The organism is Ralstonia sp. Ralssp135, assembly GCF_047304345.1.
GTDB classification, from domain to species: Bacteria; Pseudomonadota; Gammaproteobacteria; order Burkholderiales; family Burkholderiaceae; genus Ralstonia; species Ralstonia chuxiongensis.
Genome location: NZ_JBGLYZ010000019.1, coordinates 1 through 56,375, shown reverse-complemented (window position 1 = coordinate 56,375; position 56,375 = coordinate 1). Strand labels below are relative to the sequence as shown.

The window sequence follows — 56,375 nt, the reverse complement described above, 5'->3', positions numbered from 1 at the left end:
CTCCGGACATAGCGGATTGCAAAACGTTTGCGCTCAAGCTTTTCCAGGTTGATCCGTTGTTAACCCGACTGACGACCCCCAGGAAAAAAAAGCATGAGAGCGTCTGCGCCCCTTTCTGAAGCTTCACAACCTCCAACCAGCCTCGGTACCCGCCTGGCCGTGATTGGCCTGATCGCCCTGGTGGCGGTGTTCGGCATGTTTGCGCTGGCGAACTCGCAATCGAGCCTGCGCATGCTGGAAGCCAATACGCAATCGGCCATGCACAACCAGGAGGCCGCCATGCGCGACATGATCGGCCTGTTCGACGGCACCATGCGCACCGAGGCCGACCGCTTTCTGACCGCCTTTGCCGACGCCGCGCCGGGTCCCTACAGCGTGGACCCGGCGCAGACCGTGCAAGTGGCGGGCAAGCCGACGCCTACCTTCAAAAGCGGTGACACGGTCCTGAACCTCAACTTCACCGTGCCGGACAAGTTCTTCGCACGCACCGGCGGCACCATCGCCACCGTGTTCGCCCGCACCGGCGACGACTTCGTGCGCGTGACGACGTCGCTCAAGAAGGAAAACGGCGAACGTGCGATTGGTACGCTTCTCGATCGCGCCCACCCCAGCTACAAGGCGCTGATGGCCGGCGAGCCGTTCCGCGGCCTGGCGTGGCTGTTTGGCGTGCCTTACATGAGCAAGTACGAACCCGTGCGCGATGCGTCGGGCAAGGTGATCGGCGCGCTGTATGTGGGTGTGGACGTGCGCTCGGAACTGGCGCTGCTCAAGGACAAGATTCGCTCGCACGGCATTGGCAAGACGGGTGGCTATTTCGTCATCGACGGGAAGCCCGGCGCCGATCAGGGCAAGGTGCTGATCGACCACACGCAAGACCGCGAAGGCAAGAACCTGCTCGACGCCAAAGACGCCGCCGGCCAAGCCTGGGTGCGCGAGATGATCGCGTGCAAGGACGGCACGCTCCGCCATACGCTGGCCGACACGGAAGGCGGCACCGCGCGTGAGCGCCTGACCGTCTTCACGCAATACCCGGATTGGCAACTGGTGATTGCCGGCACGGCCTATGTGGATGAACTCAATGCCGATCTGGTGGCCGCCCGCAACCGCTTCCTGCTGCTGGGTCTGGCACTCGGTGCGCTGCTGGCCGGCGGGCTGTACTGGATGCTGCGCCGTACTGTGAGCACGCCGCTGGCCGAGGTGGTAGACGCGGCCCAGCGTGTGGCTGCGGGCGATCTCACGCACCGCCTGCCCACCACCCGCCGCGATGAAATCGGCCAGGTGATGCGCGCCGTCAACGGCGTGGGCGATGGCCTCTCGGGCATCGTCGACAAGGTGCGCGCCAGCGCCTCCACCATCGCATCAAGCACCGGCCAGATCGCGGCCGGCAATGCGGATCTTTCCGCCCGCACCGAAGCGCAGGCCGGCAATCTGGAACGCACTGCGTCGAGCATCGAACAACTGGCCGCCACCGTGCGCCAGAACGCCGAGAGCGCCCACCACGCGCACGACATGGTGCAATCCGCCAGCGAGGCGGCCAACGCCGGCGGGCAGACGGTCGAGCGGCTGGTCGGCACCATGTCGGGCATCCACGCCACGGCGCAGAAGATTGCCGACATCACCGGCATCATCGACGGCATCGCTTTCCAGACGAACATCCTGGCGCTGAACGCCGCCGTGGAAGCTGCCCGCGCAGGCGAACAGGGCCGGGGCTTTGCCGTCGTGGCCGGCGAGGTGCGCAGCCTCGCCCAGCGCAGCGCAGCCGCCGCCAAGGAGATCAAGGAATTGATCAATCGCTCGGTTGAAGAAGTGCAGGCCGGCAACCAGGCCGCACGCGGCGCCGGTGATGCCATGCAAGACATCGTGACGCGCGTGGAACGCATCGCCGGTCTGATGGGCGAGATCAGCCACGCCTCGCGCGAGCAGTCGCAAGGCATCGAAGAGGTCAACCATGCGGTCACGTCGATGGACGAGGTGACACAGCAGAACGCTGCGCTGGTTGAAGAAGCGGCTGCTGCCGCCGAGAGCCTGCGCCAACAGGCCCAGGAACTGCGCGGCGCTGTGGATGTGTTCCGATTGGCCTGAAGCGGCGCGTGGTCGGCTGGATAAGAAAAACCCGGGCTTCAACCCGGGTTTTTTGTTGGCGCCTCGTTCGTGCGCGGCGGTCTAATGCAGGATCACCCGCCGCACCACGGCCACCAACGGCGGCCGAATCGAGCGCTCGAACCCCGGGCGCAGGCGCAACGGCTTGAGCAGCATCTTGGCCGCCATATCGAGCGGCAGATAAGAGCGCACCAGCGCGCTGACGCGCGAGTTCAGCGCGCGAACATCGGCCTCGGGCACATCTTCCTGGCTGCGCTCGATACGCAGCACATTGCGCAGGGCGATCATCGAATCTTCGTTCTTGATTTCACGCAGGCGTGAGGCGAGCGCCTTGAGCACGCGCGCGCGGCCTACGCCCTCGCTCGCGTTGCACTCGTTGAAGAAACGCAGGAAGTGTTTGTAATGTCGGACTTCATCGGCCGAGATGCGGCTGGCGAGGTCGCGCAGCACCGGTTCATCGGCCTCAGCCGCGGCTTGGGCGATGGCCCGATAGAAAGTGGCGGTGCCCATTTCGACGACGCAGCGCGCGACCATTTCCAACGCCTGCGTGGGCTCGAACTGGTCGACCGAACAGGTGACCGAGTATTCCTCGAAGAAGCGGGCGTAGCCGCGCTCCCAGTCGAACTCGGGCCATACGGTTTCAACGTAGCGGCGCAGGGCAAGGCCGTGCTGAAGCTCTTCGCGTTCCCAATGGTGGATCAGCCAGTGCGCGGTTTCGGGGCGGTCGGCGTAGTACTGGGCGAGGTTGCCGGCATAGAGGTCGGAGCCGCTCTCCACAAACGACGCACTGGCAACAAGGTAGAACAGCGTGCCGTTTTCGCGTACGCGTGCCACGTCGATGCTGTCGTAAGCGATCTCCTGGACCGACCACGGCATGCGCTCGCTCTCAGATGTTTCCACATGAACCTGTGACAAGGCGCTTCCTCCGTCGGCAATCTCGCAAAAAGCGGACCGCCCTTGCTATGAGAATGAAACATCACGTCCCATGTTTCAAGACAGATGTGCGCTTCCAAAGGTTCCTAAAAGCAATCTCCTGCGCTCAAAGTGGTGAATGCGTCATGACGATTGCGTCACCCCTGTACGCGACGCAGCGGTAGGTACGTGGCGTTTTTGCGCGTGCCGCAAGCCATAGGCGAAGGCTACGAGCGCGACGATGGCGGCTCCAACCATCGCCCATTCGACTGCTGCATAGCCGCCGCTGGCTCGCCAGAGCAGGGCGCCCAGCCATGGGGCGCTGGCCTGCGCCAACAGCACGGGCGTCATCATCAGGCCGTTGAGCGTGGCGTACTGGTTGGGCGAAACCAGCTCCGGCATCGCAATCGCGCGGACCATCGTGTTGATGCCGTTGGCTGCACCATAGACCAGCGCGAACACGATCAGCAGCGGCCCGCTGGACAGCGCGAGCAACGAGAGCGCTGCGGCCATGGCGCCGTACGTCCACGGTGCAATGCGCACCGGGTGCGCCGGGCGCGACCGCATCATGGCCAGCCGCCCGAGCACCTGGGCGGGGCCGATGAGCGCGGCGATCAGCAACTGGCGACTGGTCGGCACGCCTTTCTCCGTCAGCAGCGGAATCAGGTGCGCGCCGAGCACGGTGGCGATCAGGCTGGTGGCCACGAAGGCCAGCACCACCGCCCAGAACACCGGCAAGCGCAACACCATGCGCCATGCCGAGGCATGCACCGCTGCTGCCGGGTCAAGCGCTGCTGCAGGGGCGAGCATGGGCGGCCGCACGTGCAGGCGGGCATGGATCGGCAGGCAGATCAGCACATGGGCCAGCGCAAAAAGCTGCAGCGTGTGCCGCCAGCCGAGGTGTTCCACGCCCCATTGCGCGAGCGGAATGCACAGCGTGCTGGAGAACCCTGCAATCAGCGTGAGACCAATGATCGGGCGCTGATACGCATCGCCAAACGCCTGGCGAAGCACGACGAAGGCCGGGTCGTAGAGCGTAGTGGACATCGCCAGGCCCATCGGCAGCCAAAGCAGCAGGAAGGTGGTCTCATTCGAGACGAAGGACCACGCCAGCAGGCCGCCCGCCGCGAGCACGGTGCCTGCACCCATCACGCGGCGCGCAGGCCAGCGGTCCAGCGCGCGCCCAACCCAGAACGAGCACAGCGCCCACACCAGCAGGCCGAGTGAAAACCCGCCCGCCAGAAACGGCCGGGCCCACCCGAGCGTGTCGTGCATCGGCGCCAGAAACACGGTGAAGCTGAAGTACAGCGTGCCCCACGAGACCATCTGCGCGAGGCCGAGCAGCAACACAAGGCGCCGGCCCTCGGGCGAGGCCGGCAAGAACATGGGATTCATGGAGATGGGTGCGGTGGCGGCAAGCAGACTCGCGGCAAAAAATTCATTCTATGGGTGCAAGTTGCGGCGCGCGTGCCCCATGCGCAGGGCAAGCTCAGGAAGCGTGACCGTCGATCAGCCGCCGCAAAGCTGCCGTGTCGACGACCTCGACTGTGCGGTAATGGCAGCGGATCCAGCCTGCGCGCTGCCAAGCCTGCAGGTACTTGGAAATCGTCTGCCGCGAGCGTGCCAGCATCCGGCCCAGCTCTTCATTGCTGGCGGCGACGGTGCGGCCATCGCCGGCGCGGGCGAGCTGCAGCAGCCGTTGGGCGAGCCGCGCATCGGCGGGCATTTCGCTGGCGTGCTCGAACTCGTCGAAGATCAAGCGGATGCGCTGGCAGAGCTGCTGCATCAACGCCCACATGCCGGCCGGGTAGGCAGACACCACGCGCGCAAACGCCGCGCTGCCAAGCAGGACGAGCGTGGTGGGCCCCTGCGCATGGGCGCTGTGCGTGCGGCCACCGCCGTCAATGAGTGCGATCTCGCCAAACCATTCGCCGGCGCGCAGCACGCCGTAGACGAGTTCGCTGCCGCCGTCGGTCGTTCGGCTGATGCGCACGCGGCCGCGCACGATCAGGAACATGCCCTGCGCCGGGCCGCCGTGCGGGTGGATGCATTCGCCGTCAGGGTAGGTGACCAGGCGCGCGGTGGGCGCGATCTCGGCCAGCAGATCGGCGGGGGCGTCGCGCAGCCAGCCCTGCGCGAGCTGCGAGGGCGTGGGAGCCGGGGCGGTATGGGAGGCGTCTGCGGGCATGGCGGCAGGATGCGGCGAAGGCAGTCCGATCATTGTCAAACGCTTGACAGTCTGCATGCAAGCGCCGGGCAGAGAATGCCCCATCAGCCGCGCAGCCATTCAATACGACAATACGACGCGGCACCGACGCGACCATTCCGGCGACGAAGGAGACACCCCCAATGACCGATCCGAAGCACACCGCCCCGCGCGCAACGTTTTCCCACATGGAGCACGGCACCCGCGAGGACTGGGCCGCCATCTCGGCCGAGTTCATGCCCTATGCCCGCGCATTGCCCGACCGCGTGCTCGCGCACCTGAAGCTGCTCGACGGCGATTGCGGCGGCTTCCCGATCGATCGTCTCGCGCACTCGCTGCAAACCGCAACGCTGGCCCACCGCGACGGCCGCGACGAGGAATACGTGGTCTGCGCGCTGCTGCACGACATTGGCGACACGCTGGGCAGCTTCAACCACCCGGACATCGCCGCGGCCATCCTCAAGCCGTTCGTGAGCCCGGAAAACCTGTGGATGGTCGAGAAGCACGGCATCTTCCAGGGCTACTACTTCTTCCACCATCTGGGGCTCGACCGCAACCTGCGCGAGCAGTACCGCAGCCAGCCCGAGCTGTTCGAGCGCACGGCCGAGTTCTGCGCCAAATACGACGCCGCCGCCTTCATGGCCGATTACGACAACCTGCCGCTCTCGTTCTTCGAGCCGATGGTGCGACGCGTGCTGGCCAAGCCACGCAACTCCATTTACGTGAAGGAAGGCGAAAGCGAGCTGTCCCAGCCGAAAGCCAAGGCAGCTTGATTTGCGGGTCTAGGCCTTCACCACATTGACGGGTGCGCCGGCCGCCCAGGCCGCCACGTTGGCGAGCGTGGTGTCGGCAATGCCCGCCAGCGCCTCGCGCGTGAAGAACGCCTGATGCGCGGTCACGATGACGTTGGGAAAGCTCAGCAGCCGTGCCAGCACGTCGTCCTGCAGCACGTCGGCGGAGCGGTCTTCGAAGAACAGATCCGCCTCTTCTTCGTACACGTCCAGCCCGAGGTGGCCGAGCTGGCCGGTCTTGAGGGCGTCGATCAGGGCGGGGCTGTCGACCAGGCCGCCGCGGCTCGTGTTGATGAGCATCGCGCCCGGCTTCATGCTGGCGAGCGCGCTGGCGTCGATCAGGTGATGTGTGCCAGCGTTGAGCGGACAGTGCAGGCTGACGATATCGGCCTGCGCCAGCAATTCCGGCAGCGGCACGTAGCGCACGCCCAGCGCCGTCAGAGAGGCCTGCGGAAACGGATCGAATGCCAGCAACTGGCAGCCGAAGCCCGCCATGATCCGTGCGAACACCTGCCCGATCTGCCCGGTGCCGACCACGCCGACGGTCTTGCCCGCCAGGTCGAAGCCCAGCAATCCATCCAATGAGAAATCGCCTTCGCGCGTCCGATTGCAGGCACGGTGCAGCCGCCGGTTGAGCGTGAGGATCATGCCAACCGCATGTTCGGCCACCGCGTGCGGCGAATAGGCCGGCACGCGCACCACCGTCAGCCCCAGGCGCTGCGCGGCCGGCAGATCGACGTGGTTGAAGCCTGCCGAGCGCAGCGCGATCAGGCGCGTGCCGCCCGCTGCCAACGCTTCGAGCACTTCCGCGCTGAGCGCGTCGTTCACGAACGGGCACACCACTTCAAAGCCCGCTGCGAGGGACGCGGTTTGCGCGTCAAGGTGCGCGCGCTGGAAAACGAGGTCGAAGCTGTGACCGCCGCGCGCGACTGAGGCACGGAAGCTGTCTTCGTCGTAACGGTGGCTGCTGAAAAAGAGGATACGCATGGCGGTGGGGCAAGCGGATGTGATGCCCGCAGCTTACCCGCACCGCCGGGTGGCGGCACTCAGAGCGTCAGGACGATGCGGCCATCCACCTTGCCGGCCTTCAGATCGGCCAACACCTGGTTGATGTTGTCGAGCTTGTCGCGGTGAATATGGGCGCGCACCAGCCCCTCGGCGGCAAACTCCAGGGACTCTTGCAGATCACGCCGCGTGCCGACGATCGAGCCGCGCACCGTGATGCCATTGAGCACCGTGGAGAAGATCGGCAGCGGAAAATCGCCGGGCGGCAGCCCATTGAGCGAGATCGTCCCGCCGCGCCGCACCATGCCCAGCGCTTGTGCAAAGGCACTGCGCGACACCGCCGTCACGAGCACGCCGTGCACACCGCCGATCTCTTTCTGAATCACGGCTGCGGGGTCCTGCTGCGAGGCATCGACGACGAGCTTGGCCCCCAACTCGCGTGCCAGCGCGAGCTTGTCCGGCGCCACGTCCACGGCCACCACATGCAGGCCCATGGCGATCGCATACTGCACCGCCACGTGTCCCAGCCCGCCAATGCCGGAAATGGCGATCCACTGGCCGGGCCGCGTATCCGTCATGCGGATGCCCTTGTAGACCGTCACCCCCGCGCAGAGGATCGGTGCGATCTCTTCAAAGCTGACCTGCGCGGGCAGGTGGCCGACGTAGTTCGGATCGGCCAGTACGTATTCGGCATAGCCGCCGTTGACGGAGTAGCCGGTGTTCTGCTGCTCGTGGCAGAGGGTTTCCCAGCCGCTCAGGCAGTGCTCGCAGTGGCCACAGGCGGTGTAGAGCCAGGGCACACCCACGCGGTCGCCTTCCTTGACGGCGGTCACGCCTTCGCCCACCGCCGCCACATAGCCGACCCCTTCGTGCCCGGGGATGAACGGCAAGCTGGGTTTGACGGGCCAGTCGCCATCGGCAGCGTGCAGGTCTGTGTGGCAGACGCCCGAGGCCGCGATCTTGACAAGAATCTGCCCGCGCCCAGGTGTGGGAACCGGCACTTCTTCAATGCGCAAGGGCTCGCCAAACGCATGGACAACCGCAGCTTTCATCGACTGGGCCATGAGACATCTCCTGGTTGGGGGGAGATACCAGTCTGGTCGACGCCTGCCCGGAGCGGGTTGATGTGAGTCAACCGCCAGGGCGAGCGAGCGGGGCCGTCAACACTGTTAGCATGCCGGCATCTTCAGTCTTTCCAACGAGCTGCTGCCTTGCCCGTCACTCCCACCTTTCTCTGGCACGACTACGAAACCTTCGGCGCCGTGCCGCGCCGTGATCGTCCGGCCCAGTTTGCGGGCATCCGCACCGATGCCGAGCTGAACGAGATCGGCGAGCCTGTCGAATTGTTCTGCCAGCCGTCCAACGATTGGCTGCCCGATCCGGTGTCGTGCCTCATCACCGGCATCACGCCGCAGCAGTGCGCCAGGCAGGGCGTTCCGGAGTACCGCTTCGCCCAGGCCATCGAGCGCGAACTGGGCACGCCCGGCACCATCGGCGTCGGCTACAACACCATCCGCTTTGATGACGAGGTCACGCGCCACTTGTTCTGGCGCAACCTGATCGACCCGTACGCACGCGAGTGGCAGAACGAATGCGGGCGCTGGGATCTGCTCGACGTGGTGCGCACCACCTGGGCGCTCCGCCCAGAAGGCATCCAATGGCCAAAGCACGAAGACGGCCGGCCGAGCTTCAAGCTGGAGCATCTCTCTAAGGCCAACGGTCTGGTGCACGAGGCAGCGCACGATGCGGTGTCCGATGTGCGCGCGACGATTGCGCTGGCGCGCCTCATTCGCAACGCGCAGCCGCGCCTGTTCGATTTTTGTCTGGCGCTGCGCAAGAAAGACCGCGTGGTGGCCGAGATCGGCGATGCGCCGCGGCCGTTGCTGCATATTTCCGGCATGTACGGCGTGGAGCGCGGCTGCATGGCCGTGGTGTGGCCGCTGGGCGGTCACCCAACCAACAAGAACGAGTTGATTGTGTGGGACCTGGCGTTCGACCCGTCGGAGCTGTTCCACATGGATGTCGCGACGATCCGCGAGCGCATGTTCACGCGCACGGCTGACCTGGCCGAAGGCACCACGCGGCTGCCGATCAAGTCGATCCACATCAACAAGTCGCCCATCGTCATCAGCAACATGAAGACGCTGCAACCCGCGCAGGCAGAACGCTGGGGCATCGACTTCGCCACCATTGAACGCCACGCCGCCATCGCGCAGGGTGCGCCGGACATGCGTGATACGTGGCGTCAGGTGTACGCCCGCGAGCTGGAGCCGATCGAAGACGTTGACCAGAACCTCTACGGCGGATTTGTCGGCAACGACGACCGCCGCCTGCTCAACGAATTGCGCACGCTCAGCGGCGAACAACTCGCGCGCCTGCATGCGGACTTTGCCGATGCACGCCTGCCTGAGTTGCTGTTCCGCTACCGCGCACGCAACTTTCCCGATACGTTGAACGAAGAGGAATACGAGCAGTGGGAGCAACTGCGCGCCGAGCGCCTGTTCGAAGGGCGCGATGGCTATCTGACCTTCGAGGTCTTCGGCGAACGGCTTCAACAATTGGGCGCGGAAGCCACGGAAAAAGGCGACGCGCGCGCGCAGAACATCCTGCAGGATCTGTACGACTACGCACAGCAGATCGCACCGGGCTGACGAAGCGGACGCGCACAAAGAAAAACGGAGGCCGAAGCCTCCGTTTTTTCATGGCGATGCTGAATGCGGATCAGGCCGCCTGCTGTGCCGCCGCCGGATCGCGCCACTGTGTCAGCAACTTGTTCCAGCGGATGCGCGCCGCCGCCAGGTTGGCTTCTTTCACATGGCCAAAGCCGCGGATGTCTTCCGGCAGGCGAGCCAGTTCCACGGCCTGCCCCAGCTTCTGCGCCGTCAGCCCCCGCGCGAGTTCATCCACCAGCGCGCGGTATTCGGCGATCAGCGCGCGCTCGGTGCGGCGCTCTTCGGTCTTGCCGAAGATGTCGAATGCCGTGCCGCGCAGGCCCTTGAACTTGGCGAGCAGCTTGAAGATGCGCATCGTGTTCGGCCCAAAGCGCTGCTTGACCAGGTGGCCCTTCTCGTCACGCTTGGCAATCATGGGCGGCGCAAGCCAGAAGTTGAGCTCGTAGTCGCGGCCGGGCTCGCCCTCGAATTGCGCGCGCAGCTTGTCGAGGAACGCTGGGTCGGTGTACAGGCGAGCGACTTCGTATTCGTCCTTGTACGCCATCAGCTTCGAGAGGTTGCGCGCTACCGCTTCCGTGAACGCCAGCGGCTGGCCTGCGCCCACCACGGCAGCTTCCGCTGCACGCACGCGTTCCACCACCGCGCGGAACTCAGCGGCATACGCTGCGTTCTGGTACGCGGTCAGCAGATCGACACGGCGGGCGATCAGCGTGTCCAGCGAGGGCAGGGCGATGACGTCGGCTTTGGCACGCGGCGCATCGTCGGCGAGCTTGAGCACCGCATCGCGATCTTGCGCGAGGTGGCGGCCCCATTCGAATGCGGTCTTGTTCTTCTCGACGGCCACGCCGTTGAGTTCGATCGCGCGGATGAGCGCGTCGTGCGTCAGCGGAAGCCAGCCTTTCTGCCACGCAAAGCCCAGCACGAGCGGATTGGTGTAGATGGCGTCGCCCAGCAGGCGCACGGCCAGCGTGTTGGCGTCTTCAAACGCGCAGGCATCGCCGATGGCCGCACGAATATCCGCCTCCGCCGAGCTGCCCGGGAAGCGCCAGTTCGGGTTCTTGATGAAATCGGCCGTGGGCGATGCCGTGCTGTTGACGATGGCGCGCGTCTGGCCGTGCTGCACTTTCGACAGCACTTCGTCCGACGCCGAGACAATCGCGTCGCAGCCGATCACCAGGTCCGCCTCGCCCATGGCGATGCGCGTGGCGTGAATCGAATCCGGACGCTCGCCGATCTGCACGTGCGAGAGCACGGCGCCGCCTTTCTGCGCCAGGCCCGCCATGTCGAGCACGGTCACGCCCTTGCCTTCGATGTGCGCGGCCATGCCGAGCAGGCCGCCGATGGTGACCACGCCCGTGCCGCCCACGCCCGTCACCAGCACGCCGTACGCGCGCTGGATGGCCGGCAGCTCAGGATGCGGCAGCAGTGGCAGGCCTTCCATCGACACGCCGTGCGACTCGGGCTTGCGCACCTGCGCGCCTTCGGCCGTCACGAAGCTCGGGCAGAAGCCGTTTACGCACGAAAAATCCTTGTTGCAGGACGACTGGTTGATCTTGCGTTTGGTGCCCAGCTCCGTGTCCAGCGGTTCGACCGACAGGCAGTTCGACTTGACCGAGCAATCGCCGCAGCCTTCGCACACCGCGTCGTTGATGAACGCGCGGCGTGCCGGATCGACCATCGTGCCGCGCTTGCGGCGGCGGCGCTTTTCGGTTGCGCAGGTCTGGTCGTAGATCAGCACGCTGGTGCCTTGCACCTCGCGCAGTTCGCGTTGAATCGCGTCGAGGCGATCGCGGTGGTGCACCGTCACGCCTTCGGGTAGCTTGATGGCGGCGTTGTACTTCTCGGGCTCGTCCGTGACGATGACGATGCGCGATGTGCCTTCCGCATGCACCTGCGCGGCAATCTGCGGCACCGACAGCGGGCCGTCGACCGGCTGGCCGCCCGTCATGGCCACGGCGTCGTTGTAGAGGATCTTGTAGGTGATGTTCACCTTGGCCGCGATCGAGGCGCGAATCGCCAGCAGGCCCGAGTGGTAATACGTGCCGTCGCCCAGGTTGGCGAACACGTGCTTGTCGCCCGAGAACGGCATCTGGCCGATCCACGCCACGCCTTCGCCGCCCATCTGGCTGAAGGTGTCGGTGCGGCGGTCCATCCACACGGTCATGTAGTGGCAGCCGATGCCGGCCAGCGCGCGCGAGCCTTCCGGCACGTTGGTCGACGTGTTGTGCGGGCAGCCCGAGCAGAACCACGGCTTGCGCTCTGCAGTGACGCGCGGCTTGGCGAGCGCCTTCTCTTTGGCGTCGATGATGGCGATGCGCGAGGCAATGCGGGCACGCACGTCCGACGGCAGCTCGAATTTTTCCAAGCGTGTGGCGATGGCGCGGGCGATCAGCGCAGGCGACAGCTCGTAGTGCGCCGGCAGCAGCCAGTTGGCCATCGGCACGGACCATTCGCCGCCGGCGTTGTCGCGTTCGTCAAACTTGCCGTACACACGTGGGCGCACGTCGTCGCGGTAGTTGTACAGCTCTTCCTTGAGCTGGTATTCCAGGATCTGGCGCTTCTCTTCCACCACCAGGATCTCTTGCAGCCCTTCGGCAAAGGCCCGCGCGCCGTGGGCTTCCAGCGGCCACACGCAGCCGACCTTGTACAGACGGATGCCGATACGGCGGCAGGTTTCCTCGTCGAGGCCGAGGTCGACCAGAGCTTGACGCACGTCGAGGTACGCCTTGCCGGCGGTCATGATGCCGAAGCGTGCCTGCGGCGAATCGAGCACCACGCGGTCGAGCTTGTTGGCACGCACGTAAGACAGGCCGGCGTACCACTTGTAGTCGAGCAGGCGCGCTTCCTGCACCAGCGGCGGATCGGGCCAGCGGATGTTCAGCCCGCCCTGCGGCATGACGAAGTCTTCCGGCAGGATGATCTGTGCGCGATGCGGATCGACATCCACCGAAGCAGACGATTCCACCACATCCGTCACGCACTTCATCGACACCCACAGGCCGGAGTAGCGGCTCATCGCCCAGCCATGCAGGCCGTAGTCGAGATATTCCTGCACGTTGGACGGATACAGCACCGGAATGCCGGCCGCCTTGAAGACGTGCTCGGACTGGTGCGCCAGCGTGGACGACTTGGCGGCGTGGTCATCACCCGCCAGCACCAGCACGCCGCCATGCGCAGACGAGCCTGCCGAATTGGCGTGCTTGAACACGTCGATCGTGCGGTCCACGCCCGGCCCCTTGCCGTACCACATGCCGAACACGCCGCTGAACTTGGCGTTCGGATACAGATTGACCTGCTGCGAGCCCCAGACCGCCGTGGCGGCCAGGTCTTCGTTGAGCCCCGCCTGGAAGACGATGTTGTGCCCCGCCAGATGTTTCTTGGCTTTCCACAGGGCTAGGTCCAGCGCGCCCAGCGGCGAGCCGCGGTAGCCGGAGATAAAGCCCGCCGTGTTCAGCCCAGCGGCGCGGTCGCGCTCCTGCTGCAGCATCGGCAGACGCACCAGTGCCTGCGTGCCGCTGATGTAGATGCGGCCACGCTCAAGCGTGTACTTGTCGTCCAGGGAAATGGTTTCGAGCGCGCGGCGTAGCGCGTCGTTCAGAGGGGCATTCATGCGTGCTCCGGGTGGGTGTGTCGGGATCACCGACAGCAGGTCTCTTTTGGTGCTGCCTGCGCCGCTTCTTGTGGAAACTGGCATGCAGCCGTGGGTCGAGGCATCGTAGCATCGCGTGACATTCCGAACACCGTGCAACGCAGCAAGAATGGGGGTGGGTTTTCCCTTGGTTGTGGTGTCCGGTGCACGCATGCACTGCGTTGGAGGACGGGGTTGCGCCGGTTGTGCGGTGCATGCAACGTTTGCGGCGAAATCGGCAAACTTCGGTGAAGAAGCCGCGACCAAGTCACGCAACCCCTGGACTTTCAGAAGCTGCGCCGCCATCCTGCGCAGTTCCGCCCGAATTCCTCAACCCACGATCGTGATCGCTACCGCCTTCGCCACTGCCCAACCTCGGCATACGCTGCCGGCGGCCGGTGCGCGCCTGCGCGGCGGCACCTCGCACGATCGATTCAGCACGCACGCGGCCATCCGGCACTTCTTGCTCGCCCGGCTTGGTGCTGACACGCGCCGGCGCCGGTACGCCTGCCTTCGCCTGATACAACCCGGCGCGGCGGGCGCAGGAACCGCCATGGAACTTACGCAGAACTTCGTCAAGGCCAAACGGCCTTGCGCGGATGGCTACCGCTGGTACATCCGCAACCGCCACAGCGGCACCGATTACCAACACCTGCTCGACAGCCTCGTGCGCGAAGGCCGGATTACCGATGCGATCTGGCTGCTCGACAACTTCGGCCCGACCGACGCCGTGCTCGAAGCCGATGACATCGAGGCCGATGCGCTCGTCTTTGCCGGCACGATCGTCGTGCGCGGCGGCATTCACGTCGATGGCGTGTTGCGCGCCGGCCAGGCCATCCGCGCGGGCGGCGGCGTACGTGCAGGCGAGTCGATCACCGCGGGCGGTGATGTGGAAGCCAAGGCCGGCCTTTACTGCGACGGCGCCGTGCATGTTGGCGGCGACGTGCGCGTGGGCTGGAGCCTGACCGCCGCCGGCGCGCTACGTTGCGGCGGCCTCGTGCGCGTGCATCGCGACCTGCATTGCGATGCCGACATCGATACGGCTGCGGATTTGCTCATCGGCGAGGCACTGGCGGCGCGCGGCAACGTGCGTTGCGGCAAGGGCCTGCGCGCTGGCGGCGAGGTGATCAGCGAGGCCGGCATCGTGAGCGCGAACGGCATCTTCGCCGGCGGCAACCTCTGCGCCGACACGCATCTCGAAGCGGGTTGGGGCATCCGGGCTGGCGGCTACATTGAGGCTGGCGGCGCCATCCGCGCGGGTGAGGGCGTGGAGGCCGGCGGCAAGATCACGGCCGGGTTCGGCTACGGCGTCTATGCCGGGCTGGCGGTGCGCATGGCCGACTGGCCCGTCAGCGCACGCGTGCAGGCGCTCGCGCGTCCTGAAGGTTTGGTCAGCGGATATTGGGAGGCGCCATGAGCTGCGCGCTTGCCATCCCGCCGCCCGTCGAGCAACCGATGCTGGGTTCCGTTTTGAAGCAGTTGCAGCGCTGGGTTCTGCCGCTCGGCCTGCGCATCGACGTCGAGCACGGCAGCGATGACATCGAGCGCGAACTCGATGCGCTGTACGAGCGCATGCACACGCCCGGCACGCCGCTGCACGGCATGACATTCGACGACGGCACCTTGCCAGGCTTCCGCCTGCACACGCGCGAGGCGGATGGCGAAATTTACGTCTACGTTGAGGATGTGGCCGCGGGGCGGCTGGCGGGCTACACCGTGTTCAACCGCTTGATCGAGTTGGACAAGCGCGCCGACCGCGTCCTGCGCGCGCCGCACTCCAAGTACGCGGCGGCGTATCAGCGGCGCGGGCTGGCATCGGCGGTGTACCGGCGCGCGCTTGACGACGGTATGTGCCTGATGAGCGGGGCGCGGCAATCGGCCGGCGCGCATGCGCTGTGGCAATCGCTCGCGGCGCGGTATGCATCGGGCTACGTGGAGGTGCTCGACAAGCGACTGCGCTATCTGGGCGGCCGCGTTGACGGTGAAGTGCTCGACGCTCTGCATACCCGGCGCGTGCTGCTGGGCACGGGTTGGAGCGTGGAGACCTTGGCTGCGGCCACGCAGATGGCCGTCTAACCGCGTCTATGCGGCAACCTGTTCGATCACCTGCCGCATTTGCATGACCAATTCGTCCATCGCCTTGGCCGGCACGTTGCCATAGCCGAGCACGAGGCCGTTGTATTGGGCGCTCTGCGTGCCCGGCAGGCAGAAGCGCGACAGCGGCCGCAACACCATTCCGTGTGCTCGGGCGGCAACGGTTACGTCCACGTCCCGCACCGGTGCGTCGAGCCGCGTCGACAGGTGCATGCCACCGGCGCCGCCCGAAACTGTCACCACGCCGCTCAGATGCGTTTGGAGCGCAGTCTGGAGCGCGTCACGGCGCTCGCCGTACAGACGACGCATGCGCCGCAGGTGCCGCGTGAAATGCCCCGCCTCGATGAACTCGGCCAGCGCGAGCTGTTCAGGCACGCGTCCGCGCAGCATCAGGGCGCCGGCGGTCAGGCGCAACGCAGGTACCAACTCTGGAGGCACCACCATATAGCCCAGGCGCAGCGCGGGAAACAGCATCTTGCTGAAGGTGCCCAGGTAGATCACCGGTGCATCGGCAGCAAGGCCCTGCACGGCGGACAGCGGCGCGCCGCTGTGGCGGAACTCGCTGTCGTAATCGTCTTCGATGATCCACGCGCCGGCTGCGCGTGCGTGCTGGATGAGCGCAAGACGGCGCTCCAGACTCATCACCGCGCCCAGTGGATATTGGTGCGACGGCGTGATGTAGATCAGCTTCGGCGGCGCCTCGCGCCAGTCTTCCGGGCGCGGGGCGAGGCCATCTGCGTCGATACCGATCGGCACGAGCCACAGGTCGGCGGCCAGCAGGGCGGCGCGGGCACCGTAGTAGCCGGGGTTCTCGATCCACGCGGTGTCGCCTGCATCGGCCAGCGTGCGGGCGCACATGTCGAGGCTGTTCTGCGTGCCATCGGTGATGAACACCTGCGACGCGTCGCAGCGCACGCCGCGCGAAACGCGCAAGTATTCCGCTATCGCTTGGCGCAGCGCCACGTTGCCCTCTACCGGGCCATAGCCTAGCTGGCCGGCGCCAACGCGGCGCCAAGCGCGTTCTACGCAGCGCCGCCACTGCGCGAGCGGAAACTCGTCCAGCGCGGGCGTGCCCGGCAGGAAGGGCAGCAGGTCAGCCATTTCGCCCCTTGGGCGTTCGAGCCCGGCCACGCGGCGCGATAGTGCGGGCGTTGCGGGTGGTACTTGCGGCGCCGGTGACGGCGCCCGCTGCAACCCGTGCTGAAGCCCCACATGCGCCACCACCGTGCCTTGCCGCCGGCTGAGCACAAAGCCCTCTGCCGCCAGTTGCTCGTACGCATACAGCACGGAGTTGCGCGCGATGCCCAGCTCTTCGGCCAGCGTGCGCGAGGGCGCCAGGCGCGTACCTTCCTCGATCTGGCCGCTCAGGATTGCCGCGCGCAGGCAGGCGTATAGCCGATGCTGCTGCGAGGCGCGAGCCGCGCCTTCGCCGTGCATCGCGGTGCGTTCGTAGTTCGACAGCAGGACGCCGTAATCCATCGTGGCTCCAAGATTCTGCATTTTGATGGGTCTATGCATGGTGCCACGGTTTTTTTATCGTCGGCATATCGATTACGATTTCGGAGCTTTGCATGTCAAGCACAGAAGCCACATCGCCGACCGCGCGCACCCGTGTGCGCCGCGTCGCGCACCGCGGCCATTACGACCGCACCACGCTGCACGCCATCCTCGACGAGGCTTACGTCTGCCACATCGCCTTTGCCGACGAGCATGGCGTGCATTGCATCCCGACCGCGTGCTGGCGCGAGGGCGACCACCTTTACATTCACGGCTCAAACGGCAGTCGCATGCTGAAGCTGGCGGGCAGTGGGGCGCAGGTCTGCGTGACCATCACGCACATCGACGGGTTGGTGCTTGCACGATCGGCGTTCAACCATTCCATGAATTACCGCTCGGCGGTCATCTACGGCGCGTTCGAAGTCGTGCCCGATGGGCAGAAATCGGCGGTGCTCGATACCTTCATGGAAGTCCTCGCGCCGGGTCGTTCGCAACAGGTACGGCCCGGCAATGCCAAGGAACTCGCCGCCACGACGGTGCTGCGCATTCCGCTGGATGAGGCCGCGTGCAAAGTGCGCACGGGTGGTCCGAAGGACGATGCTGAAGACCTCGACTTGCCGGTGTGGGCCGGCGTGCTGCCGATGGCGCTGTTGCCACTGCCGCCTGCGGTGGACGCCGCGCCTGCAGGTACGCCTGACTACGTGCAGGAGTGGAGGGACAGTGCGCGTGCGCCGGTGAGGGATGCGGTGATGTCGTGAGGGCTACCGGGTGCTAGTTGGTTTTGTTTTGGTCTTAGTGGTGCATCCCTTGTTTCATCCCCTGCCGGGGCTGACTCACTTTCTTTGGCAAGACAAAGAAAAGTGAGTCGGTCCCGGCAGGGAACGAAAGGGGGGTGGACCACCAACAAAAAAACTCAGTGCACCAACTGGTTAATCTCAATAATCGGCATCAACACCGCCAACACGATCAACAACACCACCACACCCATCGTCAAAATCAACGCCGGCTCCAGCAAGCCAGTCAGAAACAATGTGCGACGCTCCAACTCCTGCGCCTCACCCTGCGCAGCCCGTTCAAGCATCGCCGGCAGATTGCCCGTCGCCTCACCCGAGCGAATCAAATGCACCAGCACTGGCGGAAACTGATTCTGCGCCGCCAAGGCCCGCGCCAGCGAAGTTCCTTCCCGCACCCGCGTGGACGCATCCTCCACATTGGTCTTGAGCGCGACGTTGTTCAGCGTCTCCCCCGCTGCCTGCAAGCCCCGCAAAATCGGCACACCGGCACTGGTGAGAATGGCCAGCGTGCTGGCAAACCGCGCGGTGTTATAGCCGCGAACGAGCTTGCCGAACAGCGGCGCTGTCAGCAGCCACTTGTGCCACGACAACCGCAATGCCGGCTGCTTGAGCAGATTGCGGATCAGCGCGCCGATCGCCACCAGAACGATCGCTGCGAGCCATCCCCAATTCCGCACAAAATCGGACAGCCACAGCATGATGATCGTGAGCGTTGGCAGCTTCTGCTTGGTGTTGGCAAACACGCTCACCACCTGCGGCACCACGTACGACAGCAGGAAGATCACGATGGCAAACGCCACCACCGTGACGATGGCCGGATACGTGAATGCCAGCTTGATCTTGGAGGTGAGCGCGTTTCGGCTCTCGATGTAGTCGGCCAGGCGCGAGAGCACGAGGCCAAGATTGCCCGAGTGCTCGCCCGCTGAAACGAGGGCGCGATAGATGTCCGGAAAATCCTTCGGATGCTGCGCCAGCGCCACCGAGAGTGAGCTGCCGCCCACCACTTCCGCGCGGATGGCAGCGAGCAGTTCGCCGACGTATGCACGTTCGGCCTGATCGGCCAGCGCGGCCAGCGCCTCATCGAGCGGCAGACCTGCCACCAAGAGGCTCGCGAGTTGGCGCGTGACGAGCGCGTTTTCCTGCGCCGAGAGCCGCTTGCCGAAGCTCGACCCGCCGCGCTTCGTGGCCTGCGCACCCAGCGCGTCGACCACCAGCGGCGTCAGCCCGCGTGCGCGCAGCAGCGTGCGCGCTTGGCGTGCACTGTCGGCTTCGATGACACCCTTGTCGGTCTTGCCGGTGGCGTCGGCGGCTTCGTAGCGGAAGGCTGGCATGCGCTATTCGTTTGATCGCGCCTTAGTCGCGTGTGACCCGCAGCACTTCTTCCAGCGACGTGGCGCCCGTGTCGATCCAGCGCTGTGCATCCATGCGCATGGTCTGCATGCCCTGGCCGATGGCGAACGCCTTGATCTCGGATTCAGCGGCCTGGCGGTGGATCATCGTCTGAATTTCAGGTGTGACGGTCAGCAGTTCATAGACGCCGGTTCGGCCCTGGTAGCCGGAGTTGCTGCAACGGTCGCAGCCGACGTGATGCCACACCGATTTGCGTGCCGGTGCGGCGGGTGCCACGCCATCGGCAACCGGCGTGCCGGCCACGGCTTCCACTTCAGCAGGCGTGAGTTCGAGCACTTCTTCGCGGCGGCAATGCACGCACAGGCGGCGGACCAGCCGCTGCGCCAGCACACCCAGCAACGATGAGGACAGCAGGAACGGCTCGATCCCCATGTCGATCAGCCGCGTTACGGCTGAGGCCGAATCGTTCGTGTGCAACGTCGCCAGCACCAAGTGGCCCGTGAGTGAGGCCTGCACGGCAATCTGCGCGGTATCCAGATCGCGGATTTCCCCGATCATCACCACGTCCGGGTCCTGGCGCAGGATGGCGCGCAGGGCCTTGGCGAACGTCATGTCGATCTTCGGGTTGACCTGCGTCTGGCCAATGCCGTCGAGGTCGTATTCGATCGGGTCTTCCACCGTCATGATGTTGGTGGAAGCGGAATCGAGCCGCGACAGTGCCGCGTACAGCGTGGTCGTCTTACCTGAACCCGTCGGGCCGGTGACGAGCACGATGCCGTGCGGCTGGTTGATCAGGTGGTCAAAGCGCGCCAGCGTGCCGGCGCCCATGCCGAGCTTGCTCAGATCCAGGCGGCCGGCTTCCTTGTCGAGCAGACGCAGCACCGCGCGCTCGCCGTGGCCGGTGGGCAGTGTGCTCACACGCACGTCCACCGGGCGACCGCCCACGCGCAGCGTGATGCGGCCGTCCTGCGGCAGGCGTTTCTCGGCAATGTCGAGCTGCGCCATGATCTTGATGCGCGAGATGAGTGCGCCGTGCAGCGCCTTCTTGGGACGCACGACGTCGCGCAGCGTGCCGTCCACCCGGAAGCGCACCACGGAGGCATTCTCGAACGGCTCGATGTGGATATCCGAGGCGCCTTCGCGCGCGGCCTGCGTGAGCAGCGCGTTGATCATGCGGATGATCGGCGCGTCGTCTTCGGATTCGAGCAGGTCTTCCACGGCAGGGATGTCCTGCATCAGGCGCGAGAGGTCGACTTCGCCTTCCACTTCGCCCACCACCTGGGCTGCGCTGCCGTCTTGCGCGTTGTAGGCCGTTTGTGTGGCGGTGGACAGCGCCGCCGCGCTAAGCGTCACCAACTGCAGCGCGCCGAACACGCGGCCGAGTTCAGCCAGCGCCGTACGCGAGGTTTCAGGGCAGACCCACACTTCCAGCGTGTCGACGTCCTGGCGGGCGACGAGCAACCTGGCGTCGCGCGCAAACGCATACGGCACCAGCCGCACGGCTGACTGCGAGGGCGGCTCGAGCGTGCTGACGTCGGTGGTGGAAGCTTGCGTTGCCATGGTTCGTTGTCCGTTGTCAGCCACCATTGCGCGGCGCGTTGCCGTCGTAGCCGCCCGAAGTGGGCGCCGCGAAGTTCTGCAGGCGCGGCTGGCTGCGCGTGGTGCCTTGCGGCATCGGCATCGGGGCGCCTGGGGGCACCTGCGTGCCGGCCGGGCCCTTCGGCACGATCGACACATCGCCGTAATTGTCAGCCGGGCGCATGGCGCTGGGCGTGGGCAGTACCGGCGTGTCCTTGTCCGACGTGGTCGGCAGCATGTTCGGCGAGACAAAGCCCTGCTGCGTGTCGCGCATGTAGTTGTAGCGGTTGTCCGACAGCGCGCCCGTGGCATCGGCCGTGCGCAGAATGATCGGGCGCAGGAACACCAGCAGGTTGGTCTTCACGCGCGTCTTGTTTTCCGAGCGGAACAGCGCGCCCAGGATGGGGATGTCGCCCAGGCCCGGCACTTTTTGCTCGCCGTCCTGGTAGTTGTCTTCCAGCAGGCCGCCCAGCACGACCACCTGGCCGTCGTTAGCGAGCACATTGGTTTCGATCGAGCGCACGTTGGTGGTCGGGCCTTGCGCCGCATTCTGCGTGCCCGGCACCACAGCAGACGACTCCTGGAAGATCTGCATCTTCACCAGCCCGCCATCGGTGATCTGCGGCTTGACGCGCAGCGTGATGCCGACGTCCTTGCGGTCGAACGTCTGGAACGGCGTGACCGAAGCCGCGCCGCCGGTCTGCGCATATGAACCGGTCGTGATCGGCACGTTCTGGCCGATCAGGATCTTGGCCTCTTCGTTGTCGAGCGTAATCAGGTTCGGGGTGGACAGCACGTTGACCGAACCATCCGAACCCAGCGCGCTGAGGATGGCGCCCAAACCGCTGCCCCTGTTGAACACCCCGAAGTTGCCGCCGTTGAGTTGGCCAACGCTGTTTGAGAGCGTGCCGACGGCAGTCTGCGCGGCCGTACTGCCGATGCCGCCACTGGTGATCGTGGCAATCGTGCCCGCGAGGTTGATCAGGTTATTGGCGCCGCTGCCGAAGTTGGTGCCACCGCCAAAAAAGGTGGTCGGGCCGCCCGCGCCGGCCATCCATTGGATGCCCAACTGCGACGCCTTGGTGGCCGTCACTTCCACGATCATCGATTCGATGTAGACCTGCGCGCGTCGCGCGTCGAGGTCGTCGATCACGGCGCGCAGGTTGCGATAGACCGGCTCGCTGGCGGTGATGATGAGCGCGTTGGTGGCCGGATCGGCCTGGATGATGCCGCCGGTGGTCGGCGTGTTGTTCTGCCCAAACGAGGCGCGGAACGAAGAGCTGCCGCTGCCCGAGCCACTGCCCGAACCCGAGCCGCTGCCGTAATTGGTGTTCTGTGTGTTCTGGTTCTGCGAGGTGTTCACACCGCCGGCCGGCTGCGAGGTCGCGCCTTGGGCGGCGCTCTGGCCGCCGGGCCCGGTTGATGCCGAGGCCGACAGCGTGGCGTCGGCCGCCACGATCGCGCGCAGCGTGGTGGCCAGCTGCACCGCGTTGGCGTTCTTGAGCGGCACCACCCAGATGTTGCCCGGGCGCGCATTCGGCACGTCCAGCTTGGCGATCAGTTGTTTGGCTTGCGCAAGGCGTGCCGCACTCGACGCACGCACCATCACGCTGTTCGAACGGGGCTCAGCCACGACTGACGTGCGCAGGCTCGGGTCCGACAGTGCCGCGCCGGCGCCCGCACCGCCTGCGCCACCGGCCGACGGGTCGAGCAGCTTCTGCAGCGTAGCCGCCACGTCGATGGCCACGGCGTTCTTCAGCGGAATCAGCTCGGTCTCGCCGGCCACGGGCGTGTCGATCGACGCGATGATGCGGCCGATGCGGCGCAGGTTGTCGGCGTAATCGGTAATGACCAGCGTGTTGTTGGCCGGGTATGCGGTGATCGTGTTGTTGGGCGCGATCATCGGGCGCAGCACGGGCACCAGGTTGTTGGCCGATTCATGCTGCAGGCGGAAGACCTGCGTGACGACCTGTTCGCCGCCGCGCGAGCCTGCCGCGCCCACGCTCGTGGGCGAGCCCTGCAGCTTGGCGTCGGCTTCCGGCACGACCTTGGTGAAACCGTTGCCCTCGACAATCGCGTAGCCCTGCATGCGCAGGATCGAGCCCAGCGATTCCAGCGCCTGCGAGCGCGTCACCGGCTTTTCGGTGACGAGGTTGACGGTGCCCTTCACGCGCGGGTCGACGATGAAGTTCTTGCCCGTGGCCTGGCCGACGGCCTTGACCACCGAGTCCAGATCCGCGTTGACGAAATTCAGCGAGACCTCATCCCCGGGGTTGCCGACGGCGCCGTTCTGGGCAGATGCCGCGCTCGGCGGGGCGGCAAAGACTGGCATCGAGCCGGCCACCATTGTTGCGCAGCATGCCAGGACGATGGCGCGAACGGTGAGTCGGGAAGAGGCGTTGTACATGGTCTCGTTCATGGTTGTCGGCACGCTGGCTCGCGCGCCGGCTTGAGGATCAAAAGCGGAGTCGATGATGCGACCCGTCGCGCGGGCCCAGCAGACTCAACAGGCCAATCAATTGCGGTTCCGACTCCGGCGTGGCACTGGCCACCCCGTCAAAATGTGCGTTGGACCCAAGGGTGCCCTGGCCCTGCAGGGTGAGCGGCCCGGCCAGCGTTGACAGCGACAACTGCATCGGCGCACCGCTCACGCCGCCAAACGACACCACGGCCTGGTAACTGCCCAGCGGCCGCACCCGGCTGAGGCTGGATGATACCTGCTCAAGCGTGACAGTCAGCGCGCCCTGAGCGGCGTTCGGCTGGCCCTTTCTACTGCCGAATTGGCCCGAGAGCGGCGTCCACTGCGCCCGCAGCCGGCCATCCAGCTTGAGCGTGTTGAACGGCGCGCCAATGCCTTCCAGCAACGATGCCGGCAATGCAACCGTGCCAGCCTCTGCGTCCCAATGCCCCGGCGTGACCGTCAGCGTGACCGGCTTCTCCAGCGCGCGATCGTGCGTCAGGTGCGCGCGCAGCGTGCCGGTCAGCAGCGGCAGCATGTCGATCGACCAGGACAGCCGGCCGGGCAGCACGGTGGCGTCGGCCCCGCCGTTGCCTGCGGTCAGCGCCAGCGTTGCGCTGCCGTGCCAGATACTGCCCTGGCTGTCGGCCAGCAACACACGATGCCCCGTGGCCGCGGCCACACGCTCGGCCGCCCACGCGGCCGGATACTGCGCCACCACGGTCAAGCCCACGGCCAGCAGCGCCACGCCACCCCACAGCACGCGCCAGCCGAAGCTCGTGCGCTCGTCGGACTCGGCACGGCGGCGCAGGCGCAGTGGCGGCAGTGATTCAATTCCCATCGGCACGATCGGACCCGTCAGTGGCCCGCGGCGGCAGGGCCTTGCAGCGTCGCCGTCACGTTGACCAGGGCCGTTGCGCCCACGTATTTGATGTTCGTGTCGATCACCTTCATGCGCTGCGCCTGCCGCACCTCCTGCAGCCATTCGGCGACGGCGCCAAAGGGCACCTTGTCCAGTTGCACCTGCACGCTCTCGCCCGACATCGCCATCCGCGTGGCCTTCAGGCCGTGGTTGGTGAGGCTCGTGTTGAGCGCCTGCTGCAGTTCCGCGCCGCGCGGCACGGGCGCAGCGGCAATGGCAGACAGGCCGCGCGCTTCCTGGCCGAGCGTTTCCATCTCGGCGAGTTGGGTACGCATCTGCGGCAGGGCTTTCTCGATGCGGCGCTGGCCTTCAAAGGCCGGCTCCCACAGCACCAGGTAGACGATCACGAGCAGCAGCACCACGCCGCCGCCGGTCAGGATGCGGCGCTCGCGCGGTTCGCGCTGCATCCAGAAGGTCGTGGCCGCATCGCGCACCGAGTCCGGCACGCCAATGCGCGGCAGGCGGCGGGATGATGATCGGGAAGAGGGGGAGGAAGTCGCCATGGAGGAATCGTTATTGGGCGATGGAGACCGTCCAGCGCGAGCCGGGTACGGTGGCTTCTGCGCCGCGCGGGGCCTCGGCGGTGTCCATGTTCAGGCCGACATTGCGGGCGGCGGTGCGCAGGCTGGCAGTGTCGGTGCCGTCCTTGAGCGTGACCGTCAGCGCGCGGCCGTGGTAATCGAGTGCGAGCAGCGCATCGGGCGCGAGCCCGGAGGCAGCCTGGGCAAAGCGATCGGCCAGCGGCAAGAAGTCTTCCGGCGCCGATTTGCCGGCGGCCAAGCGCAGTTGTTCGACCTGGCGGCGCATCTGCGCGGGCGGATCGAGGATCACCGGTGTATTCGGGAATGCCGTCTGCAATTGCGCGCGCATGGCGGTATCGAGCCGCTTCTGTTCGGCACGCAGCGTGAGCCAGCGCGCGTTCATGCCGATGAGCTGCACGACCACCAGCAGCGCGGCCAGCGCGATCGGCAGGCGCCAGAGGCTCCAGTCCATGCCGGCCACGCCGCCGCGGGCAAAGTCGAACTGGCAGAGGTCGGCTTCGCCCGAAGCCAGGGCGTCGCGTGCGCCGGCGGCCCAGGTGGACCAGTCCAGCGTGGCGGCGGCGGGGTCGGCCGACAGAGCGGGCGCCAACTCGCGCAGCGCGGGCGAGACCATCAGCGTGGCTGGCGTGGGGGCAATGCCCAGCCAGTTGCCGAGGTTGGCCGGCAGTACGCGCAGGCCGTAGCCCTCGGCGCGGCCGGTGCGTACGGTGATGTCGATGGCGACGGGCGCGTCTGGGTCAGACGGCGGTGCCGCATCGAGTGCGATGGTTGCCGGGGTGACCGCGGCCACGGTTTCAGCAGCAGGCGCGTCGACTGCGGGTTCAGCGGCAGCGGAAGCGTCGAGCGATGGTTCCGAGCGTTCGACGGCATTTGCCGATCCTGCAATCGGCACTGCGGCTGCGGCAGGCGTTTCAAACGGCACGCAAAGCTGCGCGGGCAGCAGATGGCAGGTGCGGTGCTTGTGGCCGGCAAAGGTATCGAGGATGAAGCGGACCCACGCGCGGTCGGCAATCATCAACGCGCGTGATTGCGGCTCGCGGGGCGCCCGCCAGCCACGCGCAGGAGCATCGCCCAGGCGGGGCCCCAGGGCGATATGGCATTGCTGCGCGTCCTGCACGAGGCGCTCTTCCACCAGGTTGGGCAAGGCCAGGCGCAGCTTGGGCAGCGCCAGCGGCGGCACGTTGGCCGGCACCAGCAGCACGTCGGCGGCGGGCAGCAGAAGGATCAGGCGGTCAGCCGCGGGCAGTTCGTCGGTGCGCGACGTGCCTTCGCGCTGAACACGTTGCGGCCCTTGTGCGCCCTCTTCACGCACCAGCGCGAAGGGTACGGAGGCAAGCGCGCCCGCCGACCAGCGTTCGGGCGATTGAATGGGCCGGTGCGGCAGGCGCACGTACAGGGAGGTCGTCAAACCGCTCCTCTATTGATCTTGAGAGTGTGAATGCGAACTGCCAACGGAAGCGCCGGATTGCGCAAAACCCGCGATGCTGAACGATGCGGATGACAATACGGCGAAGGCTAGGGTCTGTCTACAAGCGGCCCGTACGCACGTAGAGGGGTGTTGCGCCGCCGTCATGACGGAATCTCGTCGATGCGGCGGACCCAGACGATGCGGGTCGCGTTATTGTTGATCGGATCGCCACGTGAAACAAGCGCCACTTCTCCGATTCGGGCGCGCTCGTGGCGGGCCATGCCGTAGACCAGAAAATAGTGGGTCTGCACGTCCAGCAGATTGGCCGCGGCGGTGGTGTCGACCCCGGGCGCGATGCCGCGCAACTGGTTCGTGACATCGCCGATGTTGCGGAAGTAAGCGCGGTCGCGCGCCTGCACCAGCGAGCGGGCGCGGTCCAGGCTCAGGTTCGGGATGACGGCGGCCAGCACTTCGGCGCTGGCCGTGTTGGCATTGATCTGCGTGCGGGTGGGCAACACGATCACGTAGGGGCGCAGCTTGGCGATCATGTCCGCCGTGTAGCCGGGGATCGTCAGTAGGCTGGCTACGTCGTCGAGCGGTCGTGGGCCATTGCTGTTGCTGCCGCCGCTCCCGCCGCTGTCTTCGGCGCCTTGCTGGCCGCCCTGCATGCCTTCGATCGACTGGAAGCCGCCCAGCATCTGCGCCAGGTACGTCGCCGTGACATTGGCCAGGCTGGGGTCGATGCTGAGCGACTGCAGCAGCAGGCCGTAAGCCTTGATGGCGTCCTTGTCGCGGCCGGTAATGATGGTGCGGGCGCCCAGCGTCTGCGCCGTCAGCAGGTTCATCAGGTTGAAGCGTGCCTGGGCATCGAAGATGCGGCCCGACAGGTACGACTCTTCGCCGGCCGTATCCGTGCGCAGCGAGCTGCCGAGGAAGTCCGATAGCTTGGTTTCCTGGATCGGCACGGCCCAGATTTCGCCCAGATGGTCCACCGCGCCGGTGCGGCGCTGGTCATCGCGCAGGATGAGGCGCGCCCAGTCGATGCCGGCCCGCGCGATCCACGTGGCCTGCGCTTTCAGGCGCTGGTTTTCCACTGCGCGGATCTCCACCTGCTGCCGCCACAGCATGCCCGACACAATCACCACGGCCAGCGTGACGACCAGCAGTGCCGTGATGATGGCCGCGCCGCGCTGGCGACCAGCATGCGGATGACGTTGGGCAAGTCGACGGGAGTATCGCGCCATGTCAAAGCCCCGTCATGCAGATGCGCGTGAAGCGCTGCGGCGTGCCCTGCGGCGTCATGCGCACGAGCAATGCCAGTTCCACCGCGCGCACCGAGGCGGCCGGCACCACCACGCCCGGGTTGTTGGCCGGCGGCGCCGACGCGCTGGGCGTGGAAGCCGACGGCAAGCCGGTGAGGGTGGTGGTATTGCTGCCGGCCGGGAACAGCGCCGCAGACAGTGCGCCCGTGTTGTCCATCCAGCCGCCGGGTTCGATCCACGCGCGCGCGCTGATGCTGTCGACGTTGGTGGCGAGCAGGTAGCGCGCAGCACCCACACCGCCCTGGCGCAGGTTGTCCAGTGCGTTGCGCAGGTCGCCGCGGTTGGTGATCGGTTGGGTCTGGAGGCGTTCGAGCCGGCCGTCGACAATGCGGTAGAGCACCACTTGCCAGGCGGGCGGCTGGCCGTCGTCGCGGCGGTCGCGCACCATCAGCACGCGATTGGCGTCCACCTCCACCGGTGAGCGCGACAGCGTGTTCGGATCGGCCAGCTGGGTGCAATCGGCGTCGAACTGGGCGTAGGCCGTTTTGAGTGCTTCGATGCGTTCGTCGCGTTGGGCCAGCGCCTCGTGCGTGCGGGTCATGCTGTCCAGCCCGCGCCAGGCGATCACGGCCAGGATGGCCAGCAGCGTGATCGCCACCAGCAGTTCGAGCAGGGTGAAGCCGCGCGCCGAACGGTTAGAAGACATTGCGCGCATCGTTCGGCAATAGAGTCACGAGCCAGGCCAGTCGCACGGATTTGGACGCGTCCGGATAGACGGACACCTCCACACGGCGGAACACCGGGTTGGGCGTGGTGGCGATGGTCTCTTCGCACCACAGTTGCGTATCGCCTTGCGGGCAGGCAAAACCGCGCGCGCCGGGGTCTGGGAAGACGCGTGCCAGGCGCAGGTTGGCGAGGTGGTTTTCAGCGCTCCAGGTGGCGATCATGCGCGTCTGCAGGGAGTCGCTTGCGGTGGTCATGCTGCCCATGGCGCGCATGGTGGCGGTCAGCGCCACGGCCACGATGGTCAGCGCCACCAGCACTTCGAGCAGGGTGAAGCCGCGCGTGCGCGTTGGACGGTGGCTGCGCGTCATTGCGTTTGCGTCTCCGTCAGCACGCGCGGGCCGCCGTCGGATACCACGTCGACGCGCGAGCCCTGCGAGGTCAGTGCCACGCGCCAAGGCAAACCAATCGCCTCACGGCCGAACACGAGGCGCTGCGGCGCGCCTGGCACCGCAGCGGCACCGGCGACGATCTGTACGTTGTCCATGCCTTGGCGCCAGTGGCCCGGTGCGAGCACGTCCCGGTTGAGCAAGCGCCAGCCATTCGGAGTCGATTCGTAGAAGCGCCAGCCCTGCGCATCGCCTTCCCAAGCCACGGGGCGCGAGGTGAGCTGCGCCTCTTCCTGTGCGAGCTCGATCAGGCGGGCCAGCTTCTGCGCATCGTCGGCCAGTTGCGAACGCCGGTTGGGCGTGGCGTTGACGGCCACCACGGCCAGCACGATGCCGATGATGACCACCACCACCAGCAACTCCAGCAGCGTAAAGCCGAGAGCCTGCCGGCGGCGGTGTGGGTGGCCGAGCATGGTGAGCGGGTGGCTGGGGGACGGCGCTGGCTTAGTTGTCCCAGTTGCCGATGTCGGCGTCGTTGCCCGTGCCGCCGGCCTGGCCGTCTGCGCCGAAGCTGAAGACGTCCACTTCGCCGCGCACGCCCGGGTTCAGATATTGGTACGGGTGGCCCCACGGGTCTTTGGGCAGGCGTTCCAGATAGCCGCCGCCTTTCCAGTTGTTGGGGATCGGCTCGGTGGTCGGCTTGGCGACGAGCGCCCCAATGCCCTGCTCGGTGGTCGGGTAGCGGCCGTTGTCCAGGCGATAGAGCTTGAGCGCCTGCGAAATGGACGCGATGTCCTGTTTGGCGGCGATGATGCGCGCCTCGTCAGGACGGCTCATGATCTTTGGCACCACCAGCGCGGCGAGGATGCCCAGGATCACCACCACCACCATGATTTCTATCAGGGTGAAGCCACGCGCTGCTTGTCGGGCGAGGGCGCGCTGGCGGAAGGAAGAGCGAAGTTGGCCTTGCATCATGGCGACAGAGTTGGCAATAAGGGGAAGAGACACAGTATATCCGTGACATATGACCATATATTGCATGGGAAGGTCATGCTGCGTTGGCTCTAGAGCCGCACCTCCAAGCTGTTCACCGAACTGGCATGAAGGGCGGATAGAATCGGCGTATTCCTACGGTGCCTCGCCTCATTTCATGAACGCTCGACAGTCGTCCCGTCTGCTCAGTCTTGTACTGTTTGCTGCCCTGTGTGCGCTCCTGACGCACTGGGTGCTGACGCTGTCTTCGCTGCGCTCGCTGGGTACGCCGCGCGAGGCACGTGTTGCCCAGACCGACGCGCTGGAGACCGGCGCGGCCGTCACGCTCTTTGGCGGCGGCCCACAGAACGGCCCGCGCGATGTGCAGGTGATGGGCGTGGTGGCCGATCTGGCGGATGGTTCAGGCGCAGCCATCGTGTCGGTGGATGGCGGTGCGCCGCAGGCCGTGCGGGCCGGCAAGTCGCTGTCGTCCAACCTCAAGCTGGTGGAAATCAAGGCGCGCTCGGTGGTGATCGAGCGCAATGGCACGCGCCAGGAGATTCCGCTGCCGGCCAGCGCCGTGGCGGGCGTGTCGCCGGCCAATCGCCATGCGCCGTCCCTGCCGCTACCGCCTGCAGGCGCTGCAGCTCCGCTATCGACGCCCGCTATGCCACCCGCGCCGCCGGTTGCCAACAACCCGGCCAATACCGCCATGCCGGGCGCCATGCTGCCCATTGCGCCCGCTCAGATCAACACGGGTGACGAGCCTGCCAGCCAGGGCGGCGGTATCGTCGGCCCGCGCCACCGCGCGGCTGCGGCCGCACGCAAGGGCGATAACCCCCAGCCGGGCGCCAACCAATAGGCATTGAACGGCCCCGCCGTGCAGTGGCGGGCGCATATTACAGCGCGTGTCATCGGGGTAACAGCGTGTAAAAGCCGGCAACGCGTCGGCATTGTCGGGTTCTAATCCGCTACACAGTCCATGTGAAAAGGAGCTGACCATGACCAACAAACGTGCTGTCCAAGCCTTCCTCGCTACCTCGGCCCTGTTCCTGGCCATGTCGGGCATGAACGCCCGCGCCCAGGATGCCAGCGCCCCAGCCGCCAGCGCACAGGCACCGGCCGCGGCGCAGGCTGCGCCGCAAGCCAATGCCCCTGCCGGCAAGCCGGGCCGCCACGGCGGCGGCCTGAAGGCGCTCGACACCAACGGCGACGGCCAGATCTCGCGCGACGAAGCCAAGGGTCACACCTGGCTTGAGAAGAACTTCGACCAGATCGATACCAACCACGACGGCCAACTCAGCAAGGACGAGCTGGCCGCCTGGCACAAGGCCCACAAGGGCGAGATGCACGAAAAGATGGCGCAACGCTTCGACGCCAGGTTCAAGGCTGCCGACAAGGACAACGACGGCTCCCTGAGCAAGGACGAAGTGCAGGCCGGCATGCCGCGCCTTGCCAAGAGCTTCGACCAGATCGACGCCAACCACGACGGCAAGATCACCGAAGACGAAATCCGCGCCTACATGAAGGCCCGCCACGATGCCCGCAAGGCTCAGAAGAACACCCCTGCAGCCGCGGCCATGCCGGGCGGCCCGTCGGCCACCAAGGGCGAGTGACGCTTCGCCTAAGTCTCCGCACGCAAGCGGCGCCTTCGGGCGCCGTTTTTATTGCCACGCCAATCCGCATCCTCAGCGAGGCGCAAGGCGGGTGTGGCCGGTTTTGCTCCGGGGCCAGTGTCGGATGGCCGCTGCCGCTCACGCCCCAAAAAAAACACCCCGATGGCGAACCACCGGGGTGCGGGTACAGCTTGCCTGAAGTTGAGGGTTTTCAGGCTGGCTGATCGTCGGCCTTGAGCACGCCGCGGCGCATCTGGTCGAGTTCGATCGACTCGAACAGCGCCTTGAAGTTGCCCTCGCCAAAACCTTGGTTGCCCTTGCGCTGGATGAACTCGAAGAAGATCGGGCCGAGCTGGTTCTCGGAGAAGATCTGCAGCAGCAGATCGCCCGGGGCGCCGTCGATCAGGATCTTGCGCTTCTTCAGCTCCGCCACATCCTCGCCATGGCCGGGGATGCGCTTGTCGACCAGTTCGTAATAGGTGTCGATGGTGTCGAGCAGCGTGATGCCGTTGCTGCGCAGTGCATCCACCGTGTTGGCCAGGTTGGTCGAGCCCAGCGCAATGTGCTGGATGCCCTCGCCGTGGTACATGTCCAGATACTCCTGGATCTGACCGGCCTTCTCCGTTCCTTCCTCGTTGATGGGGATGCGGATGTTGCCGCACGGGCTCGTCATCGCCTTGCTCTTCACGCCCGTGACCTGGCCTTCGATGTCGAAGTAGCGCACTTCACGGAAGTTGAAGAAGCGTTCGTAAAACTCGGCCCATTCCTTCATCCGGCCACGGTAGACGTTGTGCGTCAGGTGGTCGATGTAGGTCAGGCCGTGCCCGGTGGGGTTGGGGTTGGCGCCCGCGATGGGCACGAAATCGACGTCGTAGATGCTGATGTTGCCGATGTCGCCGGCCTTCGCATCGTTCTTGCCGGTCCAGCGGTCCACCAGGTAGATGAGCGAATCGCCGATGCCCTTGATGGCCGGAATGTTCAGCTCCATCGGGCCGCTGTGGGTGTCGAAGCCCCAGGCGCCCAGTTCCAGCGCGCGCTTGTAGGCGAACGCTGCATCCTGCACGCGAAACGCGATCGCGCAGATCGACGGACCGTGCAGACGCGCAAAGCGCTGCGCGAACGAATCCGGCTCGGCGTTGATGATGAAGTTGATCTCGCCCTGGCGGTACAGCGTCACGTTCTTGTGGCGGTGCTTCGCGATGGCGGTAAAGCCCATGTTCTCGAACAGCTTGCCCATGGCAACGGGGTCCGGCGCGGCGTATTCAATGAATTCGAAACCGGCGGTGCCCATCGGGTTTTCCCAAGGCGTGAATTGCATGGTGAGTCTCCTGCGGGGCGGGCGCTGTGACAGCGCTCAGGTCTTTGACGATCCTCGCAGTGTAGGAGTGTCGGTCCAAGCAAAAATTGCGAAGTTGTGCCCACCTTGCTAAATTTGCGCAAGAAAATTGCCGAATTAATTGGTGCGGAGCAACAAAAATGAATAAAGTGGAACTCGACAAGATCGACCGCAAGATCCTGGAAGTCCTGCAGAACAACGGCCGCCTCACCAATCTGGAAGTCGCCGAGCGGGTGAATCTGTCGCCCAGCCCGTGTTTGCGACGCATCCGCCGCCTGGAGGAAAGCGGCGTCATCCGCCAATACGCCGCGCTGCTCGACCCGACCAAGATCGGGCTCGGGTTGTCGGCATACATCAACGTGCGGTTGGAAAAGCAGGGCGGTGCGCCCAAAGGGAAAGGCCCGTCCGACAATTTTCGCGCGGCTGTGGCGACGTGGCCGGAGGTGGTCACGTGCTACGCCATGACCGGCGAGATGGACTACCTGCTCAAGGTGTTCGTGGAAGACATGGAGCACTTCGCGCGTTTCATACGCGACCAGCTGCTTGCGCACCCGGCGGTGATCGATGTGAAGAGCAGCTTTGCGCTGGAGCGGATTAAAGATACGACGGCGTTGCCGGTGGTGGTTTGAGATGTTCGCCCGTATCAGGCAGCGTCCGCCATCACAAGATTCGCATCCCGCGCCACCCGCCACTTGCCATCCGCCTCTTTGCGCAGAATCGTCAACGTCTGCCCTGAGCGCCGGGCCACCTTCCCATCCGGCATCGTGATGACGATGTGCAGCGCGTTACGCAGATACGCGATGTCGCCAAACACCTGCACCTCTTGAATATCGCTCGTGCCGTCGACGTGCACGTCCTTCATGCCTTCGGACATCTTGGCGAAGGCTTCCTTGCCGAAAGGCGCCTGGCCGGGCGTGAGAAACAGCACGTCGTCGGTCATCAGGCTGAGCACGGTGGCCAGATCGCCGCTTCTGCTGGCAGCGAGCCAGGTGTCCACTGCGTTGCGAATGGCGCGTTCGTCGTCGGTCATGGCGGTGCAGGTGTCGTTCAAGCGGTGGCCGATCACTCTACACCGCGGGCTCGACCGGCGGTGCCACGCGGCGCTTGATGAAGACGGCCGGGGACAACACCGGGATATGCCGGGCGCGCAGCGTGACCAGCCAATCGCCCACGGCATTTTCGCAGGTGAGGCGAAAGTGGTTCGCGTCGAGCCATTCGACGTCATCCAGCCAGAACGTGTAATACGCCGCGCCGATGGTGCCGGTGCTGATGGCGTGTGAGAGGTCCGGAGCAACGAGTGTGACGGAGACCGCTTCCTCAAACGGGCAGTCGTAGCTGGTGATGAGGACGAAGCCGAGATCGGTCTGGTACTGCCGTAGCAGTTCGTAGCCGGGGATGGTGAGCGTGGGGTGCGGCACGCCGTCGATGATCACGCGCGTGCGCATGGGCCACCGCTCATACGGGCCGCTGTGTTTCTCCAGGGCGAAGCGTTGGAGCGGCTGCATGGCGGCGGCGCGGTAGGCGCGCTATTCCTTGCGCATGCCGCACAGGGCGACCTGCCGCGCGGGGTCGGCGGAATCCTTCCAGCCGGGTTCTTCGCGCTTCTGGTAAGCCTCCATCGTTTGGTAGCCCTTTACGCTCCAAGAGAACTCGCTGTAGCGCGAGACCTCGATGACGGCAAGGCCGCAGCGCTTGCGGTGGTCGTCAATCTTGAAGGCCGCGTGCGGGTGATCGCCCGACAGGTCCTGCTCGATCACCTTGTAGCGCGTTGGGCCGCACTTGAAGAAGCTGGCATTCCACTCGATGGTCTTCGGCCGGACGAACAGCGCGCCGTGGCACGCACGGCCATCGCCGCGGAAGGTTCCGGTCAGGGTATCTGCGGCCATGGCCGATTGCGCGGCCAGCAGCGACACGGCGATGAAGAGGCGACCTACTTGCATGCGGCGGTTCCGATCTTCGGGATGAGCGTGAGCACGTAATCGAATTTCCGGATGTACGCGGCGTCGCCGTGGTTGTACAGCACGGCAATGTTTTGCGTCGTCAAAGGCCGCCAGCCGGCAATCACCTTGCGCATGGCGGCCTTGCGGTATTTGACCACCTGTCCGGGTTTGAGTGTTGCGGCATTCGGATTGAGCGCACGCATTTCCGCCAGGGTTGAGCCTTGTGCGCGGGCGATCTTGTCGAGGCTGTCGCCCGCCTTGACGGTGACCTCATAGACCTTGTCGTCGGTATCGCGCACGCTCCGGACGTCGAACTTCGCCATGCGTGTGAGGAGGTAGCCGATGCCAGCGCGAATGTTCCAAGCTGGCACCGTTCGGGCCAGGCCCGCGTTCAACCGGGTGCGGATGGCCGGAGGGACGATCAGGTCGCTGCCCTCTTCGCCGCGCAGCAGGGTATTCAACCCCGGGTCCCCCAAGTTGCCGATCTGCATCGGCTTGGTCTGCCACGCTTCTGAATCTGCCCCGGTTTCAACCCACACCATCGCCTTGACGATCTGCCAGTCCAGCGGCAGATAACCCGCATTGCCCATCAGGTAGCGGTTGTATTCCCCCACGGCAGACTGGATATCGCAGTCGTAGCCGTTCCAGCGGTCGGGGTGCTGGGTGGAGGTGTTGATGTAATCCTGCCAGCGCTCGAAATCGGTTTTCGGTTTGACCTGGGCCTTCGTGACCATCTGCCCCTCCGTGGTTGCGTGACCTGTGGAGGGGCATGGTAGCCAGCGCACGCCAGCCGCGTGTTAACGGCTGTTTATGTACCTTGCCGGTGGCTGGCGATTGCCCACGGTGGCGCGTCAGCCTTCACTGCTTGGGCGACGAATCGTCCTGCGGGTTGACGTATTTGACGTCCAGCGGCCCCGTGCCATGAATCTGCACCACCGTCGTCGTCCTGGTGAAGGCGTAGTGATGCATGCCTCCGGGCAGGTTGTGGAAACCGCCGGTCTTGAGTGGGTGTGCGGCGCTCATGTCCATGGCGTCGCCGCTGCCCAGGTAGAGCGTGCCCGAGATCACCGTGAGGTTCTCGGTTTGGGTGTGCCAGTGCGGCGGCACCTTGTAGCCGCCCGGCGCTTTCAGGCGGATGACGTAGGGGCCATCTTTGCCGGGGTCGCCGTAAAGCACGGCCAGCTTGGCGCCCCTGGGCAGGCCCGGCGGCGCGTCGACCCACTTCAGGGCGGATGGGTTGATCATCGTCATGTCGCCCATGGCCGCGTCCTGTGCCGCAGCGGGCGTGGCGCCCAGGCAGAGCAGCATGGCCGCTGTCAGCAGTATCAATTGCGCAGATGGTGTCTTCATCGTCGTCTCCTTCTTGCCTCGGCATCGGCTCGCGGGCGACGCAGATGGCCGCCACTGGAGAGCGAGAGGTGCCTCACCCCAATCGTAGGGAAAGCACCCGCGCGGCTGACAAGCACGCAATTGCCCTAGACGGGCTAGTCCGCGACTTCAAACGCAGCCGGGTCGGCCAGCGCCTCCAGCCGATGCGGTGCCGCGGGTTTGACGGCCGCCGCCGTCATCGCTTGCAGCATGAGCCGCTCGCGCACGCTGCTCAGAAAATCAGCGCGGTGGCGGCGCAAGACGAAATCGCGGTAGTTGTCGGCTTCCAGCGCGCGCCACGCCGTCTGGCGGTTGGCTTCAGAGCGCATGCGCGCAGCTTCCAGTTCGGGCGTTTCGATGTGGGCGTTGGCGGCAGTCAACGTGGCATAGCCGTAGCGGGTCATGTCGTCGCGCGCCAGGGTTTCGATGATCGTGATTTCGTCCATCGACAACTGCTGGTGGAATTTGTCGATATTGGCCGTGATGGGCGCAAAACAATTGGACGTCCACAACGCTGACAACCGCGAAATCTGCCGCGCTTCGGCCGAGCGCGAAACATCCAGCATCTGCGGCAGAAAATCGATCTCCAGGAAACTGCATACGCGGCGCAACGTGCTTTCCTGATCGACCAGGAAATCTTCATAGCGGATGGTGCACGTGCGCTCCGGATACTGGGTGATGAGGGCGTTGGCGGCGCGGTGAGCGGCCACCCAGGTCTGCGTGTTCAGCAGCGTGTCGAAGTCGTGGATGATCGCGCGGTTCATTGACGCGACTTGGGCGCGCGGGTCTCGCACCACGTTCAGGAAGCGCATGTCCGGGAAGAGCGTCATCAGTTCAGCGGCGTAGTGCACGCTGTCGAGCGACTTGTCCATGACCACCCGGGCGCCGTGCTGTGCGCCCGCCCGCAGCAGCAGTTCCCACACCACGCGATGCACGCTGCGCGGTTGGTCGCGCAGGGTTTCGAATACCTCCACCGGATCAAACACCATGCCGGGCCATTTCACCATGCTCGCGGCCTGCAGGCCGATCACGTCGGTCACGAGGCGGAAGTAGGCGCGATCGTCCTGCAGGTCGCCGTACAGCGGCACCAGCGGCATGAAGTCGACGATGTGCAGCGGATACGGCGCGTAGAACGCCGGGTTGAAGTTCAGGCGCAGGCGAAGCGCGTGGCTGCCGCAGCGGCGCAGCGGAATCATCAGGACGGGATGGGGAAGGGCGGTCATCGAACGGTCTCCGGTTGACGGGTGTTCAGCCAGGCGGACAAGTGCGCGTGCAGCGCGGCTGTGGCCGCCAGCAGTGGCATGGCGCCGGTATCGAGCTGCAGCGACGGCGCCTCCGGTGCCTCATACGGGGACGAAACGCCGGTGAACTGCGAGATCTGCCCGCCTCGCGCGCGGGCGTATAGCCCCTTTGGGTCGCGCGCCTCGCACACGTCGAGCGTGGTGCAGACGTGCACTTCCACAAACCGGTCTGCGCCGATGATCTCGCGCGCCATCTCGCGATCGGAGCGCAGCGGAGAGATGAACGCCGTCACGACGATCAGGCCGACGTCGTTCATGAGGCGCGCCACCTCGGCGGCGCGGCGCAGGTTTTCCGTACGATCGGCTTCGGTAAAGCCGAGATCGTGGTTCAGGTGGTGGCGCAGGTTGTCGCCGTCGAGCACGGCGCAGCGCTGGCATGTTTCGTACAAGCGCTTTTCCAGCGCATAGGCGAGGGTGGACTTGCCCGCGCCGCTCAAGCCCGTGAGCCACAACGTGAGCGGCGCATGGCCGAACTGATGCGCGCGGGCTTCGTCAGCCACGGAGCCGGCATGCCAGTAGACGTTGCGTGCAGCGGGGCCGGCGCAGGAAGACAGGGCAGATTTCATCGCGGCGTCCTCCGGCTCAGGCCGGCAACAGGGCGGGTTGGTGATAGCCGATGCGCGCTGCGGGGGCTGCGGCTTTCGCCTGGTTTGTCAGCTTGAACACGCTCACCACACCCACCAGTCGGCTCGACTGCTCGCGCATCGATTCCGCCGCTGCGGCCGCTTCTTCAACCAGCGCGGCGTTCTGCTGGGTGACTTCGTCCATCTGCGTGATGGCGCGGTGGATCTGGTCGATGCCGCTGGCCTGCTCGTCGGTCGCGCCCATGATTTCGGTCACGATGGCGGTCACGCGGTGGATGCTGGTCACCACGTCCTGCATGGTGGTGCCGGCTTGCTCCACCAGCGTGTTGCCCGCATCCACGTGGTTGACCGAATCGCTGATCAGCAGCTTGATCTCCTTGGCTGCCGCGGCAGAGCGCTGCGCCAGCCCGCGCACCTCGCTGGCGACCACTGCAAAGCCGCGCCCCTGCTCGCCAGCGCGCGCCGCTTCCACGGCCGCATTGAGCGCGAGGATGTTGGTCTGGAAAGCAATGCTGTCGATCACGCCGATGATCTCGCTCACCTTGCGCGCCGATTCGCTGATCGCGCCCATGGTGTCCACCACGCGTGCCACCACCGCGCCGCCTTGCGTGGCGACCTCGGCAGCCGTGGCGGCGAGCTGGTTGGCGTGCCGCGCGTGATCGGCGTTTTGCTTGACGGTGGCGTTGAGCTCTTCCATCGACGCGGCGCATTCCTCCAGCGCCGAGGCCTGTTCCTGCGTGCGGGTGGACAGATCGAAGTTGCCGGTGGCGATCTGCTCAGATGCCGTGGCCAGTGTGTCGGTGCTCGTATGCACCTGTTCGGCAATCGTCGCGAGGCTGTCGCGCATGCGCTTCATGGCGTGCATGAGGCTTGCCGGATTGTCGTGACGCGTGTCGATGACCACGGCCAGGTTGCCGCCGGCGATCTGAGTGGCAATGTCGGCCACCGTGCCGGGCTCGCCGCCGAGCTTGCGTAGCAGCCCGCGCGTGATGAGGACGCTGGCCGCGAGACTCACCAGGAGCGCCAGCACACTCAGCGACAGCAGCCAGTTGCGGCTGTCGACATAGTTCGACTTGGCCTTGGCGGTGTTTTCGTCGTTGAGCTTTTCTTCAAACGCCTGCAGCTTGCCGAGCAGGTCCCACCAAGCGCGCTGCACGGGGCGGAATTCGAAGCGCAGCACCTTGTACGCGTCTTCCTTGTGGCCGGCGGCAATCAGCGCCTTGACGCGCGTTGCGAACGGCGCGGCCATTTCAGTCTGCTGCCGGATTTGCGCAAGCAGCGTTTTTTCTTCGGTGGTGGTGTCCGGTAACGTGTCGAACATGCGGCCGAGCTTGCGGTCGGCCTCGCTGTACAGGGCCTCCTGCTTTTCAATACGGCTCAGTTCGAGCTGAATTTCGTCATGCTGCTCAAGCAGCACGATATTCCGATAAGCCAATGCCCGTTCAGTGACGCTCGAATACATTTTTGCGGCGAGCTTGGCTTCCACGGCGTTGATTTCCGTGGTGTCTTCCAGCAGCCGCCTAAAATCTGACATGCGCTGCAGGCTGAATGCCATGAGCAGCACGAGCAGCCCCATCGTTACGCCAAAACCCCACGCCAGTTGGGTGGCCACCTTCATTTTCGAGAAGCGCATGATTGTCCCCGTCATAATCGATAACGAATGCACTATCGAGCGGTATGGCGGGAGCTTGAGGGATTTAAATCAAATTACTCAATATGCGTAATGGCACGTCGGACCGGCATCACAAAATAAGGCCGGGAATATCGACGGCGCTTTTTGCAGATATTATTTTATTGAAATGACTTGCATTAAATTGCGAGCAATCCAAAAGCGCCATGCAAAACAAAAACGCCCGGCGGGAACCGGGCGTTTCTTATTGGGCGAAGCAGTTACACAGCGCGCTTTTGCGGCACCAGCGAGCGCCAGAAGCGCTGTCCGAACCGGCGCACATCGCGCAGGTTGCGCTTGAGCATGTAGTCCAGGTCGGCCACTTGTTCGTCGATGGCTTCCGTCAGCAGGCTCATCGTGTCGGCGGGCGGCAATTCGAGGTAGGCATCGGCTTCGCCATAGGCGTACTGCACACGCATCCCTGCCTTCTTGGCGATGTGCATCATGGCTGCATTGCGCGACAGGCAGTGCATGTACAGCGTACGCACCTTGGTGTTCTGGCCATGCATGGCGGCACGTTGGAACAGCGCGCTGCCCACGCCCTTGCCGCGCGCAGATTCCGACACTGACACGCCAAACTCCGCCACGCGCCCTTGCGGGTTGTCGCGCAGGTAGGCGAGGTGGCCCACGCCGGTCAGTTCCAGGCGCTCGTCGTAGACGCCAAAGACCTTGTCGTGGTCGAAATCGATGCTGTCGACGTACGCCTCGATGACGTGATCCCGCACCACCTGGCCGAATCGCAGCAGGCGGTCTTCCTCGCCCAGGGCGAGCAGGTGTTTGAGCAGGCGCGACCGGTGGTGCGCAGCAAGCTCGCGCACCAGCACGGTGGAACGCGGCGCGCCTTGCGCTGCTTCCGTTTTGTCGATGTCGTCCTGGGTGACGACGCCGATGGCCTTGCTCAGTTCGAGCGGGTTCACGACACGGTTCCTGTTCTGATCGCGCGCTTCAGTGGAAGGCAGCGAAGTGATGAATCGGAGGCGCGGATGGCACCTCCGGGGCACTCAATCGGGTGCAACTGAGTGTTGTGCAATGCACCATGCTATTGTAGTGCAATCAGGGTTTCCCCGTAAGTCTGGTGTCAGACTTTCCGCCGGATTTCCCGATAAATCATTGATTTAGCGCATCCGAGCACGGCTTCCAGCGGTGTGGTGCGACAACAACGCAAATGCTGCGTCGCGCAAAAACGAGGGAAGGCACGCTTTTTAGGTGCTGCGCGCGTTACATCGCCCCTCGAAGCGCGGTCCCTGCCCGTAACGCTGCTCAACAATAGCCGTGCGAAGATGCGCCATCAAGACGCCCCAGCCTCCTGATTTTCCATGACGCCCTCGCGCATTCTTGTGATCTACGCGCATCCCGCGCCGCGCCGTTCACGCGCCAACAAGCCGCTCGCGCGTGCGCTGGCCAGCTTGCCTGGCGTGGCCATGCACGACCTTTACTGGCATTACCCCGATTTCGACATCGACGTGCGCGTCGAGCAGGAGGCGGTGGAAGCGGCGGAGCTGATCGTCTTCCAGTTTCCGGTGCAGTGGTATGCCACGCCGTCGCTGCTCAAGGAGTGGATCGACGTGGTTCTGGAGATGGGCTGGGCCTACGGGCCTGGCGGCACGGCGCTGCGCGGCAAGCATCTGATGGTGCTGGCCACTACTGGCGGCCGCGCGCATTCCTACAACCCGGATGGCATCCACGGCCACACGTTCGACATGTTCCTGCTGCCGCTGCAGCAGACCGCCGCGCTGTGCGGCATGCAATGGCAGCCACCGCACGTGCTGCACGATGCCGACGATGTGTCTGCCGATGTCATCAATGCCCATATCGCCCAGGTGCGCGCCGCGCTGCAACCCTGGCTCCTGACCGACGCGGATTCCGCCGCCTGAGGTTTCCGATCTCTTCCTTGCCCATGCAATCGCACGATCTGCTCGTCAATTTCGTCATCTACCTGGCCGCAGCCGTGGCGGCAGTTCCGTTGGCGCGTCGGCTGGGGCTGGGCTCGGTGCTTGGCTATTTGCTGGCCGGGGTGATCGTGGGGCCGTGGGGCTTGCGGCTCATCACCAACGTGCAGTCGATTCTGGACTTCTCGGAATTCGGCGTCGTGCTGATGATGTTTGTGATTGGCCTGGAACTGGAGCCGGCGCGGCTGTGGTCGCTGCGGCGCAGCATCTTCGGTTACGGCGGGCTGCAGATTGTGGTGTGCGCGCTGGCCGTGGGGCTGGCGGTCATGGCGGTGGGCCATCCGTGGCGCGCGGCTGTGGTGGCGGGGCTGGGGCTGGCGCTGTCGTCCACGGCGATTGCGCTGGCCACGCTTTCCGAGCGCAACCTCATGCGCACGCCCGCTGGCACGGCAAGCTTCGGCATTCTGCTGTTCCAGGACATCGCGGCCATCCCGATGATTGCGCTGCTGCCGCTCCTGGCGACCGATGCAAGCGACGCGTCCGGCGGCCATAGCTGGGTGGCGGCGGCCAAGGCGGTGGGCGTGGTGGCGGCCGTGATCTTTGGCGGGCGCACGGTGTTGCGGCCGGTGCTGCGCGCCATTGCCCGTACCAACATGCGCGAGATGTTCACCTCGTTCTCGCTGCTGCTGGTGGTGGGCATTGCGCTGCTGATGCACAGCGTGGGCCTGTCGATGGCGCTGGGCGCCTTCATTGCCGGGGTGCTGCTGGCCGATTCCGAATACCGTCACGCGCTCGAAACCGACATCGAGCCGTTCAAAGGCCTGCTGCTGGGCCTGTTCTTCCTGGCCGTCGGCATGTCGATCGACTTTGGCGTACTGATGCGCCAGCCGGTCGCCGTGATCGGGCTGGTTGCGGTGTTCCTGGCGGTCAAGATTGGCGCGCTGCGCCTGCTGGCCACACGCTTTGGCATTGCGCGCGGGCAGGCGTGGCTGTTTGCGTTCCTGCTCTCGCAGGGCGGTGAATTTGCGTTCGTGGTATTCGGCCCCGGCGTCGCCGGCAATGTGCTCGGGGCGGAGACGGCCGCTGCGCTCAACCTCGTGGTGGCGCTGTCGATGGCCGCGACGCCATTGCTGCTGCTCCTGCACGACAAAGTGCTGGTACCGCGCCTGATGGACGGCAAGAAGCGCGCGCCCGACGCCATCGAGCCCCAGGACAACCAGGTCATCATTGCGGGCTTCGGCCGTTTTGGGCAGATTGTCGGCCGCATGCTCTACAGCCAGGGCTATAGCGCCACCGTGCTCGATCACGATCCGGACCAGATCGACATGCTGCGCCGCTTCGGCTTCAAGGTCTTCTACGGCGACGCCACGCGCATGGACCTGCTGGAAACCGCCGGCGCCGACAAGGCCAGCATGATGGTCGTCGCCATCGATGACATGGAAACCAACCTGGAAGTGGTCGACCGTGTGCGCGAGCGCTTTCCGCATCTGAAGCTGTATGTGCGGGCGCGCAACGTGTCACACGTGTACCAACTGCGCGACCGCGGCGTGGAAGTAATCGAGCGCGAGATGTTCGAGGGCTCGCTCATGCTCAGCCGCCGTGTGCTGGAGGGGCTGGGCAAGGAGCCGTACGAAGCGCACCGCATCGCGCAGACGTTCCGCCGCCACACGCTCAACTCAATGGAGCAGGTCTACCCGGTTTACCGCGACCAGAAGAAGCTTGTGTCACTTGCACAGCAGGGGCGCGACGAACTGGCGGAAATGTTTCAGCGCGACCGCACCCAGCGCAAGCGCCTGCGCGAATCCGGCATGCCATGGGGCGAAGGCGACGTCCATAGCGACGTGGAAGGCACGCAGCCCGATACCGATCTCGCCAACGAGGCCGACGGCAGTGACGCCGAAACCCCGATCGATTGTCCCGCGCGCGCAGGCCTGCGCCGAGACGGCTGACTCGCGCTTGTTACGACCGCGTTTTAGGCGCAAGCAGCGCGAACAAATAGAAAGGAGCGCTTTCGGCGCTCCTCGGGGCAGATCCAGGTTTTGGGCGGCACTTACACGGCCACGCTCACATTGCGACGTAGCTCGCAGGTGCTGAGCGAATCGGCCTCGCCGCGCAGCAGCAACTGGCCGTTGCCGACCAGTTCGCGGCAGCGCCAGAAGACGAACCAGTCGCTGGCGAGCAGCCCGTCGATGGCGCCCATGATGCTGCCGACCACGTCGCGGGCGCTGGCCCAGTCGGTGGGAACGTGCTCCAGGATCACTTCATCCACCGTGCCGTACGACACCGGTACCAGCGTGTTGCCTTTCCACAGCCGCGTATCGGCGTTCTCGCGCACGGTCTGCTGCCATTCGTAGGCCAGGCGGCCGATGCGCAGCACCGACACCGGCGCGATGGTCGAAAACCGCCGCGCCAGCCGGGCGCCCGAGTACATGCCGATGGTCGTCAGCGGGCCTTGACCGTTGGGCGCCTCAAGTTCGCGCACATCCATGCCGACTTCATTGATGCGCTGGGGCGCTTGGTGCAGGTGGAACGCTACCCGGCGCAGCATGAGCTGGTCCGACGCGCTTTGGCCGTGCCAGATGGCGACTTCGGTAGTGGCATCGCGCAGATCGGCGAGCGACGCAAGTGCGTCGCGCATCTCGGCGGCGAAGTCGATATTGCTGTTGGGCGCCACGCGCTGCCAAAAGCCGGAGCGCGCCATGGCGACGCTATCGACGTCGACCAGCGGCCCGACGGCGAGATCGTCGCGCAGTACGACTACGGAATCGGGGCGGCCAGCCTGTGCGAGCGCCTGCTTGAGCGTGGCGCCGGCAACATCGCCGTTGACGACATGGATGTATTGCATGGCAGCAATTGTAGCGAGAGTGTCAGCCCGGCGCTTTCGTTTTACGCATCTCTATCAGTATTCCTTTGCGCGGTGTCATGCGTCTATCCAAAGGGGGGATAGCCCTCGGGCAACGCTCAGGTGGGCGTGCGAAAATCGCCGTTTTGTTGCAGACCATAACTAAGAACAGGTGAGGAAACATTCATGAGAGCCCCGTTGTTGCCCAAGGGCATGCGCCCGGCACTGCTCGCCGTCATCGCAATGGTGGGTGTGCTGGCTGCCGGCCATGCCGCCGCCGTGCCGCCGGCTGAAATCTACAAGCGCGCCCAGCAGGAAAAACCGGCGCTGATCGACACCATGAAGACATTGGTCTCGATCGAATCGGGCAGCAAGGATATCGAAGGCCTGGACAAGATTGCCGGCGTGATCGCCGAGCGCCTGCGCGGCATGGGCGGCGACGTGAAGCTCATCGACCCCAGCGACCACGCCTACCGCATGGCCGACACGCCCGAGAAGATCGGCAAGATGGTGCTTGCGCGCTTCAAGGGCGAGGGCAAGCGCAACATCATGCTGATCGCGCACATGGATACCGTGTACTTGAAGGGCATGCTTGCGCACCAGCCATTCCGCATCGACGGTGAGCGCGCCTACGGCCTGGGCATTGCCGACGACAAGAACGGCGTGGCGGTCATCCTGCACACGGTATCGATTCTGCAGGCCGTCAACTTCAAGCAGTACGGCACGCTCACGGTGCTGATCAACGGCGATGAAGAGATCAGCTCGCCGGGCGCGCGGGCCATGCAGGCCAAGTTGGGCGCCGAGCAGGACGCCGTGTTCTCGTGCGAAGGCACGCGCGTGACCTCCGACAAGCTGTCGCTCGCCACCAGCGGCATCGGCGCGATCCTGCTGGATGTGAAAGGCAAGGCTTCGCACGCGGGCGGCGCGCCGGAGCAGGGCCGCAACGCGCTGTACGAGCTGTCGCACCAGGTGCTGCAGATGCGCGATCTGTCCAAGCCCGAAACCGGCCTGAAGGTGAACTGGACGGTGGCGCAGGCGGGTACCAACCGCAACGTGATCCCGGCCGTGGCCAGCGCCCAGGCCGATGTGCGTCTGCTGCGCGCGGCCGACGCCGACAAGCTGGAAGAAACGGTCAACGAGCGCATCAAGAACAAGCTGATTCCGGATACGCAGGTCTCGGCCCGGTTCGAGCGCCGCCGCCCGCCGCTGGAAGCCACGCCGGCGTCGCGCGCGCTGGCCGAACACGCCCAGAAGATCTACGGCGAACTCGGCAAGACGCTGGAGATTGACGACAAGGCCGAAGGCGGCGGCACCGATGCCGCGTTTGCCGCCTCGAAAACCAAGGCGCCCGTGATCGAGCGCTTCGGTCTGGCGAGCTTCGGCGCGCACTCGAATGACGCCGAATATGTCGACCTGAATTCCATCGTGCCGCGCCTGTACCTGCTAACGCGCATGGTCATGGATGTGTCGCGCGATCGCGTCGGCCCGGCCAGGTAGCCGCACTGCAACGCGGCGCGTAAGCCTTACACGCGCCGCAGCAATTCCCCTCCGCGAAGCCGCTGCTCAGCGACTCCCCAACGCCCGGGTGCCGGGTATTCCGCTTGCTTTCCCCTGACGCATGTCCCCAGCTACGGCCGCCACCGGCCGGTGGAGCGTGCGCCATGTCCGAACATCCCTTTCCAGCATCGAATGACCCCGCCGACGAACCGGATGGGTCACCCGCGCGCCCGAGCCGGCGCGGCTTTCTGCAGGGCGCGGCAGCTGCGGCGTCGGCGTTTGCGCTGCCGCACGAGTCGGCCGGCGCGGGCACTTCTGCGTCGGCCCCGGCACGTCCTGCCGCGTTGGCGCCTGCGCGGCCGGTATCGCTCAATATCAACGGCAAGCCGTATGCGTTGTCGCTCGAGCCGCGTGTGACGTTGCTCGATGCGCTGCGCGAAGTGCTGGGTCTGACAGGCACCAAGAAAGGCTGCGACCGTGGCCAGTGCGGCGCGTGCACCGTCCTCGTGAACGGCCGGCGCGTCAACAGTTGCCTGACGCTGGCGATCATGCACGAGGGCGACACCATCACCACCGTCGAAGGGTTGGCGCACGCGCAAGACGGCCTGGTCGACCGCGCGGCGCTGCATCCGGTGCAGGCCGCGTTTCTCGAGCACGACGCTTTTCAGTGCGGATATTGCACGCCGGGGCAGATCTGCTCGGCGGTGGCGGTGCTGGAGGAGGCGCGCCACGGTATGCCCAGCACGGTCACGTCGCCCGCGGCACTGGGCAATGAAGGCCCCGTCGCGCTGACCGAAGATGAAATACGCGAACGCATGAGCGGCAACATCTGCCGCTGCGGTGCGTACCCCAACATCGTGGCGGCGATTCGCGTGGTGGCTGCCAAGTCTGGCAACGCTGCCTGAGGAGTCGCCATGCAATCGATTGCCTATGACCGTGCGTCCTCCGTCGAAGCTGCCGTGCGCCTGGGCCATGAGCCAGGCGCGCGTTATATCGGCGGCGGCACGAACCTGCTGGACCTGATGAAGGGGGGCGTCGAGCAGCCCCAGCGGCTGGTGGACATAAGCCGCCTGCCGCTGGCGCAGATTCGCGCGTTGCCTGACGGTGGCCTGCGCCTGGGCGCGATGGCGCGCAATGCCGATACGGCGGCGCATCCGCTGGTGCGCTCGCGGTATCCGCTGCTGAGCGAAGCGATTGTGTCGGGCGCGTCGGGCCAGTTGCGCAACATGGCCACCAACGGCGGCAACCTGATGCAGCGCACGCGCTGCCATTACTTCTACGACACGGCGTACCCGGAGTGCAACAAGCGGCAGCCCGGCTCCGGCTGTGCGGCGCGCGAGGGCTTCAACCGTATGCACGCCATCCTGGGTGCGAGCGATGCGTGCGTGGCGACGCAACCGTCGGACATGGCCGTCGCGCTCGCCGCGCTGGATGCCACGGTGGTTGTGCACGGCATGCACGGTGAGCGGCGTATCCCGATCGAAGCGTTCCATCGATTGCCGGAAGCGCACCCCGAAATCGACACGACACTCGGACCCGGCGAGCTGATCGTCGCTATCGACTTGCCGCCGCCAGTGTTCGGCACGCAGGTGCATTACCTGAAGGTGCGCGACCGCGCGAGCTATGCGTTTGCGCTGGTGTCGGTGGCGGCGGCGCTGGCGTTGCAGACGGATGGGCGGACGATCCGGGAGGCGCGGATTGCGCTGGGCGGCGTGGCACACAAGCCTTGGCGCGCGCATGCGGCAGAGCAGATGCTGGTGGGACAGGTGCTGGACGCGCAGTTGTTTGCCCAGGCCGGTGCGTTGGCCGTGCAGGGCGCACAGCCGCTGCGCGACAACGGCTTCAAGGTGCCGCTCGCACAGCGGGCGGTGGCACGCGCGCTGACGGTGGCTTCCAATCCCATCAATCCCACCAATCCCACCAATCCCACCAATCCGACTGGGGGTGTGGCATGAGCAACGTGGGGCAACCGCTGGACCGCACAGACGGTCTGCTCAAAGTCACGGGCCAGGCGCGCTACTCCGCCGAGTTCCAGGTGCCGCGCCTGGCGCATGCCGTGCTGGTACAAAGCACAGTGCCCGCCGGACGCATCACGCGGGTCGATACGCACGTCGCGCAGGCCATGCCCGGCGTGCTGCTGGTGATGACGCACGAGAACGCCCCGCGCCTGCCCAACGGCGGCAAGCCGGCGCTGGAACCACCGGCCGGACGCGCTCTTTCTTTGCTGCAGGACGATCAGGTGCACTACAACGGCCAGCCCATTGCGCTGGTGGTGGGCGACACGCTGGAACACGCCCAGGCTGCAGCCCGCATGGTTCGCGTGGAGGTTGCCCAGCAGCCCGCGCGGCTCGATTTCGAAACCGCCCGCACCGATGCGCACTCGCCCGGCAAGGTGCAGACGCAATCGGCCGACACCGCGCGCGGCGACATGGCCGCCGGCATGGCCCAGGCGGCGCAGCGCGTCGAGGCCGTCTACGGGACGCCCATGGAGACGCACAACCCCATGGAGCCGCACGCCACCACCGCGGTGTGGGAGGGCGATTCGCTCACGCTGTACGACAGCACGCAATACGTCTCGGGCGTGCGCCGCACCGTTGCCAAGACGCTCGGCTTGTCGCCCGACAAGCTGCGTGTGGTGTGCCCGTTCGTGGGCGGCGGATTCGGCTGCAAGGGCTCGGTGTGGTCGCACGTGGTGCTGGCGGCGATGGCCGCGCGCCAGGCGGGGCGGCCCGTCAAGCTGGTGCTGGAACGCCCGCAGATGTTCGGCCCGGTCGGCGGGCGTCCTCGCACCGAGCAGCGCATCGCCTTGGGCGCCGCCAGCGACGGCCGCTTCACCGCCATCTCGCATGACTCGCTGACCACCACGTCGATGATCGAAGACTGGACCGAGCCGTGCGCCATCGTTACCCGCATGCTTTACGACACGCCCAACCAGCGGACCACGCATCGGCTCGTGCGGCTCAACGTCGGCACGCCGACGTTCATGCGCGCGCCGGGCGAAGCCACCGGCACGTTCGCACTGGAAGTGGCGCTGGATGAGATGGCCTACGCGCTCGGCATCGATCCGGTGGAGCTGCGTCTGCGCAACGACGCCGCGCAAGACCCGGAAAAACGCATCCCGTGGTCGAGCAAATCGCTGGCCGCGTGCTACCGCTCTGGTGCCGAGCGCTTCGGCTGGGCGCGCCGCAACCCGCAGCCGGGCAGCATGCGCGAGGGCAACACACGCATCGGTTGGGGCATGGCCACGGCCACGTACCCTGCCAACCGCAGCGCGGCCGGCGCCACCGCGCGCTACCTGCCCGACGGCACGGCGCAGGTCGAATCCGGCTCGCAGGATCTGGGCACCGGCACCTACACGGTGATGACGCAGGTGGCGGCGGATGCCATGGGCATGCCCGTCGACCGCGTGCATTTCAGCCTGGGCGATACGCGCATGCCTGAGGCGCCGGTGTCGGGCGGCTCGCAGAGTGTGGCCAGCGTATCGCCCGCCGTGCAGGCCGCCGGCGCGCAGGTTCGCGATGCGTTGATTGCCGCAGCCATTGCCGATGCCAGCTCGCCGCTGCATGGCGTGGCCGCAAGCGACATCACCGTGGCCGACGGCTTTTTGAGTGCCCGCGGCGGTGCGCGTGAGCCCGTGGCCGCCGTGGTCGCGCGCTACGGCCGCCCCATCGAGGTGACCGCCAAGGTGGCGCCGGGCGAAGAAAAGCAGAAGTACTCAATGCACTCGTTCGGCGCGGTGTTTGCCGAGGTGCACGTTGATGCTGACCTGGGCGTGATCCGCGTCTCGCGCATCGTGGCGAGCTACGGCGTGGGGCGGTTGCTCAACGCCAAGACCGGCCGCAGCCAGCTCATGGGCGGCATCGTCTGGGGCATGGGCATGGCGCTGTTCGAAGAGAGCCTGTTCGCCCCGCGCTACGGCCGCATCGTCAACAACAACCTGGCGGAGTACCACGTACCAGTCAACGCCGATGTGCCCGACATCGACATCCTCGTGCTGGACGAGGCGGACCCGCACATCAACCCGCTGGGCGCCAAGGGCATTGGCGAGATCGGCATCACAGGCGTGCCGGCGGCCATCGCCAACGCGGTCTATCACGCCACCGGCCGGCGCGTGCGCGAACTGCCGATCACGCTCGACAAGCTCATCTGAGCGCGCATGAAAAAGCCCCGCTGGCGCATCACCAGCGGGGCCAGAGTGGGCCAAGAGGCGGAAAACGGAGGATGCCTGGAGACCGGCCCGTAATTGATCAATGCGCGACGAACGCGGTGAATGCCGATCAGCGCATCAATTCGGAACCGGGTATCCATAGACCGTACCGCCGCCGTCGCGGGAGCGGCCGGCCGGGTCGCTGCGCATGCCGTCCGAATACGGATCGAAGCGGCCGCTGCGTGCGCCTTCTGTATACGTGTCGAAGCGTCCGGTGCGAGCACCGTCGCTATAGACGTCAAACCGCTCGGCCCGCGCATTCTGGCCGAACACTTCCACGCGGCTGGCCTGCGCCCAAGCGCTGCCAGCCGCGAGGGCCCCGACCGCCAACATGGCGGCCAACCCCATTTGCTTGAGTCGCATGGCGAACTCCTTCTTCAACTGATTTTCGGCTTTGTTTGTGGTCATTTGATGTCCTGCCACGGTGTACAGCCTAGGTCAGGGGGCATGCCGTATCCACGGTGGTGCGACGAACGGTTTGTTGTCGGCGCCGAAATGATGCAAGTCAGCGTGAACCGCGCTGAATATCGCGCCAATGGCGTAACGCCCCGGGCAATCCCCCAACCTTTTTGTCTAATCAAGAGAGCGGTTCAAAGCCAGCGGTCCGCCTTGGTGCACCACAGCAGGGCGCGATGCGCTGGCAAGCCTTGCCGTAGGCCGATTTGGTGCAGTGCATTAAGAGCGATGCGCGCGTACCACACTTGGTAGAACGATTCCGTGAATTACTTTGCCGGGCATATGGGCTTTTGTTAAATTTGCGCGGCACTTCCGACACGGAAGTTAAGGAAACGGAGGAGCCCAACCTCATGCACACGGGGTCGGGCGGTTTGAGACAACTCTTTTATTACGAGCCCACATGAAAAAGTCTGCCATTCTGGTTGCAGTTGGCGCCCTGTTCGCAGGTTCTGCCTACGCCCAATCGAGCGTGACGCTGTACGGTATTGTCGATACCAGCATTCACTACATCAACAACGCCAACCAAGCTGGCAACAGCGTGACCCAGATGGAAAGCGGTGCTGTGTCGAACAGCCGCTGGGGCCTGAAGGGCTCGGAAGACCTGGGCGGCGGCAACAAGGCACTGTTCGTGCTGGAAAGCGGCTTCAACTCGGATTCGGGCAAGATGAGCAGCTCGGGTACGCTGTTCAACCGTCAATCGTTCGTGGGCCTGTCCAACAAGGACCTGGGCACCATCACGCTGGGCCGTCAATACAACTTCGGCTTCACGACCGGCGGCAACTTCGACCCGCTGGGCGTGGGTAACTACGACGGCAACTCGTGGATGTACTACGGCCTGACCGGTCTGCGTGAATCCAACATGCTGAAGTACGAAGGCAAGTGGAACGGCCTGTCGGTCGGCTTGGCCTACGGCTTTGGCGAAGTGGCTGGCGCTGCAAGCCAGAACTCGTACGTTGGCGGCACGGTGGCCTACGAATTCGGCCCGGCCTACATCGGCGCCTTCGCACAACAGCACAAGGACGTTGCTGGCAACAAGCAAACCGTGTGGGGTATCGGCGGTAACTACACGATCGCTGCAGCCAAGCTGTTCGCAGGCTACATCGACAGCAGCGACGCCACGGGTTGCGTGAACAGCTCGGCAAACTGCGTCGGCGGCAGCGCTTTCGGCCTGAACATCTACGGCAACGCCACCTCGGGCGCTGGCCTGACCCCGGGCGCCACGAAGCGTCGTGACCACGTCGGCATCCTGGGCGTGACGTACAACGTCACCCCGGCGCTGGCTCTGACGGGCGCGTTCTACTACGACAGCATCAAGAACGCTGCTCTGACCGCCGGCAACGACGGCAAGCGCTACACCGGCGTTCTGCTGGCTGAGTACGCCCTGTCCAAGCGCACGCAAGTGTATGGCACGGTCGACTACAACAAGGTCAAGGACGCGGCTCTGCCGGAACTGTCGGGTGGCGGCAACGCAACCGGCACCGGCAAGTCGAACCAGACCAGCGTTGGCGTGGGTATCCGCCACATCTTCTAATCGACGCTGTCACTCGATTGGGAACGGAAAAGGCGCCTTCGGGCGCCTTTTCTTTTGCCTGCAGTTTTTGTACGTCGTCGGACAAGGCTGCCTGGGCATCCGCCTACAATGCTGGTTCCTGTTTCGTTCTTCTGACATTGCGCCATGACTTCCGCACGTACTGCCCGCCGCCGTCTGATTGCCTCTGCCGTGCTGCTGTGCGCCGGCCTGCCGCTGCTTGCTGCCGTGCCTGCGCAAGCGCAGGACTATCCGGCCAAGCCGATCCGCATCATCGTCGCGTACCCGACCGGTGGCATTTCCGACAACGTGGCGCGTGCGCTGGGCGAAAAGCTGTCGGCGCAATTGGGGCAGCCGGTGGTCGTGGAAAACCGCGCCGGTGCCGGCGGCAGCATCGGCATGGACGCCGTGGCCAAGGCGGCGCCAGATGGCTACACGCTGGGCTTTTCGTCGGTCAGCCCGCTCACGCTCAATCCGCATTTCAGCAAGCTGCCGTATGACCCGCAGAAAGACATCGCGCCCGTGGCCAATGTCATGTACGCCCCGATGATCCTGCTGGGCACGCCGGCGTTCACAGGCAAGAGTTTTGCCGACATGCTGAGCCAGTCGCGCACCAAGCCGGGCTCGATCCGCTGGTCGACATCTGGCCTGGGTACCGTGGGGCATCTTGCGCTGGAGCAGATCAAGTCGCAGGCGCATGTGGACATCACGCTCATCCCGTACAAAGGCGGTGGCCAGCAATTGACGGATGCGCTGGGCGGCCAGGTGGAGGTCATGTCGACCAACGTTGGCCCCACGCTGATGCAACACATCGCGAGTGGCAAGCTGCGCCCGCTTGCGGTGGGCGCGCCGCACCGGCTCGATACGCTGCCGAACGTGCCGACCTTCACCGAACTGGGTTACGCCAAGGCCAACATGGCGTCGACCTTTGGTGTGTTCGCGCCGGCCAAGACGCCTGCGCCCGTGATTGCCCGACTGAACGCAGAGATCAACAAAGCGCTGGCTGCGCCCGATCTGCGCGATCGCCTCACGCAGGCAGCCGTGGTGCCGGCCGGCGGCACCGCCGAACAGTTTGCCGCTGCCATCCGCGCGGAATACGACAGCAACGGCCGCATCGTCCGCGCCGCAGGCATCAAGGAACAGTGAACCGGCTTACGCCGTGAAGCGGTACCCGACGCCGACTTCGGTCAGCAGATGCTCGGGCCGCGCCGGATCGCGTTCCAACTTGTGGCGCAGGTGGCCCATATAGATGCGCAGATAGTGGCTGCTGTCGGAATGCGCCGGGCCCCAGACTTCGCGCAGCAGTTCGCGGTGCGTCATCACGGTGCCGCGGCGGCCAAGCAGCACAGCCAGCAGCCGGTATTCGATGGGTGTGAGATGCACGGCTTGGCCATTGCGGCTGACCAGGCGGCGCGCCAAGTCGACTTCCACCTCGCCGAAGCGGATGATGCTGCCGCCGTCTTCGCCACGCTTGGCGTGGCGCCGCAGCAGCACGCGCAGGCGCGCAATCAGCTCGCCCACGCCAAACGGCTTCGTCAGGTAATCGTCTGCGCCGGCATCGAGCGCGTCGATCTTGTCGCGCTCATCCACCCGAGCCGAAAGCACGAGCACCGGCACTTCCGTCCAGGTGCGCAACTCGCGAATCAACTGCATGCCATCGCCATCGGGCAGGCCGAGATCGAGGATCACCGCATCCGGCTGACGCGTGCCCGCTTCGATCAGGCCGCGCTCGACGCGGTCGGCTTCATGGACTTCGCAGCCTTCCTCCTCCAGCGCAGCGCGGACGAAGCGTCGGATGTGCGGTTCGTCGTCGATGACGAGGACGGTGGGTGTGAATGTGAACGGCATGGCACGCATTGTAGAGGGCGCGCCCATAAAAAAACGGACCCCGAAGGGTCCGTTTTGCTTGCGTGCGATACCGCTTCGCTCAAGCCTTCTTTGCCCAGGCGCTGCACCAGCCCTTGTTGGCGACGTCCTTGCCGGCAAACAGCGGGCAACCGCCTTGCGCAGCCGTACCGCCCTGGTACAGGGCGCAGTTGCCGCAATGCTGATCCGGCGTGTGCTTCGGGAACTTGGCTTTGTCGGCCTTGGCGCTGTCAGCCACGTAGCCCAGCGCCTTGGCTTGCGGGTCGGTTTCCGCCACCATCGGTGCAGCCAGTGCCAGGTCCGACATCGACATGACGGCGCCTGCGGCGGCCACGATGGGAATGCTCTTCAGGAATTGACGACGATTGGACATGCTGATTCCTTTTGTGGGAGTGTGTTGTGTGGCGTCCCGTGCCGCCCGTGCAATGCTCAGGCTCACCCTAGGGGACAGCGGACGGCGTCGGCGCGCCATTTACCCGCTCGTGCATTCTGGCACAGCAATCGGCCGGCAGCATCTGCGTACGGTCAATGTTCCGCATACCTGAGTGCAGCAATCGGTTGCTTTCGTGGCCTTTGATCCACACCACGCAATGCTGGGGATGCACCGTGTGGTCGAGGAATGCCGCCGTCAGCGCAATCGCAGTCGCCCAAATGGCTGGTCAACCCGGTGGCAATTTGCCGCAGACGCGTGGGTGCTTACGCCAGCAGACCTTGTAGCGCCTTTAAGAATGCGTCGCATTCATCATCGGTGCCGACCGTGATGCGCAGATGCTGGTCGATGCGCGGAAGCTTGAAATGGCGCACGAAGATGGCTTGCTCTTTCAGCCGTGCTGCCAGCGTTGCCGCGTCGTGGGCTGGATGCCGTGCGAACACAAAGTTCGCCATCGACGGCACGACCTCGAACCCCAGCGACTGAAGCGATTGCGTCAGCCGCGCGCGGCTCGTCATCACGCGCGCGCACGTAGCGCGAAAGTACGCATCGTCTTCGTATGCCGCTTGGGCAGCCGCCTGCGCAAGGCGATCCAGCGGATACGAATTGAAGCTGTCCTTCACGCGATTGAGCGCTTCGATGAGCGCCGAATGCCCGAACGCAAAGCCCACGCGCATGCCGGCCAGCGAGCGCGACTTCGACGTCGTGTGCACAACGAGCAGATTCGGATAGCGATCGATGAGCGCAATGGCGGACTCCGCGCCGAAATCCACATACGCCTCATCCACCACGACGACCGAAGACGGATTCGCGGCGACGATCCGTTCGATCTCCGTCAGCGGCAACGCGTGGCCGGTCGGCGCGTTCGGATTCGGGAACAGCACGCCGCCTGCGTCGCCAAGATAGTCATCGGCGCGGATGGAGAAGTCGTCCGCCAGCGGCACCACTTCGCACTGCACGCCGTAAAGCCGCGCGTAGGTCGGGTAGAAACTGTACGAAATGTCCGGGAAGCGCAGCGGCTTGTCGTGTTTGAGCAGCGCCTGGAAGACATGCGCCAGCACTTCGTCCGACCCGTTGCCCGCAAAGACTTGCTCAGGCTTGAGGCCGACCTGCGCGGCCACCGTCTCGCGCAGCCGGCGCGACAGCGGATCGGGGTAGCGGCGCAGGTTCTCGCCCGTCTCCCCCAGCTCCGCAGAGACTGCGGCCACCACGCGCGGCGACGGTGGGTACGGGTTTTCGTTGGTGTTCAGCTTGATGGGCCGCGCGATGGCTGGCTGCTCGCCCGGGACGTAGGGCACAAGTTGCTGAACGATATCGCTCCAGTAACGGCTCACAGCTCGACTCCTGATGAGGTGACTATTTTCTAAGCATGCCCGCAGCGCGATCGATGAATCGAAAAAGGCTGGGAAGCTGAATAAGGTTCGGGAATAGGCAGGCCTGCACGTTGCGGCAGAAGCGCGGTTCTGGCGTCGGAAAACCGTACAAGTAGCGTAAATCTTTGATTTTTTGGCGCGCCCGGCTGGGATCGAACCAGCAACCCCTGCCTTCGGAGGGCAGTACTCTATCCATTGAGCTACGGGCGCATATCGGCACAGAACGCACCGAAAGAGAAGCCCCGCAGGATAGCGCATTTGGGCGCAAGCGTCCATCGCGCGCCCGGGAACCCCTGGGTACGAGGCCTGCTGCTGCAACGTTTCGTTGGGTTTTTGACGCAGGTCGAAAAGCGGCGCCTAGGGCTGTCCCGCGTGTCAAAGGCCAAAGCATTACGGATATAATCGCGCGTTATTTGCCAGAAGAAAGACGGGGACAGGTCTGTCTGGGCCGACGCGGCGATTGAATCGCCATGGTCTTCCTGCCCTCATCGCGATCCAATGCGGCCCCCACGCCTGCCGGCGATGCTCGTGACCTTGCCGGCGGCGCTCTGAGGGCTCCAAGAGCGGTTTCACCATCCTGAGAGTTGAGCATGAGCGACGCGCAACACGACGAACACGAGCCTCTGATCAAGACCCCCAAGCAGCTGATCATCGCGGTGATCGCCGCCTTTGTCGTTCCGATTCTCATCATCATCCTGCTGGCCAATTACGTCGGCCTGGGTGCCAGAGAGGGTGCCGGCGGTTCAGGCATGTCGGAAGAGGCGGTCAACGATCGCATCAAGCCCGTTGCGCAACTCGAACTGAAAGACCCGAACGCACCGCACGTTTTCAAGACGGGCGAGCAGCTCTACAAGGAAGTCTGCGCGACTTGTCACGCGGCAGGCGTGGCTGGTGCGCCCAAGTTCGGCGACGCGGCAAGCTGGGGTCCGCGCCTGCCGCAGGGCCTGGATGGCCTGACGAAGGTGGCGCTGGCCGGCAAGGGCGGCATGCCCGCGCGCGGCGGCACGTCGCCGGATGATGTGAGCGACTACGAAATCGAACGCGCCATCGTGTACATGGCCAACTCCGCTGGCGGCAAGCTGCAGGAACCGCCTGCACCGGCGGGCGCGGGTGCGGCCCCGGCTGCAGCATCGGCATCGGAAGCATCGGCTCCGGCGGCCGCCCCCGCTC

51 protein-coding genes and 1 tRNA gene are annotated in these 56,375 nt (G+C 65.5%); 18 read left to right on the top strand and 34 right to left on the bottom strand.

The window, feature by feature from the left end; all coding sequences use genetic code 11:
* The first annotated feature begins 93 nt into the window (after positions 1-93).
* The gene (locus ACCD03_RS14580) at positions 94-2,082 is read left to right on the top strand and encodes a Cache 3/Cache 2 fusion domain-containing protein (protein WP_413412121.1); all 1,989 of its coding nucleotides are present in this window, start codon (positions 94-96) and stop codon (positions 2,080-2,082) included.
* A gap of 81 nt (positions 2,083-2,163) precedes the next feature.
* Here the strand turns inward: ACCD03_RS14580 and ACCD03_RS14575 are convergent, their stop codons facing one another.
* The 3 genes from ACCD03_RS14575 to ACCD03_RS14565 form a co-directional block, all read right to left on the bottom strand.
* A complete protein-coding gene (locus ACCD03_RS14575; protein WP_253542247.1) occupies positions 2,164-2,976 on the bottom strand; it encodes a ferritin-like domain-containing protein in 813 nt (270 codons plus the stop codon).
* 180 nt (positions 2,977-3,156) lie between these two features.
* Positions 3,157-4,398 (bottom strand): MFS transporter, encoded by a 1,242-nt coding sequence (locus tag ACCD03_RS14570; protein ID WP_413412155.1) that lies wholly within the window; start codon positions 4,396-4,398, stop codon positions 3,157-3,159.
* A 103-nt stretch (positions 4,399-4,501) separates the two neighbouring features.
* On the bottom strand, positions 4,502-5,257 hold the full coding sequence (locus tag ACCD03_RS14565; protein WP_413412120.1) for a Crp/Fnr family transcriptional regulator: 756 nt from the start codon (positions 5,255-5,257) through the stop codon (positions 4,502-4,504).
* Positions 5,258-5,361: 104 nt separating this feature from the next.
* Between ACCD03_RS14565 and ACCD03_RS14560 the strand changes: the two genes are divergently transcribed.
* Positions 5,362-5,991 carry an HD domain-containing protein gene (locus ACCD03_RS14560; protein ID WP_045206706.1) on the top strand — a complete coding sequence of 210 codons (630 nt, stop codon included), beginning with the start codon at positions 5,362-5,364 and terminating at the stop codon, positions 5,989-5,991.
* 9 nt (positions 5,992-6,000) lie between these two features.
* Here ACCD03_RS14560 and ACCD03_RS14555 read toward each other — a convergent pair whose 3' ends face one another.
* Positions 6,001-6,996 (bottom strand): 2-hydroxyacid dehydrogenase, encoded by a 996-nt coding sequence (locus tag ACCD03_RS14555; protein ID WP_413412119.1) that lies wholly within the window; start codon positions 6,994-6,996, stop codon positions 6,001-6,003.
* A gap of 59 nt (positions 6,997-7,055) precedes the next feature.
* Entirely contained in the window at positions 7,056-8,078 is a 1,023-nt protein-coding gene (gene adhP, locus ACCD03_RS14550) for an alcohol dehydrogenase AdhP (protein WP_253542235.1), read from the bottom strand.
* Positions 8,079-8,225: 147 nt separating this feature from the next.
* Between adhP and sbcB the strand changes: the two genes are divergently transcribed.
* Positions 8,226-9,665, top strand: coding sequence for an exodeoxyribonuclease I (sbcB, locus tag ACCD03_RS14545; RefSeq protein ID WP_413412118.1), 1,440 nt, complete (start codon positions 8,226-8,228; stop codon positions 9,663-9,665).
* Between the two features lie 70 nt (positions 9,666-9,735).
* Here the strand turns inward: sbcB and ACCD03_RS14540 are convergent, their stop codons facing one another.
* Positions 9,736-13,296, bottom strand: coding sequence for an indolepyruvate ferredoxin oxidoreductase family protein (locus ACCD03_RS14540; protein WP_413412117.1), 3,561 nt, complete (start codon positions 13,294-13,296; stop codon positions 9,736-9,738).
* 571 nt (positions 13,297-13,867) lie between these two features.
* Here ACCD03_RS14540 and ACCD03_RS14535 point away from each other — a divergent pair.
* Both ACCD03_RS14535 and ACCD03_RS14530 read left to right on the top strand, forming a co-directional pair.
* Positions 13,868-14,731, top strand: coding sequence for a hypothetical protein (locus ACCD03_RS14535; protein WP_045206698.1), 864 nt, complete (start codon positions 13,868-13,870; stop codon positions 14,729-14,731).
* Entirely contained in the window at positions 14,728-15,390 is a 663-nt protein-coding gene (locus tag ACCD03_RS14530) for an N-acetyltransferase (protein ID WP_413412116.1), read from the top strand. Before ACCD03_RS14535 ends, ACCD03_RS14530 begins: the two co-directional genes overlap by 4 nt.
* Before the next feature lie 6 nt (positions 15,391-15,396).
* On the opposite strand, the gene ACCD03_RS14525 is transcribed toward ACCD03_RS14530, so the two are convergent.
* Positions 15,397-16,887 carry a PLP-dependent aminotransferase family protein gene (locus ACCD03_RS14525; RefSeq protein ID WP_413412115.1) on the bottom strand — a complete coding sequence of 497 codons (1,491 nt, stop codon included), beginning with the start codon at positions 16,885-16,887 and terminating at the stop codon, positions 15,397-15,399.
* Positions 16,888-16,979: 92 nt separating this feature from the next.
* On the opposite strand from ACCD03_RS14525, the gene ACCD03_RS14520 reads away from it, so the two are divergent.
* Complete coding sequence (locus ACCD03_RS14520) at positions 16,980-17,663, top strand: pyridoxamine 5'-phosphate oxidase family protein (RefSeq protein ID WP_413412114.1); 684 nt, start codon at positions 16,980-16,982, stop codon at positions 17,661-17,663.
* Positions 17,664-17,818: 155 nt separating this feature from the next.
* Here ACCD03_RS14520 and gspF read toward each other — a convergent pair whose 3' ends face one another.
* From gspF to gspG, 11 genes are all read right to left on the bottom strand, one after another.
* Complete coding sequence (gene gspF, locus ACCD03_RS14515) at positions 17,819-19,030, bottom strand: type II secretion system inner membrane protein GspF (RefSeq protein ID WP_045206694.1); 1,212 nt, start codon at positions 19,028-19,030, stop codon at positions 17,819-17,821.
* Positions 19,031-19,052: 22 nt separating this feature from the next.
* A complete protein-coding gene (gene gspE / locus ACCD03_RS14510; RefSeq protein WP_413412113.1) occupies positions 19,053-20,609 on the bottom strand; it encodes a type II secretion system ATPase GspE in 1,557 nt (518 codons plus the stop codon).
* A gap of 16 nt (positions 20,610-20,625) precedes the next feature.
* Positions 20,626-23,046, bottom strand: a complete 2,421-nt coding sequence (gene gspD / locus ACCD03_RS14505; protein WP_253542214.1) for a type II secretion system secretin GspD — start codon at positions 23,044-23,046, stop codon at positions 20,626-20,628.
* Between the two features lie 37 nt (positions 23,047-23,083).
* Positions 23,084-23,926 carry a type II secretion system protein N gene (locus ACCD03_RS14500; protein WP_413412112.1) on the bottom strand — a complete coding sequence of 281 codons (843 nt, stop codon included), beginning with the start codon at positions 23,924-23,926 and terminating at the stop codon, positions 23,084-23,086.
* Positions 23,927-23,943: 17 nt separating this feature from the next.
* Positions 23,944-24,510, bottom strand: a complete 567-nt coding sequence (gene gspM / locus ACCD03_RS14495; protein ID WP_413412111.1) for a type II secretion system protein GspM — start codon at positions 24,508-24,510, stop codon at positions 23,944-23,946.
* 10 nt (positions 24,511-24,520) lie between these two features.
* Positions 24,521-25,957, bottom strand: coding sequence for a type II secretion system protein GspL (gspL, locus tag ACCD03_RS14490; RefSeq protein ID WP_413412110.1), 1,437 nt, complete (start codon positions 25,955-25,957; stop codon positions 24,521-24,523).
* 161 nt (positions 25,958-26,118) lie between these two features.
* Positions 26,119-27,201 (bottom strand): type II secretion system minor pseudopilin GspK, encoded by a 1,083-nt coding sequence (gene gspK, locus ACCD03_RS14485; RefSeq protein ID WP_413412109.1) that lies wholly within the window; start codon positions 27,199-27,201, stop codon positions 26,119-26,121.
* Between the two features lies 1 nt (position 27,202).
* Entirely contained in the window at positions 27,203-27,934 is a 732-nt protein-coding gene (locus ACCD03_RS14480) for a type II secretion system protein J (RefSeq protein WP_316679508.1), read from the bottom strand.
* Positions 27,915-28,313 (bottom strand): type II secretion system minor pseudopilin GspI, encoded by a 399-nt coding sequence (gspI, locus tag ACCD03_RS14475; RefSeq protein WP_045206679.1) that lies wholly within the window; start codon positions 28,311-28,313, stop codon positions 27,915-27,917. The genes ACCD03_RS14480 and gspI overlap by 20 nt, the downstream gene beginning before the upstream one ends.
* Complete coding sequence (locus ACCD03_RS14470) at positions 28,310-28,804, bottom strand: GspH/FimT family pseudopilin (RefSeq protein ID WP_253542202.1); 495 nt, start codon at positions 28,802-28,804, stop codon at positions 28,310-28,312. Before ACCD03_RS14470 ends, gspI begins: the two co-directional genes overlap by 4 nt.
* A gap of 31 nt (positions 28,805-28,835) precedes the next feature.
* The gene (gene gspG / locus ACCD03_RS14465; RefSeq protein WP_024977363.1) at positions 28,836-29,306 is read right to left on the bottom strand and encodes a type II secretion system major pseudopilin GspG; all 471 of its coding nucleotides are present in this window, start codon (positions 29,304-29,306) and stop codon (positions 28,836-28,838) included.
* Positions 29,307-29,481: 175 nt separating this feature from the next.
* Here gspG and ACCD03_RS14460 point away from each other — a divergent pair, with 175 nt between their 5' ends.
* Together ACCD03_RS14460 and ACCD03_RS14455 are read left to right on the top strand one after the other, a co-directional pair.
* Positions 29,482-30,165, top strand: coding sequence for a type II secretion system protein N (locus ACCD03_RS14460; RefSeq protein WP_045206674.1), 684 nt, complete (start codon positions 29,482-29,484; stop codon positions 30,163-30,165).
* Positions 30,166-30,304: 139 nt separating this feature from the next.
* Positions 30,305-30,919 (top strand): EF-hand domain-containing protein, encoded by a 615-nt coding sequence (locus ACCD03_RS14455; RefSeq protein WP_045206671.1) that lies wholly within the window; start codon positions 30,305-30,307, stop codon positions 30,917-30,919.
* Positions 30,920-31,130: 211 nt separating this feature from the next.
* Here ACCD03_RS14455 and hppD read toward each other — a convergent pair whose 3' ends face one another.
* Positions 31,131-32,237 (bottom strand): 4-hydroxyphenylpyruvate dioxygenase, encoded by a 1,107-nt coding sequence (hppD, locus tag ACCD03_RS14450; protein ID WP_045206669.1) that lies wholly within the window; start codon positions 32,235-32,237, stop codon positions 31,131-31,133.
* Between the two features lie 158 nt (positions 32,238-32,395).
* Between hppD and ACCD03_RS14445 the strand changes: the two genes are divergently transcribed.
* Positions 32,396-32,884: an Lrp/AsnC family transcriptional regulator gene (locus ACCD03_RS14445; RefSeq protein WP_024977367.1), complete on the top strand. Its 489-nt coding sequence runs from the start codon at positions 32,396-32,398 to the stop codon at positions 32,882-32,884.
* A gap of 14 nt (positions 32,885-32,898) precedes the next feature.
* On the opposite strand, the gene ACCD03_RS14440 is transcribed toward ACCD03_RS14445, so the two are convergent.
* The 9 genes from ACCD03_RS14440 to ACCD03_RS14400 all read right to left on the bottom strand — a co-directional run bounded on the left by ACCD03_RS14440 (position 32,899) and on the right by ACCD03_RS14400 (position 40,034).
* Complete coding sequence (locus tag ACCD03_RS14440; protein ID WP_413412108.1) at positions 32,899-33,285, bottom strand: SgcJ/EcaC family oxidoreductase; 387 nt, start codon at positions 33,283-33,285, stop codon at positions 32,899-32,901.
* 37 nt (positions 33,286-33,322) lie between these two features.
* The gene (locus ACCD03_RS14435) at positions 33,323-33,760 is read right to left on the bottom strand and encodes a hypothetical protein (protein ID WP_413412107.1); all 438 of its coding nucleotides are present in this window, start codon (positions 33,758-33,760) and stop codon (positions 33,323-33,325) included.
* A gap of 21 nt (positions 33,761-33,781) precedes the next feature.
* Positions 33,782-34,195 carry a hypothetical protein gene (locus ACCD03_RS14430; RefSeq protein WP_413412106.1) on the bottom strand — a complete coding sequence of 138 codons (414 nt, stop codon included), beginning with the start codon at positions 34,193-34,195 and terminating at the stop codon, positions 33,782-33,784.
* The gene (locus ACCD03_RS14425; protein ID WP_325648760.1) at positions 34,186-34,929 is read right to left on the bottom strand and encodes a LysM domain-containing protein; all 744 of its coding nucleotides are present in this window, start codon (positions 34,927-34,929) and stop codon (positions 34,186-34,188) included. Before ACCD03_RS14425 ends, ACCD03_RS14430 begins: the two co-directional genes overlap by 10 nt.
* A gap of 124 nt (positions 34,930-35,053) precedes the next feature.
* Positions 35,054-35,545 (bottom strand): cupin domain-containing protein, encoded by a 492-nt coding sequence (locus ACCD03_RS14420; protein WP_325648761.1) that lies wholly within the window; start codon positions 35,543-35,545, stop codon positions 35,054-35,056.
* A 134-nt stretch (positions 35,546-35,679) separates the two neighbouring features.
* Positions 35,680-36,786 (bottom strand): sulfotransferase family protein, encoded by a 1,107-nt coding sequence (locus ACCD03_RS14415; protein ID WP_413412105.1) that lies wholly within the window; start codon positions 36,784-36,786, stop codon positions 35,680-35,682.
* Positions 36,783-37,430 carry an adenylyl-sulfate kinase gene (cysC, locus tag ACCD03_RS14410; protein WP_413412104.1) on the bottom strand — a complete coding sequence of 216 codons (648 nt, stop codon included), beginning with the start codon at positions 37,428-37,430 and terminating at the stop codon, positions 36,783-36,785. The genes ACCD03_RS14415 and cysC overlap by 4 nt, the downstream gene beginning before the upstream one ends.
* 16 nt (positions 37,431-37,446) lie before the next feature.
* Positions 37,447-39,081, bottom strand: a complete 1,635-nt coding sequence (locus tag ACCD03_RS14405; RefSeq protein WP_413412103.1) for a methyl-accepting chemotaxis protein — start codon at positions 39,079-39,081, stop codon at positions 37,447-37,449.
* A gap of 257 nt (positions 39,082-39,338) precedes the next feature.
* Entirely contained in the window at positions 39,339-40,034 is a 696-nt protein-coding gene (locus ACCD03_RS14400) for a GNAT family N-acetyltransferase (protein WP_045206650.1), read from the bottom strand.
* A 399-nt stretch (positions 40,035-40,433) separates the two neighbouring features.
* On the opposite strand from ACCD03_RS14400, the gene ACCD03_RS14395 reads away from it, so the two are divergent.
* Both ACCD03_RS14395 and kefC read left to right on the top strand, forming a co-directional pair.
* A complete protein-coding gene (locus ACCD03_RS14395) occupies positions 40,434-40,991 on the top strand; it encodes an NAD(P)H-dependent oxidoreductase (protein ID WP_325648768.1) in 558 nt (185 codons plus the stop codon).
* A 23-nt stretch (positions 40,992-41,014) separates the two neighbouring features.
* Complete coding sequence (kefC, locus tag ACCD03_RS14390; RefSeq protein ID WP_325648770.1) at positions 41,015-42,955, top strand: glutathione-regulated potassium-efflux system protein KefC; 1,941 nt, start codon at positions 41,015-41,017, stop codon at positions 42,953-42,955.
* Positions 42,956-43,056: 101 nt separating this feature from the next.
* On the opposite strand, the gene ACCD03_RS14385 is transcribed toward kefC, so the two are convergent.
* Positions 43,057-43,851: a DUF1835 domain-containing protein gene (locus ACCD03_RS14385; RefSeq protein WP_024977378.1), complete on the bottom strand. Its 795-nt coding sequence runs from the start codon at positions 43,849-43,851 to the stop codon at positions 43,057-43,059.
* 183 nt (positions 43,852-44,034) lie between these two features.
* Between ACCD03_RS14385 and ACCD03_RS14380 the strand changes: the two genes are divergently transcribed.
* The 4 genes from ACCD03_RS14380 to ACCD03_RS14365 all read left to right on the top strand — a co-directional run bounded on the left by ACCD03_RS14380 (position 44,035) and on the right by ACCD03_RS14365 (position 49,495).
* Entirely contained in the window at positions 44,035-45,345 is a 1,311-nt protein-coding gene (locus tag ACCD03_RS14380; RefSeq protein WP_325648772.1) for a M20/M25/M40 family metallo-hydrolase, read from the top strand.
* A 164-nt stretch (positions 45,346-45,509) separates the two neighbouring features.
* Entirely contained in the window at positions 45,510-46,250 is a 741-nt protein-coding gene (locus ACCD03_RS14375; protein WP_325648774.1) for a 2Fe-2S iron-sulfur cluster-binding protein, read from the top strand.
* A gap of 9 nt (positions 46,251-46,259) precedes the next feature.
* A complete protein-coding gene (locus ACCD03_RS14370; protein WP_413412102.1) occupies positions 46,260-47,300 on the top strand; it encodes an FAD binding domain-containing protein in 1,041 nt (346 codons plus the stop codon).
* Positions 47,297-49,495 (top strand): xanthine dehydrogenase family protein molybdopterin-binding subunit, encoded by a 2,199-nt coding sequence (locus ACCD03_RS14365; RefSeq protein WP_413412101.1) that lies wholly within the window; start codon positions 47,297-47,299, stop codon positions 49,493-49,495. The genes ACCD03_RS14370 and ACCD03_RS14365 overlap by 4 nt, the downstream gene beginning before the upstream one ends.
* A 135-nt stretch (positions 49,496-49,630) precedes the next feature.
* On the opposite strand, the gene ACCD03_RS14360 is transcribed toward ACCD03_RS14365, so the two are convergent.
* Positions 49,631-49,915, bottom strand: a complete 285-nt coding sequence (locus ACCD03_RS14360; RefSeq protein ID WP_024977383.1) for a hypothetical protein — start codon at positions 49,913-49,915, stop codon at positions 49,631-49,633.
* Positions 49,916-50,408: 493 nt separating this feature from the next.
* Between ACCD03_RS14360 and ACCD03_RS14355 the strand changes: the two genes are divergently transcribed.
* Together ACCD03_RS14355 and ACCD03_RS14350 are read left to right on the top strand one after the other, a co-directional pair.
* Positions 50,409-51,539: a porin gene (locus ACCD03_RS14355; RefSeq protein ID WP_253542132.1), complete on the top strand. Its 1,131-nt coding sequence runs from the start codon at positions 50,409-50,411 to the stop codon at positions 51,537-51,539.
* 144 nt (positions 51,540-51,683) lie between these two features.
* Entirely contained in the window at positions 51,684-52,682 is a 999-nt protein-coding gene (locus tag ACCD03_RS14350; protein ID WP_325650003.1) for a tripartite tricarboxylate transporter substrate binding protein, read from the top strand.
* A 6-nt stretch (positions 52,683-52,688) separates the two neighbouring features.
* Here the strand turns inward: ACCD03_RS14350 and kdpE are convergent, their stop codons facing one another.
* The 4 genes from kdpE to ACCD03_RS14330 form a co-directional block, all read right to left on the bottom strand.
* The gene (gene kdpE / locus ACCD03_RS14345; RefSeq protein ID WP_253542126.1) at positions 52,689-53,393 is read right to left on the bottom strand and encodes a two-component system response regulator KdpE; all 705 of its coding nucleotides are present in this window, start codon (positions 53,391-53,393) and stop codon (positions 52,689-52,691) included.
* Positions 53,394-53,463: 70 nt separating this feature from the next.
* The gene (locus tag ACCD03_RS14340) at positions 53,464-53,775 is read right to left on the bottom strand and encodes a high-potential iron-sulfur protein (protein ID WP_024977387.1); all 312 of its coding nucleotides are present in this window, start codon (positions 53,773-53,775) and stop codon (positions 53,464-53,466) included.
* A 323-nt stretch (positions 53,776-54,098) separates the two neighbouring features.
* Entirely contained in the window at positions 54,099-55,166 is a 1,068-nt protein-coding gene (hisC, locus tag ACCD03_RS14335) for a histidinol-phosphate transaminase (protein ID WP_413412100.1), read from the bottom strand.
* A 173-nt stretch (positions 55,167-55,339) separates the two neighbouring features.
* Positions 55,340-55,415 (bottom strand) — tRNA-Arg (locus tag ACCD03_RS14330).
* A 380-nt stretch (positions 55,416-55,795) separates the two neighbouring features.
* Here ACCD03_RS14330 and ACCD03_RS14325 point away from each other — a divergent pair.
* The coding region (locus ACCD03_RS14325; protein WP_413412099.1) for a c-type cytochrome at positions 55,796-56,375 on the top strand (580 nt) is incomplete at its 3' end.

What these genes read in the sequence shown, in the direction of transcription:
- ACCD03_RS14535 (WP_045206698.1), top strand. Translation starts at nt 13,868, where the DNA reads ATGGAACTTACGCAGAACTTCGTCAAGGCCAAACGGCCTTGCGCGGAT.
- ACCD03_RS14560 (WP_045206706.1), top strand. Translation starts at nt 5,362, where the DNA reads ATGACCGATCCGAAGCACACCGCCCCGCGCGCAACGTTTTCCCACATG.
- ACCD03_RS14380 (WP_325648772.1), top strand. Translation starts at nt 44,035, where the DNA reads ATGAGAGCCCCGTTGTTGCCCAAGGGCATGCGCCCGGCACTGCTCGCC.
- ACCD03_RS14445 (WP_024977367.1), top strand. Translation starts at nt 32,396, where the DNA reads ATGAATAAAGTGGAACTCGACAAGATCGACCGCAAGATCCTGGAAGTC.
- ACCD03_RS14470 (WP_253542202.1), bottom strand. Translation starts at nt 28,804, where the DNA reads ATGCTCGGCCACCCACACCGCCGCCGGCAGGCTCTCGGCTTTACGCTG.
- ACCD03_RS14405 (WP_413412103.1), bottom strand. Translation starts at nt 39,081, where the DNA reads ATGCGCTTCTCGAAAATGAAGGTGGCCACCCAACTGGCGTGGGGTTTT.
- ACCD03_RS14355 (WP_253542132.1), top strand. Translation starts at nt 50,409, where the DNA reads ATGAAAAAGTCTGCCATTCTGGTTGCAGTTGGCGCCCTGTTCGCAGGT.
- ACCD03_RS14565 (WP_413412120.1), bottom strand. Translation starts at nt 5,257, where the DNA reads ATGCAGACTGTCAAGCGTTTGACAATGATCGGACTGCCTTCGCCGCAT.
- gspE (WP_413412113.1), bottom strand. Translation starts at nt 20,609, where the DNA reads ATGGCAACGCAAGCTTCCACCACCGACGTCAGCACGCTCGAGCCGCCC.
- ACCD03_RS14360 (WP_024977383.1), bottom strand. Translation starts at nt 49,915, where the DNA reads ATGCGACTCAAGCAAATGGGGTTGGCCGCCATGTTGGCGGTCGGGGCC.
- ACCD03_RS14575 (WP_253542247.1), bottom strand. Translation starts at nt 2,976, where the DNA reads ATGCCGTGGTCGGTCCAGGAGATCGCTTACGACAGCATCGACGTGGCA.
- gspM (WP_413412111.1), bottom strand. Translation starts at nt 24,510, where the DNA reads ATGGCGACTTCCTCCCCCTCTTCCCGATCATCATCCCGCCGCCTGCCG.
- ACCD03_RS14425 (WP_325648760.1), bottom strand. Translation starts at nt 34,929, where the DNA reads ATGGTCACGAAGGCCCAGGTCAAACCGAAAACCGATTTCGAGCGCTGG.
- ACCD03_RS14340 (WP_024977387.1), bottom strand. Translation starts at nt 53,775, where the DNA reads ATGTCCAATCGTCGTCAATTCCTGAAGAGCATTCCCATCGTGGCCGCC.
- ACCD03_RS14540 (WP_413412117.1), bottom strand. Translation starts at nt 13,296, where the DNA reads ATGAATGCCCCTCTGAACGACGCGCTACGCCGCGCGCTCGAAACCATT.
- ACCD03_RS14350 (WP_325650003.1), top strand. Translation starts at nt 51,684, where the DNA reads ATGACTTCCGCACGTACTGCCCGCCGCCGTCTGATTGCCTCTGCCGTG.
- ACCD03_RS14455 (WP_045206671.1), top strand. Translation starts at nt 30,305, where the DNA reads ATGACCAACAAACGTGCTGTCCAAGCCTTCCTCGCTACCTCGGCCCTG.
- ACCD03_RS14430 (WP_413412106.1), bottom strand. Translation starts at nt 34,195, where the DNA reads ATGCAAGTAGGTCGCCTCTTCATCGCCGTGTCGCTGCTGGCCGCGCAA.
- ACCD03_RS14480 (WP_316679508.1), bottom strand. Translation starts at nt 27,934, where the DNA reads ATGCGCGCAATGTCTTCTAACCGTTCGGCGCGCGGCTTCACCCTGCTC.
- cysC (WP_413412104.1), bottom strand. Translation starts at nt 37,430, where the DNA reads ATGAAATCTGCCCTGTCTTCCTGCGCCGGCCCCGCTGCACGCAACGTC.
- gspF (WP_045206694.1), bottom strand. Translation starts at nt 19,030, where the DNA reads ATGCCAGCCTTCCGCTACGAAGCCGCCGACGCCACCGGCAAGACCGAC.
- ACCD03_RS14530 (WP_413412116.1), top strand. Translation starts at nt 14,728, where the DNA reads ATGAGCTGCGCGCTTGCCATCCCGCCGCCCGTCGAGCAACCGATGCTG.
- ACCD03_RS14460 (WP_045206674.1), top strand. Translation starts at nt 29,482, where the DNA reads ATGAACGCTCGACAGTCGTCCCGTCTGCTCAGTCTTGTACTGTTTGCT.
- ACCD03_RS14365 (WP_413412101.1), top strand. Translation starts at nt 47,297, where the DNA reads ATGAGCAACGTGGGGCAACCGCTGGACCGCACAGACGGTCTGCTCAAA.
- ACCD03_RS14525 (WP_413412115.1), bottom strand. Translation starts at nt 16,887, where the DNA reads ATGGATTACGGCGTCCTGCTGTCGAACTACGAACGCACCGCGATGCAC.
- ACCD03_RS14440 (WP_413412108.1), bottom strand. Translation starts at nt 33,285, where the DNA reads ATGACCGACGACGAACGCGCCATTCGCAACGCAGTGGACACCTGGCTC.
- ACCD03_RS14370 (WP_413412102.1), top strand. Translation starts at nt 46,260, where the DNA reads ATGCAATCGATTGCCTATGACCGTGCGTCCTCCGTCGAAGCTGCCGTG.
- ACCD03_RS14580 (WP_413412121.1), top strand. Translation starts at nt 94, where the DNA reads ATGAGAGCGTCTGCGCCCCTTTCTGAAGCTTCACAACCTCCAACCAGC.
- gspI (WP_045206679.1), bottom strand. Translation starts at nt 28,313, where the DNA reads ATGACGCGCAGCCACCGTCCAACGCGCACGCGCGGCTTCACCCTGCTC.
- ACCD03_RS14570 (WP_413412155.1), bottom strand. Translation starts at nt 4,398, where the DNA reads ATGTTCTTGCCGGCCTCGCCCGAGGGCCGGCGCCTTGTGTTGCTGCTC.
- gspG (WP_024977363.1), bottom strand. Translation starts at nt 29,306, where the DNA reads ATGATGCAAGGCCAACTTCGCTCTTCCTTCCGCCAGCGCGCCCTCGCC.
- ACCD03_RS14375 (WP_325648774.1), top strand. Translation starts at nt 45,510, where the DNA reads ATGTCCGAACATCCCTTTCCAGCATCGAATGACCCCGCCGACGAACCG.
- ACCD03_RS14395 (WP_325648768.1), top strand. Translation starts at nt 40,434, where the DNA reads ATGACGCCCTCGCGCATTCTTGTGATCTACGCGCATCCCGCGCCGCGC.
- hppD (WP_045206669.1), bottom strand. Translation starts at nt 32,237, where the DNA reads ATGCAATTCACGCCTTGGGAAAACCCGATGGGCACCGCCGGTTTCGAA.
- ACCD03_RS14420 (WP_325648761.1), bottom strand. Translation starts at nt 35,545, where the DNA reads ATGAAGACACCATCTGCGCAATTGATACTGCTGACAGCGGCCATGCTG.
- gspK (WP_413412109.1), bottom strand. Translation starts at nt 27,201, where the DNA reads ATGGCGCGATACTCCCGTCGACTTGCCCAACGTCATCCGCATGCTGGT.
- adhP (WP_253542235.1), bottom strand. Translation starts at nt 8,078, where the DNA reads ATGGCCCAGTCGATGAAAGCTGCGGTTGTCCATGCGTTTGGCGAGCCC.
- gspD (WP_253542214.1), bottom strand. Translation starts at nt 23,046, where the DNA reads ATGAACGAGACCATGTACAACGCCTCTTCCCGACTCACCGTTCGCGCC.
- kefC (WP_325648770.1), top strand. Translation starts at nt 41,015, where the DNA reads ATGCAATCGCACGATCTGCTCGTCAATTTCGTCATCTACCTGGCCGCA.
- ACCD03_RS14415 (WP_413412105.1), bottom strand. Translation starts at nt 36,786, where the DNA reads ATGACCGCCCTTCCCCATCCCGTCCTGATGATTCCGCTGCGCCGCTGC.
- ACCD03_RS14500 (WP_413412112.1), bottom strand. Translation starts at nt 23,926, where the DNA reads ATGGGAATTGAATCACTGCCGCCACTGCGCCTGCGCCGCCGTGCCGAG.
- ACCD03_RS14435 (WP_413412107.1), bottom strand. Translation starts at nt 33,760, where the DNA reads ATGCAGCCGCTCCAACGCTTCGCCCTGGAGAAACACAGCGGCCCGTAT.
- ACCD03_RS14385 (WP_024977378.1), bottom strand. Translation starts at nt 43,851, where the DNA reads ATGCAATACATCCATGTCGTCAACGGCGATGTTGCCGGCGCCACGCTC.
- kdpE (WP_253542126.1), bottom strand. Translation starts at nt 53,393, where the DNA reads ATGCGTGCCATGCCGTTCACATTCACACCCACCGTCCTCGTCATCGAC.
- ACCD03_RS14555 (WP_413412119.1), bottom strand. Translation starts at nt 6,996, where the DNA reads ATGCGTATCCTCTTTTTCAGCAGCCACCGTTACGACGAAGACAGCTTC.
- ACCD03_RS14520 (WP_413412114.1), top strand. Translation starts at nt 16,980, where the DNA reads ATGTCAAGCACAGAAGCCACATCGCCGACCGCGCGCACCCGTGTGCGC.